54 protein-coding genes are annotated in these 52,060 nt (G+C 70.0%); 35 read left to right on the top strand and 19 right to left on the bottom strand.

Features of this window, described 5'->3' with window-relative positions; genetic code table 11:
- Positions 1–287: 287 nt before the first annotated feature.
- Both otsB and AB0I71_RS29075 read right to left on the bottom strand, forming a co-directional pair.
- Positions 288–2,849, bottom strand: a complete 2,562-nt coding sequence (otsB, locus tag AB0I71_RS29070) for a trehalose-phosphatase (protein WP_357590098.1) — start codon at positions 2,847–2,849, stop codon at positions 288–290.
- Between the two features lie 41 nt (positions 2,850–2,890).
- On the bottom strand, positions 2,891–4,291 hold the full coding sequence (locus tag AB0I71_RS29075; RefSeq protein WP_357589996.1) for a trehalose-6-phosphate synthase: 1,401 nt from the start codon (positions 4,289–4,291) through the stop codon (positions 2,891–2,893).
- A 344-nt stretch (positions 4,292–4,635) separates the two neighbouring features.
- Between AB0I71_RS29075 and ettA the strand changes: the two genes are divergently transcribed.
- The 4 genes from ettA to AB0I71_RS29095 all read left to right on the top strand — a co-directional run bounded on the left by ettA (position 4,636) and on the right by AB0I71_RS29095 (position 8,166).
- Entirely contained in the window at positions 4,636–6,312 is a 1,677-nt protein-coding gene (ettA, locus tag AB0I71_RS29080; protein WP_357589998.1) for an energy-dependent translational throttle protein EttA, read from the top strand.
- Positions 6,313–6,327: 15 nt separating this feature from the next.
- Positions 6,328–6,774: a thioesterase family protein gene (locus tag AB0I71_RS29085; RefSeq protein ID WP_357590000.1), complete on the top strand. Its 447-nt coding sequence runs from the start codon at positions 6,328–6,330 to the stop codon at positions 6,772–6,774.
- Positions 6,771–7,451, top strand: coding sequence for a hypothetical protein (locus AB0I71_RS29090; RefSeq protein WP_357590002.1), 681 nt, complete (start codon positions 6,771–6,773; stop codon positions 7,449–7,451). The genes AB0I71_RS29085 and AB0I71_RS29090 overlap by 4 nt, the downstream gene beginning before the upstream one ends.
- A 130-nt stretch (positions 7,452–7,581) precedes the next feature.
- A complete protein-coding gene (locus AB0I71_RS29095; protein ID WP_357590004.1) occupies positions 7,582–8,166 on the top strand; it encodes a YbjN domain-containing protein in 585 nt (194 codons plus the stop codon).
- A 44-nt stretch (positions 8,167–8,210) separates the two neighbouring features.
- Here AB0I71_RS29095 and AB0I71_RS29100 read toward each other — a convergent pair whose 3' ends face one another.
- The 3 genes from AB0I71_RS29100 to AB0I71_RS29110 all read right to left on the bottom strand — a co-directional run bounded on the left by AB0I71_RS29100 (position 8,211) and on the right by AB0I71_RS29110 (position 11,348).
- Positions 8,211–8,639: a globin gene (locus AB0I71_RS29100; protein ID WP_357590006.1), complete on the bottom strand. Its 429-nt coding sequence runs from the start codon at positions 8,637–8,639 to the stop codon at positions 8,211–8,213.
- Between the two features lie 63 nt (positions 8,640–8,702).
- Complete coding sequence (locus tag AB0I71_RS29105; protein WP_357590007.1) at positions 8,703–10,073, bottom strand: MFS transporter; 1,371 nt, start codon at positions 10,071–10,073, stop codon at positions 8,703–8,705.
- 222 nt (positions 10,074–10,295) lie between these two features.
- Positions 10,296–11,348, bottom strand: coding sequence for a mechanosensitive ion channel family protein (locus AB0I71_RS29110; RefSeq protein ID WP_357590009.1), 1,053 nt, complete (start codon positions 11,346–11,348; stop codon positions 10,296–10,298).
- 252 nt (positions 11,349–11,600) lie between these two features.
- On the opposite strand from AB0I71_RS29110, the gene AB0I71_RS29115 reads away from it, so the two are divergent.
- Positions 11,601–12,134, top strand: a complete 534-nt coding sequence (locus tag AB0I71_RS29115) for an HNH endonuclease (RefSeq protein ID WP_357590011.1) — start codon at positions 11,601–11,603, stop codon at positions 12,132–12,134.
- Positions 12,135–12,386: 252 nt separating this feature from the next.
- On the opposite strand, the gene AB0I71_RS29120 is transcribed toward AB0I71_RS29115, so the two are convergent.
- The 3 genes from AB0I71_RS29120 to AB0I71_RS29130 all read right to left on the bottom strand — a co-directional run bounded on the left by AB0I71_RS29120 (position 12,387) and on the right by AB0I71_RS29130 (position 14,305).
- Complete coding sequence (locus tag AB0I71_RS29120) at positions 12,387–13,223, bottom strand: class F sortase (protein WP_357590013.1); 837 nt, start codon at positions 13,221–13,223, stop codon at positions 12,387–12,389.
- 12 nt (positions 13,224–13,235) lie between these two features.
- Positions 13,236–13,784 carry a hypothetical protein gene (locus tag AB0I71_RS29125; RefSeq protein WP_357590015.1) on the bottom strand — a complete coding sequence of 183 codons (549 nt, stop codon included), beginning with the start codon at positions 13,782–13,784 and terminating at the stop codon, positions 13,236–13,238.
- Positions 13,785–13,855: 71 nt separating this feature from the next.
- Positions 13,856–14,305: an Lrp/AsnC family transcriptional regulator gene (locus AB0I71_RS29130; RefSeq protein WP_357590017.1), complete on the bottom strand. Its 450-nt coding sequence runs from the start codon at positions 14,303–14,305 to the stop codon at positions 13,856–13,858.
- A gap of 148 nt (positions 14,306–14,453) precedes the next feature.
- Between AB0I71_RS29130 and AB0I71_RS29135 the strand changes: the two genes are divergently transcribed.
- From AB0I71_RS29135 to AB0I71_RS29200, 14 genes are all read left to right on the top strand, one after another.
- On the top strand, positions 14,454–15,347 hold the full coding sequence (locus tag AB0I71_RS29135) for a tryptophan 2,3-dioxygenase family protein (RefSeq protein ID WP_357590019.1): 894 nt from the start codon (positions 14,454–14,456) through the stop codon (positions 15,345–15,347).
- Positions 15,348–15,363: 16 nt separating this feature from the next.
- Positions 15,364–16,647, top strand: coding sequence for a kynureninase (kynU, locus tag AB0I71_RS29140; RefSeq protein WP_357590021.1), 1,284 nt, complete (start codon positions 15,364–15,366; stop codon positions 16,645–16,647).
- The gene (locus AB0I71_RS29145; RefSeq protein ID WP_357590023.1) at positions 16,644–17,975 is read left to right on the top strand and encodes an NAD(P)/FAD-dependent oxidoreductase; all 1,332 of its coding nucleotides are present in this window, start codon (positions 16,644–16,646) and stop codon (positions 17,973–17,975) included. Before kynU ends, AB0I71_RS29145 begins: the two co-directional genes overlap by 4 nt.
- Positions 17,976–17,995: 20 nt before the next feature.
- On the top strand, positions 17,996–19,477 hold the full coding sequence (locus AB0I71_RS29150) for a 2-hydroxymuconic semialdehyde dehydrogenase (protein WP_357590100.1): 1,482 nt from the start codon (positions 17,996–17,998) through the stop codon (positions 19,475–19,477).
- A 76-nt stretch (positions 19,478–19,553) separates the two neighbouring features.
- Entirely contained in the window at positions 19,554–20,351 is a 798-nt protein-coding gene (locus tag AB0I71_RS29155; protein ID WP_357590026.1) for a fumarylacetoacetate hydrolase family protein, read from the top strand.
- On the top strand, positions 20,348–21,277 hold the full coding sequence (locus tag AB0I71_RS29160; protein WP_357590028.1) for an acetaldehyde dehydrogenase (acetylating): 930 nt from the start codon (positions 20,348–20,350) through the stop codon (positions 21,275–21,277). The genes AB0I71_RS29155 and AB0I71_RS29160 overlap by 4 nt, the downstream gene beginning before the upstream one ends.
- Positions 21,274–22,329 (top strand): 4-hydroxy-2-oxovalerate aldolase, encoded by a 1,056-nt coding sequence (gene dmpG, locus AB0I71_RS29165; RefSeq protein WP_357590030.1) that lies wholly within the window; start codon positions 21,274–21,276, stop codon positions 22,327–22,329. Before AB0I71_RS29160 ends, dmpG begins: the two co-directional genes overlap by 4 nt.
- Complete coding sequence (locus AB0I71_RS29170) at positions 22,326–23,099, top strand: fumarylacetoacetate hydrolase family protein (protein ID WP_357590032.1); 774 nt, start codon at positions 22,326–22,328, stop codon at positions 23,097–23,099. The genes dmpG and AB0I71_RS29170 overlap by 4 nt, the downstream gene beginning before the upstream one ends.
- Before the next feature lie 174 nt (positions 23,100–23,273).
- A complete protein-coding gene (locus tag AB0I71_RS29175) occupies positions 23,274–23,708 on the top strand; it encodes a RidA family protein (protein WP_357590033.1) in 435 nt (144 codons plus the stop codon).
- Entirely contained in the window at positions 23,705–24,229 is a 525-nt protein-coding gene (locus AB0I71_RS29180) for a 3-hydroxyanthranilate 3,4-dioxygenase (protein WP_357590035.1), read from the top strand. The genes AB0I71_RS29175 and AB0I71_RS29180 overlap by 4 nt, the downstream gene beginning before the upstream one ends.
- The gene (locus AB0I71_RS29185; protein ID WP_357590037.1) at positions 24,229–25,257 is read left to right on the top strand and encodes an amidohydrolase family protein; all 1,029 of its coding nucleotides are present in this window, start codon (positions 24,229–24,231) and stop codon (positions 25,255–25,257) included. Before AB0I71_RS29180 ends, AB0I71_RS29185 begins: the two co-directional genes overlap by 1 nt.
- A 151-nt stretch (positions 25,258–25,408) precedes the next feature.
- Positions 25,409–26,872 carry an amidase gene (locus AB0I71_RS29190; RefSeq protein ID WP_357590039.1) on the top strand — a complete coding sequence of 488 codons (1,464 nt, stop codon included), beginning with the start codon at positions 25,409–25,411 and terminating at the stop codon, positions 26,870–26,872.
- A gap of 70 nt (positions 26,873–26,942) precedes the next feature.
- Positions 26,943–27,227: a hypothetical protein gene (locus tag AB0I71_RS29195; RefSeq protein ID WP_357590102.1), complete on the top strand. Its 285-nt coding sequence runs from the start codon at positions 26,943–26,945 to the stop codon at positions 27,225–27,227.
- Complete coding sequence (locus AB0I71_RS29200; RefSeq protein WP_357590041.1) at positions 27,214–27,627, top strand: DUF5130 family protein; 414 nt, start codon at positions 27,214–27,216, stop codon at positions 27,625–27,627. Before AB0I71_RS29195 ends, AB0I71_RS29200 begins: the two co-directional genes overlap by 14 nt.
- A gap of 82 nt (positions 27,628–27,709) precedes the next feature.
- Here AB0I71_RS29200 and pepN read toward each other — a convergent pair whose 3' ends face one another.
- The gene (gene pepN / locus AB0I71_RS29205; protein ID WP_357590043.1) at positions 27,710–30,259 is read right to left on the bottom strand and encodes an aminopeptidase N; all 2,550 of its coding nucleotides are present in this window, start codon (positions 30,257–30,259) and stop codon (positions 27,710–27,712) included.
- Positions 30,260–30,475: 216 nt separating this feature from the next.
- Here pepN and AB0I71_RS29210 point away from each other — a divergent pair, with 216 nt between their 5' ends.
- The 4 genes from AB0I71_RS29210 (at position 30,476) to AB0I71_RS29225 (ending at position 33,552) form a co-directional block, all read left to right on the top strand.
- The gene (locus AB0I71_RS29210) at positions 30,476–31,099 is read left to right on the top strand and encodes a disulfide bond formation protein DsbA (protein ID WP_357590045.1); all 624 of its coding nucleotides are present in this window, start codon (positions 30,476–30,478) and stop codon (positions 31,097–31,099) included.
- Positions 31,100–31,450: 351 nt separating this feature from the next.
- Positions 31,451–31,693 (top strand): hypothetical protein, encoded by a 243-nt coding sequence (locus AB0I71_RS29215; RefSeq protein WP_357590047.1) that lies wholly within the window; start codon positions 31,451–31,453, stop codon positions 31,691–31,693.
- Positions 31,694–31,804: 111 nt separating this feature from the next.
- On the top strand, positions 31,805–33,010 hold the full coding sequence (locus AB0I71_RS29220) for a DUF1015 family protein (RefSeq protein ID WP_357590049.1): 1,206 nt from the start codon (positions 31,805–31,807) through the stop codon (positions 33,008–33,010).
- 74 nt (positions 33,011–33,084) lie between these two features.
- Positions 33,085–33,552, top strand: coding sequence for a ribose-5-phosphate isomerase (locus AB0I71_RS29225; RefSeq protein WP_093411285.1), 468 nt, complete (start codon positions 33,085–33,087; stop codon positions 33,550–33,552).
- A gap of 82 nt (positions 33,553–33,634) precedes the next feature.
- Here the strand turns inward: AB0I71_RS29225 and AB0I71_RS29230 are convergent, their stop codons facing one another.
- Both AB0I71_RS29230 and AB0I71_RS29235 read right to left on the bottom strand, forming a co-directional pair.
- On the bottom strand, positions 33,635–33,961 hold the full coding sequence (locus AB0I71_RS29230; protein ID WP_357590052.1) for a hypothetical protein: 327 nt from the start codon (positions 33,959–33,961) through the stop codon (positions 33,635–33,637).
- Positions 33,962–34,013: 52 nt separating this feature from the next.
- Complete coding sequence (locus AB0I71_RS29235) at positions 34,014–35,246, bottom strand: GNAT family N-acetyltransferase (RefSeq protein ID WP_357590054.1); 1,233 nt, start codon at positions 35,244–35,246, stop codon at positions 34,014–34,016.
- Positions 35,247–35,358: 112 nt separating this feature from the next.
- Between AB0I71_RS29235 and AB0I71_RS29240 the strand changes: the two genes are divergently transcribed.
- On the top strand, positions 35,359–35,898 hold the full coding sequence (locus AB0I71_RS29240; protein WP_357590056.1) for a hypothetical protein: 540 nt from the start codon (positions 35,359–35,361) through the stop codon (positions 35,896–35,898).
- Positions 35,899–35,983: 85 nt separating this feature from the next.
- Here AB0I71_RS29240 and AB0I71_RS29245 read toward each other — a convergent pair whose 3' ends face one another.
- Positions 35,984–36,118 carry a hypothetical protein gene (locus tag AB0I71_RS29245; RefSeq protein ID WP_357590058.1) on the bottom strand — a complete coding sequence of 45 codons (135 nt, stop codon included), beginning with the start codon at positions 36,116–36,118 and terminating at the stop codon, positions 35,984–35,986.
- Between the two features lie 52 nt (positions 36,119–36,170).
- Between AB0I71_RS29245 and AB0I71_RS29250 the strand changes: the two genes are divergently transcribed.
- On the top strand, positions 36,171–36,515 hold the full coding sequence (locus tag AB0I71_RS29250; protein WP_357590061.1) for a PadR family transcriptional regulator: 345 nt from the start codon (positions 36,171–36,173) through the stop codon (positions 36,513–36,515).
- A complete protein-coding gene (locus tag AB0I71_RS29255) occupies positions 36,512–37,570 on the top strand; it encodes a hypothetical protein (protein ID WP_357590063.1) in 1,059 nt (352 codons plus the stop codon). The genes AB0I71_RS29250 and AB0I71_RS29255 overlap by 4 nt, the downstream gene beginning before the upstream one ends.
- 33 nt (positions 37,571–37,603) lie before the next feature.
- Here AB0I71_RS29255 and AB0I71_RS29260 read toward each other — a convergent pair whose 3' ends face one another.
- The gene (locus AB0I71_RS29260) at positions 37,604–38,239 is read right to left on the bottom strand and encodes a response regulator transcription factor (protein WP_357590065.1); all 636 of its coding nucleotides are present in this window, start codon (positions 38,237–38,239) and stop codon (positions 37,604–37,606) included.
- Complete coding sequence (locus tag AB0I71_RS29265) at positions 38,191–39,471, bottom strand: sensor domain-containing protein (protein ID WP_357590067.1); 1,281 nt, start codon at positions 39,469–39,471, stop codon at positions 38,191–38,193. The genes AB0I71_RS29260 and AB0I71_RS29265 overlap by 49 nt, the downstream gene beginning before the upstream one ends.
- 136 nt (positions 39,472–39,607) lie before the next feature.
- Here AB0I71_RS29265 and AB0I71_RS29270 point away from each other — a divergent pair, with 136 nt between their 5' ends.
- Positions 39,608–40,621 (top strand): acyl-CoA desaturase, encoded by a 1,014-nt coding sequence (locus tag AB0I71_RS29270; RefSeq protein WP_357590069.1) that lies wholly within the window; start codon positions 39,608–39,610, stop codon positions 40,619–40,621.
- A gap of 21 nt (positions 40,622–40,642) precedes the next feature.
- Entirely contained in the window at positions 40,643–41,551 is a 909-nt protein-coding gene (locus AB0I71_RS29275; protein ID WP_357590071.1) for an alpha/beta fold hydrolase, read from the top strand.
- A gap of 35 nt (positions 41,552–41,586) precedes the next feature.
- Here AB0I71_RS29275 and AB0I71_RS29280 read toward each other — a convergent pair whose 3' ends face one another.
- Both AB0I71_RS29280 and AB0I71_RS29285 read right to left on the bottom strand, forming a co-directional pair.
- Complete coding sequence (locus AB0I71_RS29280; protein WP_357590073.1) at positions 41,587–41,868, bottom strand: hypothetical protein; 282 nt, start codon at positions 41,866–41,868, stop codon at positions 41,587–41,589.
- Positions 41,869–41,900: 32 nt separating this feature from the next.
- On the bottom strand, positions 41,901–42,473 hold the full coding sequence (locus AB0I71_RS29285) for a hypothetical protein (RefSeq protein WP_357590075.1): 573 nt from the start codon (positions 42,471–42,473) through the stop codon (positions 41,901–41,903).
- 482 nt (positions 42,474–42,955) lie between these two features.
- On the opposite strand from AB0I71_RS29285, the gene AB0I71_RS29290 reads away from it, so the two are divergent.
- Both AB0I71_RS29290 and AB0I71_RS29295 read left to right on the top strand, forming a co-directional pair.
- Positions 42,956–43,555, top strand: a complete 600-nt coding sequence (locus AB0I71_RS29290; protein WP_357590077.1) for a hypothetical protein — start codon at positions 42,956–42,958, stop codon at positions 43,553–43,555.
- A gap of 163 nt (positions 43,556–43,718) precedes the next feature.
- Positions 43,719–44,102: a hypothetical protein gene (locus AB0I71_RS29295; RefSeq protein WP_357590079.1), complete on the top strand. Its 384-nt coding sequence runs from the start codon at positions 43,719–43,721 to the stop codon at positions 44,100–44,102.
- 223 nt (positions 44,103–44,325) lie between these two features.
- Here the strand turns inward: AB0I71_RS29295 and AB0I71_RS29300 are convergent, their stop codons facing one another.
- Both AB0I71_RS29300 and AB0I71_RS29305 read right to left on the bottom strand, forming a co-directional pair.
- Positions 44,326–44,865 carry a DinB family protein gene (locus tag AB0I71_RS29300; RefSeq protein ID WP_357590081.1) on the bottom strand — a complete coding sequence of 180 codons (540 nt, stop codon included), beginning with the start codon at positions 44,863–44,865 and terminating at the stop codon, positions 44,326–44,328.
- A 308-nt stretch (positions 44,866–45,173) separates the two neighbouring features.
- Complete coding sequence (locus AB0I71_RS29305; protein ID WP_357590083.1) at positions 45,174–45,776, bottom strand: hypothetical protein; 603 nt, start codon at positions 45,774–45,776, stop codon at positions 45,174–45,176.
- Between the two features lie 1,264 nt (positions 45,777–47,040).
- On the opposite strand from AB0I71_RS29305, the gene AB0I71_RS29310 reads away from it, so the two are divergent.
- The 5 genes from AB0I71_RS29310 to AB0I71_RS29330 all read left to right on the top strand — a co-directional run bounded on the left by AB0I71_RS29310 (position 47,041) and on the right by AB0I71_RS29330 (position 51,049).
- Positions 47,041–47,544, top strand: a complete 504-nt coding sequence (locus AB0I71_RS29310) for a hypothetical protein (protein WP_357590085.1) — start codon at positions 47,041–47,043, stop codon at positions 47,542–47,544.
- Positions 47,545–48,371: 827 nt separating this feature from the next.
- Positions 48,372–49,076, top strand: a complete 705-nt coding sequence (locus AB0I71_RS29315; protein ID WP_357590087.1) for a hypothetical protein — start codon at positions 48,372–48,374, stop codon at positions 49,074–49,076.
- Between the two features lie 69 nt (positions 49,077–49,145).
- Entirely contained in the window at positions 49,146–49,685 is a 540-nt protein-coding gene (locus AB0I71_RS29320) for a hypothetical protein (protein ID WP_357590090.1), read from the top strand.
- A 352-nt stretch (positions 49,686–50,037) separates the two neighbouring features.
- Positions 50,038–50,757, top strand: a complete 720-nt coding sequence (locus AB0I71_RS29325; protein WP_357590092.1) for a RelA/SpoT domain-containing protein — start codon at positions 50,038–50,040, stop codon at positions 50,755–50,757.
- Between the two features lie 19 nt (positions 50,758–50,776).
- The gene (locus AB0I71_RS29330) at positions 50,777–51,049 is read left to right on the top strand and encodes a hypothetical protein (protein ID WP_357590094.1); all 273 of its coding nucleotides are present in this window, start codon (positions 50,777–50,779) and stop codon (positions 51,047–51,049) included.
- A 234-nt stretch (positions 51,050–51,283) separates the two neighbouring features.
- Here AB0I71_RS29330 and AB0I71_RS29335 read toward each other — a convergent pair whose 3' ends face one another.
- Entirely contained in the window at positions 51,284–51,721 is a 438-nt protein-coding gene (locus AB0I71_RS29335) for a hypothetical protein (RefSeq protein ID WP_357590096.1), read from the bottom strand.
- Positions 51,722–52,060: the final 339 nt, after the last annotated feature.

Raw genomic sequence — 52,060 nt, forward strand, 5'->3', positions numbered from 1 at the left:
TGGCCCGCCGTGCCCGGCGCAGGGATCAAGCCTGACCGCCCGGAGCCGGGCACGGCGGGCCACACCCCCAACAGCACCCACAACGGAGGACGCGGGGCCCAACACGAAGGACGCCAGCCCACACCCCCACAGCGCCCAAAACGGAGGAGGCGGGCCCAACGCGGAGGACGCCAGCCCACACCCCCACAGCGCCCACAACGGAGGACGCCAGGCCCACACCCCCCACAGCGCCTACAAACGGCAGCGGCCGGAGATACGTGATCTCCGGCCGCCGGGTCTGACGGTCGTTACTGCTTGAGCATGTTGTCCAGCAGCAGGGCGCAGCGGATCACCCCGAGGTGGCTGTAAGCCTGTGGGTGGTTGCCCAGGCCGCGTTCGGCGAGCGGGTCGTACTGCTCGGGCAGCAACCCGGTCGGGCCCGCCGTGTCGATCATCTGGAGGAACAGTTCCTCGGCGTCGGTCCGCCGGCCGGTACGCAGGTACGCCTCGATCAGCCATGCCGTGCAGATGTGGAAGCCGCCCTCGCGACCGGGCAGGCCGTCGTCCCAGTGGTAGCGGTAGACGACCGGGCCGCTGCGCAGATCCGCTTCGATCTTGAGCACGGTGGAGAGGAAGCGGGGATCGTCACCGGCCAGCAACCCGGAGATGCCGATCCACAGCGACGAGGCGTCCATGTCCTCGTCGCCGTACGCGACGCTGTACGCCTCGGCGTGCTCGTGCCAGCCGTACTCCAGCACGTTGGCGCCGATCCGGTCGCGTAGCTCCACCCATTCCGGACGGTCCTCGCCGCCGTGCTGGCGCATCACGTGCAGCGCCCGGTCGACGGTCATCCAGCACATCACCTTGGAGAAGACGTGGTGCCGGGGTGGCAGACGGGCTTCCCAGATGCCGTGATCCGGCTCGTGCCAGCGGCGGCGGACCGCCTCGACCATGTTCTCCAGCACCCGCCACTCCTCGGCGCGTACCGAGCCGCGGACGTCGGCGGTGGCGGCGATCAGGTCGGCGATCGGGCCGAAGACGTCGAGCTGGAGCTGGTGGTTGGCGAGGTTGCCGACGCGTACCGGACGGGATCCGGCGTAGCCGGGCAGGGTGTCGATGACCGCCTCGGCGCCCAGTTCGTAACCGTCGACCGTGTAGAGCGGGTGCAGCCGCTCGGGGTGCCCGCCGGTGCGCTCCACACAGCCGTCCACCCAGCGCAGGAAGGCCTCGGCCTCGGTGATCGAGCCCAGGTCGACAAGGGCTCGGGCGGTCATCGCGGCATCACGCAGCCAGCAGTAGCGGTAGTCCCAGTTGCGGACTCCGCCCAGCTCCTCCGGCAGCGAGGTGGTCGCCGCGGCCAGGATCGAGCCGCTGGCCTCGTGGCAGAGGCCGCGCAGCGTCAGTGCGCTACGGGCGACCAGATCCCGGGCGGTGGTCGGCAGTCGCAGCGACGCCACCCAGTCCTTCCAGGGGCGCTCGGCCGCGGCCTGCCGTTCGTGGATGGGCAGCCGGTGGTGTTCCAGGCTGTGCGTACCGAACCGCAGCTCCAGCACCACCTGGCCGCCGAGCGCGGCGAGGTCCACCACCGCTTTCGCGGTCTCGTACCCGCCGTCGTTGCCGACCTCCCATTGCACACCGGGGGAGTAGAGCGCGATCGGTTCGTTGGAGCCGAGCACCAGCAGGCCGTCGCCGAGCGGCTGGAGCTGCACGGCGACCTGCGCGAACTCCGGTCGGGGCGCGAACTCGAGGCGAACCCGACCGGTGCCGGTGAGTACCCGGATCAGGGTCGAGTCGCCGGTGATGACCGCCGGGCCGTCCGGCGTGGCCCTGGGGTCCGGCTTGTCCAGCCAGTCGGTGACGGTGAGACCGGACCAGCGGGTCTCCACGGTCATCGTGCCCGACCGGTAGCGCTGGCCCAGCGGGATGCCGCCCCGTTCCGGTGCGACGCTGAAGTGCCCGGCCGGGCTGCCGCCGACCAGATCCGCGAAGATCGCCGCCGAGTCGGGCTTGGGGTTGCACAGCCAGCTCACCTTGGCGTCCGGCGTGAGCAGCGCCACCGTCCGGCCGTTGGCCAGCATCGAGTGCCGCTCGATCGGCACCGCTCGTTCGCCGAACAGCCAGTGCCGTCGGGTCTCCAGCAGCAGCCCGAGTGCTCGGGCGGCCTCGATCGGCTCGGCGACCCGGTAACCGGCCTTTGTCTCACCTGGGCCGATCTTGATGCCGACGTCCGGGCCGTGCAGGTTGCCGAACGCGTTCTCGTCGGTCACGTCGTCGCCGATGAAGAGCACCGCGCTGGCCGAGAGCTGGGTGCGTAGCTGGTCGACGGCGGTGCCCTTGTGGGTGGCCACGACGGAGATCTCGATGACCTCCTTGCCCTGGGTGACGGTGACGTCCGGCCAGGTCGCGGGGCCGCTGCGTACCGCGTCGATGGTGGCGGCGGCGATCTGGGGGTCCACGCCCCGGGTGTGCACGGCGACACTTGCCGGCTTGCGTTCCAGGCGGACGCCGGGGTGAGCGGCGGCGATGTCCCGCAGCGCGTCCCGCAGCCGGGTGCGCACGGCGATCAGTTCGGGGGAGAGCCGCTCGACGAAGCCGATGTCGAACTCGGAGCCGTGGCTGCCGACCAGGTGCACCTCGCTCGGCAGCCGGGAGAGCGCGGCCAGGTCGCGCAGCGCGCGGCCGGAGACGACCGCCACTGTGGTCTGCGGCAGCGCCGCCAGGGCACGTACCGCGGCCACCGACTCCGGCAGCGGTACGGCCTTGCTCGGGTCCTCCACGATCGGAGCGAGGGTGCCGTCGTAGTCGCAGGCGACCAGAAGCTGGGGCACCCGGGCGATCCGCCCGATGGCGGCGCGCAGTTCCGGATCCATCGGGCCCGCGACGGGCGTGGCGTTCTCGGTGGACGCTGCGTTCACGCCGCCTCCATGTCGGGCACACCTAGTTCGGTGAGGAAGGACTTCGCCCAGTGCCCCACGTCGTGGGTGCGCAGATGGCGTTGCATTGTCCGCATACGGCGACGAGCCTCCGGCTTCTCCACATGCACGGCCCGTAGCAGAGCGTCCTTGACCGCGTCTGGGTCGTGCGGGTTGCACAGGAACGCCTGACGCAGCTCGGTGGCGGCGCCGGCGAACTCACTGAGTACGAGTGCGCCCCCGTGGTCCGCCCTCGATGCGACGTACTCCTTGGCCACCAGGTTCATTCCGTCTCGCAGCGGAGTAACCATCATCACGTCGGCGGCGGCGTACATCGCAGCCAGTTCGGTCCGACTGTACGACTGATGCAGATAATGCACCGCCGGCACGCCAACCCGGCCGAATTCGCCATTAATCCGACCAACTTCGCGCTCGACCTTGACGCGAAGTGCCTGGTAGTGCTCCACGCGCTCGCGGCTCGGTGTCGCGACCTGCACCATAACCGCGTCGGGCACTGTCAACTTTCCGTCAGCGAGCAACTCGCGGAACGCCTTGAGGCGCAGTTCGATGCCCTTGGTGTAGTCGAGGCGGTCGACGCCGAGGATGATCGTCCGGGGATTGCCCAGCTCCTCGCGGATCTCCTTGGCCCGCGCCTGGATGGCCGGGTCGGCGGCCAGCCGCTCCATCTCCTTGGTGTCGATCGAGATGGGGAACGCGCCGGCCTTGACCTGGCGGCCGTCCACCTGGATCATCTGGCCCTCGTACCGCAGCCCCAGCAGGTGCCGGGCCAGCCGGACGAAGTTCTGCGCCGCGAGCCGCTGCTGGAACCCGACCAGGTCGGCGCCGAGCAGGCCGCGCAGGATCTCGGTGCGGAACGGCATCTGCATGAACAACTCGATGGGCGGGAACGGGATGTGCAGGAAGAAGCCGATCCGCAGGTCGGGGCGCAGCTCCCGGAGCATCGCCGGCACCAGCTGGAGCTGGTAGTCCTGGACCCAGACGGTGGCCCCTTCCGCGGCGACCTCCGCCGCGGCCTCCGCGAACCGGGCGTTGACCAGGCGGTACGCCTCCCGCCAGCGGCGCTTGTAGGCGGGCGTCTCGACGGCGTCGTGGTACAGCGGCCAGATCGTCGCGTTTGACTGCCCCTCGTAGTAGCGCTCCAGCTCCTCCGCGCTCAGTGGCACCGGATGCAGCCGGATGCCCTCCAGATCGAACGGGTCCGGGGCCGCGCCGGTGCCGCCTGCCCAACCGACCCAGGTGCCCTGGTGCTCGGCGAGGACGGGGTGCAGCGCGGTGACCAGCCCGCCAGGGCTGCGTCGCCACTGCCGCCCCTCGGGTGTGCTCACCTCGTCGACCGGCAGTCGATTCGCCACTACGACAAAGGAGCTACGGACGGTCACGATCGGCCACCTCCGGGTGCTGACGGGTCCACCGCGATGAGCGTACTGAGCGTAGCTGCGGCGTCTGTTCCCCTGTGCCGGACTCACCTACCCGCCCCGAACTCGGCGAACCCTGGACGTGATCATGTTGACAGGTGGGGCGGCCCGGCGAGCCGCTGGGGCGGTGACTGCGGGCTCGGCGTACCCCTGCTGGCGGGGCGATGTGGGCGCGGCCCGGCGTACCTGTCAGGATTGACAACGGCGTGCGCGCGGCCGGTTCCCGGCCGACGGCGGCGGACGGCGGCCCTGGCCCGCGCCCGTATCACGCGAATCGGCGATCGAAAAGCGACGGAGGAGCCCGCACCGTGGCCCAGTTCATCTACGTCCTGGACAAGGCGCGCAAGGCGCACGGCGACAAGGTCGTGCTCGACAACGTGACGCTGAACTTCCTGCCGGGTGCCAAGATCGGTGTGGTCGGTCCGAACGGCGCCGGTAAGTCCAGCCTGCTCAAGATCATGGCTGGTTGGGACCAGCCGAGCAACGGCGAGGCCCGCCTGATGCCCGGCTTCACGGTGGGGATGCTCGCCCAGGAACCGCCGCTCAACGACGCCAAGACCGTGCTCGGCAACGTCGAGGAAGCGGTCGCGGAGACCAAGGTCAAGCTGGAGCGGTTCAACAAGATCGCCGAGCAGATGGCCACCGACTACTCCGACGAGCTGATGGAGGAGATGGGCCGGCTCCAGGAGGAGCTGGACCACGCCGACGCGTGGGACATCGACTCCAAGCTCGAACTCGCCATGGACGCGCTGCGCTGCCCGCCGCCGGACGCCGACGTCACCCAGCTCTCCGGTGGTGAGCGTCGCCGGGTGGCGCTGTGCAAGCTGCTGCTGGAGGCCCCCGACCTGCTGCTGCTCGACGAGCCCACCAACCACCTGGACGCGGAGAGCGTGCAGTGGCTGGAGCAGCACCTGGCCAAGTACGCCGGCACCGTCGTCGCCATCACCCACGACCGCTACTTCCTGGACAACGTGGCCAACTGGATCCTGGAGCTGGACCGTGGCCGGGCCTACCCGTACGAGGGCAACTACTCCACCTACCTGGAGAAGAAGGCCGCCCGGCTGGCCGTCGAGGGTCGCCGCGACGCCAAGATGAAGAAGCGCCTGGCCGACGAGCTGGACTGGGTGCGCTCCAACGCCAAGGCTCGGCAGACCAAGTCCAAGGCCCGGCTCGACCGGTACGACGAGATGGCCGCCGAGGCGGAGAAGACCCGCAAGCTGGACTTCGAGGAGATCCAGATCCCGCCGGGTCCGCGCCTGGGCAACACCGTCATCGAGGCGAACGGCCTGACCAAGGGCTTCGGCGACCGGGTACTGATCGACGACCTCTCCTTCTCGCTGCCGCGTAACGGCATCGTCGGCATCATCGGCCCGAACGGCGTCGGCAAGACCACGCTGTTCAAGACCATCGTGGGGCTGGAGGAGCCGACCGGCGGCCGGGTCCGGGTCGGCGAGACGGTGTCGCTGTCCTACGTCGACCAGAACCGGCAGGGCCTGGACGGGGACAAGACCGTCTGGGAGGTCGTCTCCGACGGGCTGGACCACCTCATGGTGGGCAAGGTCGAGATGCCCTCGCGGGCGTACATCGCGGCGTTCGGCTTCAAGGGCCCCGACCAGCAGAAGCCGACGAAGGTGCTCTCCGGCGGCGAGCGCAACCGGCTCAACCTGGCCTTGACGCTGAAGATCGGCGGCAACGTCATCCTGCTCGACGAGCCGACAAACGACCTGGACGTGGAGACCCTCTCCAGCCTGGAGAACGCGCTGCTGGAGTTCCCCGGCTGCGCCGTGGTGATCTCCCACGACCGGATGTTCCTGGACCGGGTCGCCACGCACATCCTGGCCTGGGAGGGCGACGACGAGAACCCGGCGAAGTGGTTCTGGTTCGAGGGCAACTTCGAGGCGTACGAGAAGAACAAGGTCGACCGGCTCGGTGCCGAGGCGGCCCGCCCGCACCGGGTCACGTACCGCAAGCTGACCCGCGACTGACCGGGCGGGTCCGTCGTGGCTGACCGGTTCGTCTACCACTGCACCCTGCGCTGGTCCGACCTGGACGCGTACGGCCACGTCAACAACGCCCGCTTCCTCACCCTCTACGAGGAGGCCCGGGTGGCGTTGATGTTCGTAGGTGCCCGGGCGTACGGGGTGGACTCGTTCGCCGACGGCGTGGTGATCCGCCGGCACGAGGTCGACTACCTACGGCCGGTGGACTACGCCCTCGACCGGGCCACCGTCGAGGCGGCACCCACCGTGCGGATCGAGCTGTGGGTGGAGCAGTTGCGCGCCGCGTCGTTCACCGTCGGTTACGAGATGTACGACGGTGAACTGCTCATCAGCCGGGCACGTTCGGTGCTGGTGCCGTTCGACCTGACGCGGCAGGTGCCTCGGCGGCTCAGTGAGCCGGAGCGGACGTTCCTGCTCGGGTACGCCCCGCAGGGCGGCACGCCGTGAGCGTCGGGCACGGCATCGTCGACGTCGCCGACGCGGGGGCGTTCCTGGCCCGGCTGGTCCGGTTGGAGCGCGCCGCCCTGGTCCGACTCCGGCCGGTCGCCGCTGGCGCGCGTACCGCCCTCTGGGCGCGGCTGCCGTGGGGCGTGCTGGCCGTGCGGACGGTGGCCGGCCCGGGTGCCGGCGACGTCACGGTCGCCGCCGGGCAGTTGCTCGCCGAGTTCGCGGCCGGTCGTGCGGATCTGCCGGCCCGCCGCGACGCGCAGTGGCGGTGGGCCCTGCCGCCGGACACCAGCCGTCGGGTCGAGACGCTGCCGGGCGGGGAACTGCGCCGGCTGGCCGAGGCGGCGGCGGGGACGCTGCGCGAGGCCGCCGAGCACGGGGTCGGTGGCCGGGCGGTGGGGCAGCGGGTGCTGCGCGACGCCCTGCTCGACCACGTGGCGGTGGTGGTCACTCCCGACGACGAGCCTGACCGTCCGGTGGAGGTGACCCAGCGAATGGTGCAGGGTCTGGTTCGCATGGGTTTCCTCGGTCGGTCCGGGGATTCGCCGGATGGTGGCGGCGTGCAGGTACGTGCGGCTGGCCGATGGGTCGGACTGGTGGGACCGTACGGAGCCATCTGGTCGCAGAAGGCCACCGATCTTGTCGTACGGCCATCCGTGGCTCATGCGAACGGATGACCTCTGGTCATCCTTCCGGCTTGGTGCTGGCGTTGGGGGGGTGCTTCGTTCCGGCTGTCCGGGTACCGTCCATCCTCGGATCCACCCACTGTAGGCGACCGGATCCGCTGGGGAGTGAGGTGCGCGAGCGATGCCGTGGTGGTCATGGCGTCCAGGTCCCGCCAGTGGCGGTGACCCGGAAACTCGAAGCAGGATCATGGTGGAAGGTACCGTCCGGGTCGGCCCGCCGGCGCCCCGCCAACCGGGAGACGACTGCCCGGCTGCGGAGCGTCCGTTGATCGCCGACATGCCAGCCACCGTCGAACAGGTCACCCTGCGCCGGATCTGCGACGCGCTCGACCTGCTCGACGTGCGTTACCTGGCTGACGGAGACGGCAACCTGCTGGCCATGTGGGAACGGCACGCGGTGCTGGTCACCCTGGAGGGGCCGGAGGACGAGATCCTCGTGCTGCGGGCCCGACCACACGCGACGGTGCCGCCGGACTGGGCCGACCGTGCCTATCGGGTGGTCAACGAGTGGAACCACACCCGACGCTTCTGCAAGGCGTACGTGGGTGACGCCACCGAGCGCGGTCAGCTGCCGATCTACGCCGAGTTGCAGGTGCCGCTCGCGGCCGGCGCCCACGACGCGCTCCTGGTCGAGCTGCTCGACTGCGGCGCCGCCGTGGCCACCAGCTTCGTCGACTGGCTGCACGACGAGGGTGCCCTGCTCTGACCGGCGGCGAAGCCCGCCCCGCCGGACCGGCGGGGCGGTCGACGTCAGCCGTGTGCCGTCGGGTCCGCCATGTCGTTCACCATGAAGTACGCCGCCCGTTCGAGGTAGTTCCACAGCTCGGTGGCGAGCGCCGGGGGCAGGTCGAGGCTGTCGACCGCGCGACGCATGTGACGCAGCCAGGCATCGCGTTCCGCGGCACCGATCCGGAACGGGGCATGGCGCATCCGCAGCCGGGGATGGCCGCGTTGCGCTGAGTAGGTGTTCGGGCCACCCCAGTACTGCATGAGGAAGAGCCGCATCCGGTCGGCGGCCGGGCCCAGATCCTCCTCCGGATACATCGGGCGCAGCAGTGGATCGGCGGCGATGCCGGCGTAGAACTCCTCGACCAGCTTGCGGAACGTGGGCTCGCCGCCGACGGCGTCGAAGAACGTGACCGCCTCGCCGGGGCCTTCGGACTCACCTGCGGGATTCACCGTTCCATCCTGCCAGGCCGGCACCGGGGATCGCCCGCCCGGCACCGGGTGGACGAGGGTGGCTCAGGTCACCGCGTGCCGGGGCCGCCCCGGGCCCACATGCCCGGGACCGGGCTCGTCGGGGGAGGCGCCCTCGGGCGGTCCGCTGCGGGCGTCGGCCCTGCCGGAGGCGGTACGGGCGGCGTCGATGGAGGCGGTCACGGTCTGCTGATCGGGCCATCGCAGCGCGACGAGCGACATCAGCACCACGCCGGCGGTGCTCCACACCCCCACCACGATCGGGATCGGGAAACGCTCGGCGAGCAGCCCGGTCACCAGTACCGCCGCACCCTGAATGACCTGCACGCCGGTGGCCATGACACCGAAAGCCCGGGCCCGGAAGCCGTCCGGGAGGGCCTGGACGAAGAGCCCGTTCGCCATCGGCAGCAGCCCGGCGACCGCGAAGCCGCAGACGGCGGCGAGCAGCGCCACCACCACCGGCGGCGGGTCCAGCAACGCGGGCACCAGTGCCAGTGGGGCGGCCACGGCCAACGGCCGGAGCAGGAGCAGTCGGCGGGCCGGTGCGATGGTACGGCCGATGATCAGCCCGCCGAGGATGAAGCCGACCGGGGTGGCTGCCATGATCACCGCCTGCGCCAGCCCCGGGTCCATGCTCTCGCCGGCATGTTCGTTGGCCCAGGCGGCGGCCAGCCCCTCGGGCACGATGGAGAAGAGCATGGCGCTGAAGACCAGGACCGCGATCGCCCGCAGCACCGGTGTCCGGAAGACCATCTGGAAACCCGCGGCGGTCTCCCGGAGCAGGTGACTGCGGTGTGCACTGGTCATCGCCGGTGGCCGGTCGCGTACCCCGAGCCGGACGATCAAGGCCGACAGCGCGAAGGCACCGGCGTTCATCAGCAGCGCGGCGGTCGGGTTGACCGTGGCGACGGCGGCACCGAGCAGGTAGCCGACCACCTGGGCGGCCTGCCCCACGCTGGCGTTCACCGACAAACCGACGACGAGTCGGTCCCCGGGCAGGATCAGCGGCAGCAGCGCCGACCGGGCGGCCTGACTCGGCGGGTTCGCCAGCGTGGTGGCGAACAGTAGCGCCAGGATCACCGGCACCGGCATCCCGGGAATGGCGACGAGCAGCATCAACGCCATCCGGATGAGGTCGCAGACGACCATGACCTGCCGGAACCGGTGCCGCTCGGCGATGGTGGCCAGCAGTGGGCCACCGACCAGCCAGGGCAGGTAACTGACCGCGAACGCGGCGGCCGACAGCGCAACCGACTCGGTCTCCCGGTAGACCAGGAGGGTGACCGCCGCCTTGGCGACATAGTCACCGACCCAGGTCAGCGTGCTGGCCGCGAAGACGGCGCGGTACTCACGCTGGGCGAAAACCTCCCGGAAGGTGGCCGGCCCTTCCGGAGAAGGTCGCTCGTCGGACACCATCGCCTCCATCGTCCCGGCGTCTGGCCACTCGTGATGGCGGCCCGGGACCATCGTCAGGTCTGCGGATCAGCGAGGACGTGACACCGCTCGGTAAGCGCGTGCACCGGATTCTGCCCGATCGTCTGACAACTGGCTAGGGCGAACGGTTGGTTGGTCGCATCTCCGACTGAACGAACGGACGATACCCGAGGGGCCGCTCAGCCGCGACCCCCGCCGGTCAGCTCAGGTGGCACCGCCCTGACCGGTCTCGGAGTCCGATCGAGTAGGTACGCCGGGGTAGAGGCGACCCGCCGCGATCCGTGCCGTGATGCCCGAGTTCTCCAGCGCCTCGGCCAGCCGGCGGCGCAGTTCCCGGCTCACGCTGAACTGACCGTCGGCGGTCGTCTTCACCACTGTCCGGATCACCGTGCCCTCCACCGTCACCTGCTCGACGCCGAGCACCTCCGGCGGCTCGACGATCGACGGGGCCAGCTCCGGGTCCACCGCGATCGAGGCGGCGGCGGTACGTAGCACGGCCGTCGCCTCCTCGGTGCCGGCGAAACCGATCGGCAGGTCGACCACCACCAACGCCCAGCCCTGGCTCTTGTTACCTACCCGGACGATCTCGCCGTTGCGGATGTACCAGAGCACCCCGCGTCCGTCCCGGACGGTGGTGACCCGTAGTCCGACCGCCTCGACCACGCCTGTCGCCTCGCCGAGATCGACGTTGTCGCCCACCCCGTACTGATCCTCGATAAGCATGAACAGACCCGCGATCAGGTCCTTGACCAGGCTCTGCGCGCCGAAGCCGAGGGCCACGCCGGCAATGCCCGCGCTGGCCAGCAGCGGTGCCAGGTCGAAGCTGAACTCCTTGAGCACCATCAGCACGGCGATGCCGAAGATGAACGCGGTGCTCAGGCTCCGTAGCACCGAACCGATCGCCTCGGCACGCTGCCGGCGGCGCTCCGGGACGAACTCGCCGGGCTCGCTGGCGGCGCTCGGGATGCGCTCCCGCAGCGGGCGGAGCATGGTCGGCACACCGGCGTCGCTGGTGGTGCGTACGAGCCGGCGGATCGTGCGGTGCAACAGCCACCGGGCGGCCAACGCCAGCAGCAGGATCAGGATGATCCGCAGTGGCTTGACGAGGATCCAGAAGCTGCCCTCGGCGAACCACACCGAGTCGGTCCAGTTCCAGACGATGTTGCAGACGACCTCGTCCAGGCACTCCGGGCTGGGCGTATCGGCCGGTTCCGGGCTGGACGGGGCGGGGGTGGGGCTGAGGCTGCTGACGGTCACCCTGTTTTCGTACCGCAACCGGCCGGCGGGCCCGCCGGCGACCCACCGACCGGTGACGCCCGGCCCGGGCGAGCGTGGTGGGGGGAAAGCGCCGGGGGTACCTAGGATTAGTACGTGCATTCGCGGGTCCGATCAGGGACGATTGGCGCAGCGGACGTCGGTGATCCGGCCGGCGTCGACGTGGTGCCCGGTTGTGCCCGGCACCGGTCGGCGGTGGCGAGTGGTAAGCCGCTTGACCGGGAGGGTGACGCGATGCCTGACATACGACCCACGGTGGGCTCCGGCGCGCTGGTCCTCAACGCCACCTACGAGCCGCTGTGTGTCGTGTCGGTACGTCGTGCCGCGATTCTCGTGCTCTCCGCCAAGGCGGTGTGTGTCGCCGACGGCGACGGCATCCTGCACAGCGCCCGCAACGCGCTGCCGGTGCCCTCGGTCGTCCGGCTCACCCGTTTCGTCCGGGTGCCGTACCGCACCCACGTTGGCCTGTCCCGCCGGGCCATCTTCGCCCGGGACGGCTGGCGTTGCGCCTACTGCCGGGGCCCGGCGGAGACCATCGACCACGTCTTCCCCCGCAGCCGGGGCGGCCGGCACGCCTGGGAGAACGTGGTCGCGGCCTGTGCCAGATGCAACCACACCAAAGGCGACAAGACCCCGGCCGAACTGGGCTGGCGACTGCACTCGTTACCCACCGCGCCCAAGGGGATCGCCTGGCGGGTGCTCGGCCACCGCGCGCCCGATCCGCGCTGGGCCGACTGGCTGGACCTCCGCGAACCCGAAGCCGCCTGACCGTCGAGCACCCACCCTGCCACCGGGGCACCACTCAGACTTCCCACCGCTTGTGCGGACGACACCCGCCGCCCTTCCGCGCGGGGAGTGCGCCGTCCAGATCTCCCACCACCCGCCTGTGCGGACGACACCCGCGCCTCTTACGCGGCGAATGCGCCGAACAGGTTTCCGGGGAGCCCGGCCCGCGCAGGGATCAAGCCTGACCGCCCGGAGCGGGTCGGGCTCCCCGGAAACCCCCACAGCAAGACAACATCACCGAGCCTCGACAAGCGAAGCGAACACCACGACGTTGTCCGCGTAGCCCGTCTCCCCACCGACCCAGCGTCCGCCGCACGTGATCAGCCGCAGCTGGGGCCGGCTGAAGTCCCCGAAGACGTCATCCGTCGGCAGTTGTTCCTTGTCGTACCGGCCGACCCGGTCGACCTCGAAGACCGCCACCGAGCCGTCCGAGCGGGCGACCTCGACCCGGTCGCCGGCCCCCAACTGGGACAGCTCATGGAAGACGGCCGGTCCGGTGGTGGTGTCGACGTGTCCCACGATGACTGCCGGTCCGTACTGCCCGGGGGTCGGTCCCTGGTCGTACCAGCCGGCCTCCTGGGCGCGCTCGGCCGGCGGTGCGGCGATGCTGCCGTCTGGCGCGATGCCCACGTTGTGCACCGGCGCCGCCAGGTCGATCTCGCTGATCTCGATGCCGACCGGCTCGCTCGCCGTCAGCAGCGGGAACTTCTTGGGCGGCTGCGCGAGTCCGGCGATGAAGCGGTCCGGTAGCAGGCTCAGCCCGGTCAGTCGCTCGACGCCGAGCATCGCGATGATCAGCAGCATCAGCGAGCCGATCACCAGGACCGGTAGCCCCGGACCGGATTGGCCGGGGCGTCTGGTCCCCACCGCCCAGGCCTGACGCCGCCGGGGCGGTAGCGGCGCCGCCGCGGGATCGGGCGTGGCGACGCTTGCTGAACCCATCTGCGCGGCGACCCGGACCAGCCGGCCGGCTGTCGTGGCCACTCGCCGCCAGGCACGCTGGCTCCTACGGGTGGTGGCCCGGCGCCGGCCGGGGCCCGGTTCCGGCGTGGGTACGCGGAAGCCGGCCATGGCGACTGTGGGTCAGGAACCGGCCCGGCGTCGGCTGCTCAGCAGCCCGAAGACCACCGCCGCGGTCACCGTGGCGACGCCGCCCAGCAGCAGCATCGAGCCGGTGCCCCGGTCGGCGGTACCGCCGCCACCGGTCGCCGGTCCCTTGGTGGGCTGGTCCATGTTCAGCACCGTCAGCGTGGTGCTGGCCGTCCGGCCGTTGTCACAGCGCAGGTGTACCGGATAGTCACCGGCCGCCTTGTCGCCGGGCACGGTGACCGATCCGGTGAGGAAGCCGTTGTCCGGCCGCAGGAAGACCCGGTTGAACGCGTCCGAGGTCACCTCGGCCTGGCGGTCGTTGGCGTTGTCACAGCTGGCCCGGATGCTCACCCGGGAGCCGGCCTGGACGCTGTTCGGTGTCACCTCGACGAAGGTGTTCTCACCCGCTCGGGCGGGTGCGGCGCCGGGCAGGAGCAACAGCCCTGCCAGAGCGAACGCCGCGATCAGGACGAACGCCCCGAACAGTCGGGCGATTGTCGACGGGGCGCGGTGGACGCCTCCGTACTGTCGCAGACCTCGCATGATCCTCCCTCCCGGCACCGGCGTACCGGGCCTGCTGGGGCGACCCGCGTGCTTTCCCCCTGCTCCGGTGGCTAACCGCCGGTGCCGGGCAGCGGGGCGACGGCCTGCCAGCCGAGTGGGGTGGAGAGCACCATCGTGCTCGACGGCTGGCCATAGGGGGCGAGTCGGTCGATGACCGCCTCGAAGTCTCCGATCGAACCGGCCGCGACCTTCAGCACGCTGCACGCGTCGCCGGTGATCCGGTGGATCTCCAGGATCTCCGGCCACCGTGCGACCTCGGGGTCGTGGAGGATGCAGCGGGCGCCGTAACAGGACATCCGGATCAGCGCGACCACCGTGCGGCCGGCCCGGGCCAGGTCGACGTGGGCGTGGTACCCGCTGATCACACCGGTCTCCTCCAGTCGGCGCACCCGCTCGGCGACCGCGGGTGGGGACAGGTGGACCCGCCGGGACAGCTCGCTGAACGACAACCGTGCGTCGGCCTGCAACTCGCGGAGCAGGGCCCAGTCCATCTCGTCCATGCCCGCGACCTTACGTCCGACAGGTGGATCCCGGCGAGCGGCTTCCGTTCCGCAGGTCGACCACGAAAAGTGCCGTTGAAGAGGCATTCCATCCGGCCAACCTGGCGGGAGATCATGACTGGACGGGCGACCCGGAAGGAGCGGACGCATGGAGCAGACGGATCTGCGCCCCCGAACGGAGGTGCGTCCGGTCACCGCACGGCAGCGGGCGGCCCGCGCCGCACGCAACGGCGGCGAGCCCACCCTGGAGTTCGCCGAACGGGTGCCGTACGACGCGTACGTGCAGGCCAGCACGCTGCATCGGCTGCAACAGCCGTTGAGTGGCGACCCGGGCGAGATGTCCTTCCTGATGGTCAGCCAGATCATGGAGTTGTACTTCGGCCTGACCTGCCACGAACTGCGCGAGACGTCCCGGCTGCTGCGCGCCGACCGGGTGTGGGAGGCGTTGGCTCCGCTGCGTCGCGCCGCGCTGCACCTGGAAGGGCTCAACGCGGCCTGGCGGGGCCTGCGCTGGATGACCCCGGCCGACTTCAACCGCTTCCGCAACCTGCTCGGCGAGGGTTCGGGCTTCCAGTCGGCGATGTACCGCCACCTGGAGTTCCTGCTCGGGCTGCGCGACCCGGCCCTGATCCGACCGTTCCGGCGGCAGACCGAGGTGTACGCCGAGCTCACCGACGCGTTGGCCACGCCGAGCGTCTGGGACGAGGTGGTCGCGCTGCTCGCCCGGCACGGTCACGACCTGCCCGCTGACCTGCTGGAGCGGGACGTGGCCAGCGAACACGAGTCGCACCCCGCCGTCGAGGCGGCCTGGGTGCAGATCTACGCCGACGCCGGCCCGGACAACCACCTGCGGCTGCTCGGCGAGGCGCTGACCGAGGTGGCCGAGCAGTTCGGCGACTGGCGGCACCACCACATCAAGGCGGTGCAGCGGACCATGGGTGCCAAGGTCGGCAGCGGCGGCTCCGCCGGACTGGCGTGGTTGCAGCGCAGCATGGCCCGGGTGGTCTTCCCGGAGCTGTGGTCGGCCCGGACGGCGATGTGAGGCGGACGTGACGACGATGAGCAGCGACACCGAGGCCGAAGCTCTCCGCCTCGACGCGGCCGAGCCGGGGCACCGGCACCTGTTCCACGTGCCGCCGGCCGACGGCGGACGCTATCCGGAGGCCGCGTACCTGGCGGGCAACTCGCTCGGCCTGCAACCGAGGGCCACCCGTGACGAGCTCCTGGCCGATCTGGACGCCTGGAGCCGGCTCGGCGTGGAGGGGCATCTGGAAGCGGACCGGCCCTGGCTGCCGTACCACGAGCTGCTGACGGCACCGGCCGCCCGACTGGTCGGCGCCCTGCCCACGGAGACCGTGGTGATGAACTCGCTCACGGTGAACCTGCACCTGTTGATGGTCAGCTTCTACCGGCCGGCGGGTGAGCGGACCCGGATCGTCATCGAGGACACCGCCTTCCCGTCGGACAGCTACGCGGTGCGCAGCCAGGCACGGTTCCACGGCCTGGACCCGGACACCACTGTCGTCCGACTCGCGCCGCGTCCCGGTGAGGACACCCTGCGGACCGAGGACGTCACCGGTTACCTGGCGGCCGAGGGGCACACCGTGGCGCTGGTCCTGCTCGGCGGCGTCAACTACCTCACCGGCGAGCTGATGGACATCCCGGCGATCACCGCGGCCGGCCGGGCCGCCGGCGCGGTCGTCGGGTGGGACCTGGCGCACGCGGCCGGGAACGTGCCGCTGTCGTTGCACGACTGGGACGTCGACTTCGCCGCCTGGTGCTCGTACAAGTACCTGAACTCGGGGCCCGGGGCGTTGGCCGGGGTGTTCGTGCACGAACGGCACCACGGCGACGGGACGCTGCCTCGCTTCGAGGGGTGGTGGAGCACGGCGGCGGCCACCCGGTTCGAGATGGCCCCGGTCAGCCGGCCACCGACCACCGTCGAGGCGTGGCAGATCTCCAACCCGCCGATCTTCGCGATGGGACCGGTCCGCACGTCGCTGGAACTGTTCGACTCGGTGGGCATGCCGGCGCTGCGGGAGCGCAGCCTCCGGCTCACCGGTTACCTGGAGCGGCTGCTGGACGAGGTCACCGCCGGTCGGCCGCTCACCGTGATCACCCCGCGTGAGCCGCGTCGGCGCGGGTGCCAGCTCTCGGTACGCATCGGCGAGGGCAGCGCCAACGAGCTGACCAAGCGACTGCGCCACGAGCACGGGGTGATCGCCGACGCCCGGGAACCGGACGTGGTCAGGTTCGCCCCGGTGCCGTTGTACTCGACGTACCACGACTGCTGGCGGGTCGCCGACGCGCTGGCCGCCACGGTTTCGGAGGTGGCCCGGTGACCCGGGAACGCGACGAGATCGCGGTGGTGGGTGCCGGGCTGGCCGGCTGCCTGCTGGCCTGCTTCCTGGCCCGCCGGGGCCATCCGGTGGCGCTCTACGAGCGGCGTCCGGACCCGCGCAGCGGTACGCCCGAGCGGGGTCGCTCGATCAACCTGGCGCTCTCCGAGCGGGGGCTCGACGCGCTGCGTCGCATCGGACTGGCCGAGCAGGTGATGGCGGACGCGTTGCCGATGCGGGGCCGGATGGTCCATCCGGTGCACGGGGCGCCGGGATTCCAGCCGTACAGCGTCTCCGGCGACCGGGCGATCAACTCGATCAGCCGGGGCGCGTTGAACAACGCGCTGCTGGAGGCCGCCGCCAAGCTGCCGGGGGTGCGGATCGCCTTCGACCACCGGCTGGTCGGGCTCGACCCGGCGACCGGGACGATGACCTTCGAGACGCCGCGGGGCGCGGTGACCGAGGACGCGCGGGTGGTGCTCGGCACCGACGGTGCCGGTTCGGCAGTACGCGGGCAGTTGCTCGCCCACGACCTGGTCACCGAGAGCGTCGACTTCCTCGACTACGGCTACAAGGAACTGACCATCCCACCGCTGGGCGGCGACTTCGCCCTGGACCCGGGTGCGCTGCACATCTGGCCGCGCGGCACCTCGATGATGATCGCGCTGCCCAATCCGGACCGCTCGTTCACCTGCACCCTGTTCTGGCCCACCCACGGCACCGCCAGCTTCGCCTCGCTGGGCAGCGCGGCCGCGATCGAGCGGCACTTCGCGCAGCACTATCCGGACCTGCCGCCGATCGCCCCTAACCTCGTCGACGACTACCAGCACAACCCGGTCGGTGTGCTCGGCACGGTGCGGTGTGACCCGTGGCAGGTGGACGGGCGGGTCGCCCTGCTCGGCGACGCGGCGCACGCCATCGTGCCGTTCTACGGCCAGGGCGCGAACTGCGCCTTCGAGGACGTGGTGGAGCTGGACCGCTGCCTCGACGAGTGTGCCGGGGACTGGTCGGCGGCGCTGCCGCTGTTCCAACACCGCCGGCAGGACAATGCCGAGGCGATCGCCCGGATGGCGCTTGCCAACTTCGTGGAGATGCGCGACAAGGTCGCCTCGCCGGTCTTCCGCGCCCGCAAGCAGGTCGAGCACGCGTTGGAGCGTGCGCTGCCCGGCCGGTACGTCTCCCAGTACGAGTTGGTCTCCTTCTCCACCGTCCCGTACGCCGAGGTGCGGCGCCGGGTCCGCCGGCAGTACCAGGTCGTCGGACTGGCGGCGGCCGGCCTGGTGGCGGCGGCCGGTGCGGCGGCGGCGCTCGGCTTCAGGAGGCGCGGATGACGCTCTGGGATCCCCGGCTGATGGGCGGACGGGCCCCTGACGGTCCCGGTCTGCTGCGCAACTTCGTCGGTGGTGAGTTCGTCGACGCCGGCACCCGGTTCACCAAGCACAGCCCGGTGACCGGTGCGCCGGTGTTCGAGGTCGTCGAGGCTGATCGATCCACTGTGGACGACGCGGTGGCGGCGGCGCGGACGGCGTTGCGGGGCCCCTGGGGCCGGGCAGGGGAGCGGGAGCGCGCCGAGGTGCTGCGCCGGATCGCCGACGAGTTGGAGCGCCGCTTCGATGACCTGGTGGCCGCCGAGGTCGCCGACACCGGCAAGTCCATCTCGCAGGCCCGCAGCCTGGACATCCCGCGCGGTGCGGCGAACTTCCGGGCCTTCGCGGAGCTCGTGGCGACCGCGCCGACCGAATCGTTCACCACTGTCACGCCCACCGGGGGTCGGGCGCTCAACTACGCGGTGCGCAAGCCGGTCGGTGTGGTCGCGGTGATCGTCCCGTGGAACCTGCCGCTGCTGCTGCTCACCTGGAAGGTCGCCCCCGCCCTGGCCTGCGGTAACGCGGTGGTGGTCAAGCCGAGCGAGGAGACGCCGGCGTCGGCCACCCTGCTCGCCGAGGTGATGGCGGCGGCCGGGGTGCCGGACGGGGTGTTCAACCTGGTGCACGGCTTCGGGCCCGGCTCGGCCGGCGAGTTCCTCACCCGCCATCCGGACGTCGACGCGATCACCTTCACCGGTGAGTCGGCCACCGGCGGCGCCATCATGCGGGCCGCCGCCGACGGGGTGAAGGCGGTCAGCTTCGAACTGGGGGGCAAGAACGCCGGGCTGGTCTTCGCCGATGCGGATCTGGACGCGGCGGTGGCCGGTTCGGTGCGGTCGAGTTTCACAAACGGCGGGCAGGTCTGTCTCTGCACCGAACGGATCTACGTGCAGCGGCAGGTGTTCGACGAGTTCACCGCGCGGCTCGCCGAGCGCGCTGGCGAGCTGGCGTACGGCTGGCCGGCCGACGAGGCGACGGTGAACATGCCACTGATCTCGCACGGCCACCGCGACAAGGTGCTCGGGCACTACGACCTGGCGCGAGCCGAGGGCGCGCGGGTGCTCGCGGGCGGTGGGGTGCCCCGGTTCGACGATGCCCGTGACGGTGGCGCGTACGTGCAGCCGACGGTGCTGACCGGGCTCGGCCCGGACGCGCGGACCAACCGCGAGGAGATCTTCGGTCCGGTGGTGCACGTGGCGCCGTTCGACGACGAGGACGAGGCGTACGCCCTGGCCAACGGCACCGAGTACGGCCTCGCGGCGACGGTCTGGACCCGTGACGTGGGTCGGGCGCACCGGGCGGGTGCCCGGTTGGACGCCGGCATCGTCTGGGTCAACACGTGGTTCCTGCGTGACCTGCGGACCCCGTTCGGCGGGGTGAAGGCCTCCGGGATCGGTCGGGAGGGTGGCGTGCACTCACTGAATTTCTACTCCGAACTGACGAACGTCTGCGTGGACCTGTCATGAGCGAGCGTGGCGAGCGAATCATCAGGCGCAGTGCGGCCGTGCCTCATGACGGCACGCAGCGGAGCGGAGTGGCGTCATGAGCGATGTCGAATTGGCGGCCCGGGAACTCTCCGAGGCCCGGGCGGGTGGGAAGCCGTGTCCGCCGGTGCGGGGGCGGTTGCTGCCGGAGGGGGACGTCGAGGCCGCGTACCGGGTGCAGCAGCGCCAGGTGGGCGAGTGGCTGGCGTCGGGGCAGCGCCGGGTGGGCGCGAAGATCGGGCTGACCTCCCGGGTGGTCCAGGAGAGCTTCGGGGTGTACGAACCGGACTTCGGAGTGCTCACCGACGCGATGGCGGTGCCCGACGGTGCGGAGGTGGCGATCGGCCGCCTGCTGCAACCCCGGGTGGAGGCGGAGGTCGCCTTCGTGCTCGGCACCGACCTGCCCGACGAGCGGGTCACCACCGCCGACCTGCTGCGCGCCGTCGACCATCTGCTGCCGGCCATCGAAATCGTCGACTCGCGGGTCGCCGGCTGGGACATCTCCATCGTGGACACCGTGGCGGACAACGCCTCCAGCGGCCTGTTCGTGCTCGGCACCACGCCCCGCCGGCCGGCCGAGGTCGACCTGCGGCTGTGCGGGATGGTCCTCGAACACGCAGGTGAGCCGGTGTCGGTGGGCGCCGGGGCGGCCTGCCTGGGCAATCCGTTGCACGCGCTGGCCTGGCTGGCCGGCACGATGGCCCGCTCCGGTGACCCGCTGTGCGCCGGGGACGTGGTGCTCTCCGGAGCGCTCGGCCCGATGGTGGCGGTGACCCCCGGCGCGGCGTACGAGGCCCGGATCTCCGGCCTCGGCTCGGTGCGGACCTGCTTCTCCTCCAGGGAGGTTGACGGATGACGGGCGTGGCGGTGATCGGGTCGGGCAACATCGGCACCGATCTGATGATCAAAGTACTGCGGTTGTCGGATTCGCTGCGGATGGTGGCGATGGCCGGCATCGACCCCGCCTCCGACGGTCTGGCGCGGGCCCGACGACTCGGCGTGGCCACCACCGCCGAGGGCGTGGCGGGCCTGGTCGCGATGCCCGAGTTCGCCGACGTGGAACTGGTCTTCGACGCCACCTCGGCCGGCGCGCACCGGCACAACGACGCGGTGCTGCGCGCGCACGGGCGTACCGTGATCGACCTGACCCCGGCGGCGATCGGCCCGTACGTCGTACCGCCGGTCAACCTGGAGGAGCACCTGGGCGAGACCAATCTCAACATGGTCACCTGCGGTGGGCAGGCGACGGTGCCGATCGTCGCCGCGGTGCGGCGGGTGACCGCTGTCGCGTACGGGGAGATCGTCGCGTCGATCGCCTCGCGGTCGGCCGGCCCGGGCACCCGGGCCAACATCGACGAGTTCACCGAGACCACGGCGCGGGCCATCGAGGTGGTCGGTGGGGCCGATCGAGGCAAGGCGATCATCGTGCTCAATCCGGCCGAACCGCCGCTGCTGATGCGTGACACCGTCTACTGCCTCTGCCCGGACCCCGACGCCGACCGTGACGCCATCGCCGACTCCGTCCGCGACATGGTGGCCGCCGTGCAGGAGTACGTGCCCGGTTACCGACTCAAGCAGGACGTGCAGTTCGACCGCGTCGACACCTACGTGCCGTCGCTGGGACGGCAGCTCACCGGGTTGCAGGTCTCGGTCTACCTGGAGGTCTCCGGTGCCGGGCACTATCTGCCCGCGTACGCCGGGAACCTGGACATCATGACCTCGGCCGCGCTGCGCACCGCGCAGCGGCTGGTCGCCCTGCGGGCGGAGGTGCTGGCCCGATGACGGAGCTGTACATCCAGGACGTGACGTTGCGTGACGGCATGCACGCCATCGCGCACCGCTACACCGTCGACCAGGTCCGCACCATCGCCGCCGCGCTCGACGCCGCCGGGGTCGCCGCGATCGAGGTCGCCCACGGTGACGGTCTGGCCGGGTCCAGCGTCAACTACGGCCACGGCGCGGCCAGCGACGCCGACTGGATCGCGGCGGCGGCCGAGGTGATGACGAGGGCGAAGCTGACCACCCTGCTGCTGCCCGGCATCGGCACCATCGCCGACCTGAAGGCCGCCCGGGCGCTCGGGGTGACGAGCGTCCGGATCGCCACCCACTGCACCGAGGCCGACATCTCCGCCCAGCACATCTCCTGGGCCCGGGAGAACGGCATGGACGTGGCCGGCTTCCTGATGATGTCCCACATGAACGACCCGGCCGGGCTGGCCGCGCAGGCCAAGCTGATGGAGTCCTACGGGGCGCACTGCGTGTACGTCACCGACTCCGGCGGCCGGCTGCTGATGTCCGACGTCGCGCAGCGCGTCGACGCGTACCGGCAGGTCCTCGAACCGACCACCCAGATCGGCATCCACGCCCACCACAACCTCTCCCTCGGGGTGGCCAACAGCGTGACCGCCGTCGAACACGGTCGGGTCGCCGGCGACGGCCCGGTCGGGTCGCCGACCGGCCGGACGGTCCGCGTGGACGCCTCCCTCGCCGGCATGGGCGCCGGTGCCGGCAACGCCCCCTTGGAGGTCTTCGTCGCGGTCGCCGAACTGCACGGCTGGCAGCACGGCTGCGACGTCTTCGCGCTGATGGACGCCGCCGACGACATCGTCCGCCCGTTGCAGGACCGGCCCGTCCAGGTCGACCGGGAGACCCTTTCCCTGGGGTACGCGGGGGTCTACTCCAGCTTCCTGCGCCACGCCGAACGTGCCTCGGCGCGCTACGGCGTGGACGTCCGTTCGATCCTCGTGGAACTGGGCCGACGCCGGATGGTCGGCGGGCAGGAAGACATGATCGTCGATGTGGCGCTGGACCTGGCTGGCAAGGAGACCTCATGATCGGGCCGGACATCGCCGGGATCGCCGAGACGCTCGGCACGGCCGCCGACACGGCCACCCCGATCGCTCAGCTCGCCGCCGAGACCGGGCTGGACGTCGACGCCGCGTACGCGGTGCAGACCGCCCTGGTGCAGCGTCGACTGGACCGTGGGGAGCGGCTCGTCGGATTGAAGATGGGGCTGACCAGCAAGGCGAAGATGGCCCAGGTCGGGGTGGACGAGGTGATCTGGGGCCGGCTCACCGACACGATGCGGATCCCCGACGGCGGCACGATCGACATGGCCGATTTCATCCATCCCCGGGTCGAGCCGGAGGTGGCGTTCCTGCTGGACCGGCTGCCCGAACCCGGTGAGCCGGTCGGTGACTTCACCGACGCGGTCCGGGCTGTCGCGCCGGCGATCGAGCTGATCGACTCCCGGTACGCGAACTTCACCTTCTCCCTGCCGGACGTCATCGCCGACAACACGTCGGCAGGTGCGTTCGTGATCGGGCCGTGGTCGCCGGTACCGGACGGGCTGGACAACCTGGGTGTGTTGCTGGAGATCGACGGGCGTCTGACGCAGGTGGGCTCGACGGCGGCCATCCTCGGCGACCCCCGACGGGCACTCGACGAGGGCATCCGACTGGCGGGGCGGCACGGGGTGCGGCTGCGTGAAGGCTGGGTCTTCCTGGCCGGCGCGGCGACGGCTGCTGTTCCGTTGCGTGCTGGCGCTCATGTCCGGGCTGTTGTCGAGAAGCTCGGTACGGCTTCGCTGCGGAGTTCGTCGTGATCGGGTCGGTCCTGGTGGGGGTTCCGGGCAGCCCGACCGGCTCCGGGCGGTCAGGCTCGATCCCTGCGCCGGTCGGGCTGCCCGGAACCCCCGACGTGGTCGGGGTCCGTGCGCCGGTGTCAGGTGGGTTGGGCCTGGGGTGGGTGCTGTCCGTCCGGTTCTCGGGGAGGTGTCGTGAGCGGGGGTGACGGGGCTCGGGTTGTCGCCGGGAAGGCGGTTCCTCGGGGGGCTTTTCCGCATGTGAAGGTGGCGGGCGGGTTCGTGTTCGTGTCGGGGACGTCGTCGCGGCGGGCGGACAACACGTTCGCGGGCGTGTCGGTGGACGAGTTCGGCACCACCGATCTGGACATCCGGGCGCAGACGCGGGCCGTGATCGAGAACATCGCGGACCTGCTGCGGTCGGTCGGCGCCGAGCTGACCGACCTGGTCCAGGTGACCACCTATCTGGTCAACATGAATGACTTCGGTGGATACAACGAGGTGTGGGCGGAGTTCTTCGACGCGACCGGGCCGACCCGGACGACTGTCGCCGTGCACCAGTTGCCGCATCCGCACCTGCTGATCGAGATGCAGGCTGTCGCCCTGCTCCCAGAAGGAGGCCAGTCATGAGTGAGATTGCCGAGCCGTTCAGCTTCCCCGGGTGGATCGCGCAGAACCAGCACCTGCTGAAGCCGCCGGTGGGCAACAAGGAGATGCTGCCCGGGTCCGAGGACTTCATCGTGATGGTGGTCGGTGGGCCGAACCAGCGAACCGACTTTCACGTCGACCCGTACGAGGAGTTCTTCTACCAGGTCAAGGGCAACATGCACATCAACCTGATGCTCCCCGAGGGCCCGCGTACGGTGCACGTGCGCGAGGGTCAGATGTGGATGTTGCCGCGGAACACGCCGCACTCCCCGCAGCGGCCGGAGGCCGGCTCGATCGGGATGGTGATCGAACGGGTACGCGAGGAGGGGACACTGGAGAAGTTCCAGTGGTACTGCCCCGAGTGCTCCCACCGGGTGCACGAGGTCGAGTTGCAGGTGCGGGACATCGCCGCCGACCTGCCACCGGTCTTCGCGGCGTTCTACGCCGACGAGTCGGCGCGTACCTGCGACAACTGCGGCACCCTGCACCCGGGCAAGGGCTGATGGCGGTTCCGGTGCCGTCGGTGTCTCCAGTGGTGGACGTGCACACGCACGTCGTACCGAAGGGATGGCCGGACCTGGCCGCGGCGTGCGGCGGGTCCGGCTGGCCCTGGCTCCGGATCGACTCGGAGCGCGCCGCCATGATCATGGTGGGGGAGACGCCGTTCCGCCCGGTCGGCGCGGAATGCTGGGACGCCGACACCCGGCTGGCCGACATGACGGCCGACGGGGTCGACGTGCAGGTGGTCTCGCCCACACCCGTCTTCTTCTGCTACGACCGCCCGGCCGACCAGGCGGTGAAGGTGGCGCGGATCTTCAACGACCTGACCCTGGAGGTCACCGCCGCCGGCGGGGACCGGCTGCTGCCGTTCTGCCAGGTGCCGTTGCAGGACCCGGACGCGGCGTGCGCCGAGGTGGACCGCTGCCTCGCGGCCGGCCACGTCGGCGTGGAGATCGGCAACCATGTCGGTGATCGGGACCTGGACGACGCCGGCATCGTGACGTTCCTGACCCACTGCGCCGAGGTCGGTGCGCCGGTCTTCGTGCACCCCTGGGACATGGCCGGCAGCCCCCGACTGAACCGCTGGATGGCCCGCTGGCTCACCGGCATGCCCGCCGAGACCCACCTGTCCGTGCTGGCGATGATCCTCGGCGGAGTGTTCGACCAGGTGCCGGAGACGTTGCGGATCTGCTTCGCCCACGGCGGTGGCAGCTTCCCGTTCTGGCTGGGGCGCGCCGACAACGCCTGGCACCGCCGTGGCGACCTGGTACGCGGTGCCTCCGCCGCCCCGCCCAGCTCCTACGTGGACAGGTTCTACGTCGACTCGGTGGTCTTCTCGACTCCGTCGCTGCGACTCCTGGTGGACACCATGGGTGCCGAGCGGGTGCTGGTGGGCAGCGACTACCCGTACCCCCTGGGTGAACGCCCGGCCGGTGCGGTGGTCCACCAGGCCGACTTCCTCACCGACGCCCAGCGCGCCGACCTGCTCTCCACCAACGCCCTTCGCTTTCTCGGCCGAGGCGACACATAGCGACTTCCTCCACCACGACCGGGACCTCGACCTCGTGGCGGAGGTCGGTGGTCCACGGTGGGAGTGGGGGTCGCCACCGGGCACCCTTTCCTGAGGCCGTGAGGCTCGTGTCGGGGCGGCAACGAGTGCCCTGAGCGGGCAGGATGGCGGCATGGCCGAGCCGCACGACCTGACCGCGCTGGAACAGGCCGCCGCGATCGCCGGTGGTGAGCTGTCCAGCCTGGACCTCGTCGAGCATCACCTGCGGCGGGTCGACGCGCTCGGTGACACGGTCGGCGCCTTCGTCACAGTCACCCCGGAGCTGGCGCGCGAAGCCGCCCGCGCCGCCGACGCGAGCCCGGCCGACCGGCGTGGGCCACTGCACGGGGTACCGACAGCCGTAAAGGACCTGACCCTGACGGCCGGTGTCCGCACCACCTTCGGTTCGGCCGCCTTCGCTGACTTCGTACCGCCCGTCGACGCCGACGTGGTGCGCTTCATCCGGGCAGCGGGGCTGGTCAGTCTCGGCAAGACCACCACCTCCGAGCTGGGCTGTTCGCTGTACTCGGAGACCCTGGTGGCGCCGCCGGCGCGTAACCCCTGGGCGTTGGCCAACACCGCCGGCGGATCCAGCGGTGGCGCGGCGGCGGCCGTGGCGGCGGGCCTGGTGCCCGTGGCGCAGGGCTCCGACGGCGGTGGTTCCCTGCGGATCCCGGCGTCGCTGTGCGGGTTGATCGGCTACAAGCCCAGCCGCGGCCTGGTCTCCGGCGGGCCGCTCGGGTTCGGCGCCTTCGGCCTGCCGACCAGCGGCCCGCTAGGCCGGACCGTCACCGACGTGGCCGCGCTGCTGGACGTGCTGGCCGAGCCGGTACCGGGCGAGCCGTACCTGCCGCCGCCAACGCCGCCGGGCGGTTATCTCGCCGCCGCCCGCGCCGCCGAGCCCGGACGGTTGCGGGTCGGCCGGTTCACCGCCCCGATGCTCGCCGACGAACCGGTCCACCCGGACTGCGTCGCCGCGGTGGACCGGGCCGCCGCCTTGCTCGCCGCCGCCGGGCACGAGGTCGTCGAGGTGCCGGCACCGCTCGGTCCGCAGGTCTGGCCGCTGTTCGAGATCCTCTGGTACGTCCTCGCGCTCGCCCCGGTGCCGCCGCAGCGCGAGTCCGAGTTGCTGCCGTTGACCCGTTTCCTGCGGACTCAGGCCGCCGGGATCTCGGCTGGCACCCTCACCGCGACCCTCGGTGAGATCCAGGCGCAGGTACGCCTCGGCGCCCGCCGTACCGCCAGCTGTGACCTGCTGCTCTGTCCCACCCTGGCGGCCCCGCAGGCACCGATCGGCTGGTTCACCCAGGGACGTACCCCAGCGGAGGACTTCGACAGGCAACGCCGCTTCTCTCCGTACTGTGCGGTTTTCAACGTCACCGGCCAACCGTCCGTTTCGCTGCCGGTGGGCGTGACCGCCGAAGGGTTGCCGGTAGGCGTCCTGCTCACCGGTCAGTACGGCGACGACGCGAGGCTGATCGCGACCGCTGCGCAACTGGAGGCCTCCAGTGGCGGATGGGATCGGCACCCCGCAGTCTGGCGGAGCGTCGGCTCCGCTAACGTGAATGACAGCGGAGTCGGGAGGTCACCGCGGTGATCCGCCACCCGACCCGATCGAAGATCTCTCTTTCCGCCTGGGGGCGTTGGGATTGTCTGTAACCGACACGTTGCTGGTCTTCGTCGGCATCCCGGCAGCCATCGTGCTGGTGATCGCCGGCCTCGTCTACGCGGGTAGCCAGGGTGGTGGTGGCGGTGCCAAGCGTTACCGGCCGGGCCGGCCGTTCAACTTCACGCCGGTGTGGTTCCTCGGCCGCCCCGAGGAACTGGCCGACTCCGGGGGCACCGCGCTGTCGGTGGGGGCACAGGCGCCCGCGCTGACCAGCCGCACGCAGGAACAGGCCGGCGTCGAGGCGCCGACCGGTGGAACCGGAGGCGCAAGTGACCGTTGGTGAGAAGCAGCACGCGGCCGGGACGGAAACCCCGCCCGACGTGCTCGACGGGCCGTTCTCGACCCGCCAACTGCTGCGCATCGACGAGGCGCTGCGGCTGGCCGACCGGACGACCGGCCTGGTCTTCTCCGTCTTCGTCGGCGGTCTCGACGAGCCGATCCGGGAGCACGCCGAACGGCTGCACCGGCAGCTCGCCGAGCCTGACCGGTCGGTGCTGATCGCGATCTCACCCAATCAGCGGCAGCTGGAGATCGTCACCGGCCGGTACGCCCGCAAGCGCGTCCCGGACACGTACGCCAAGATCGCCGCTCTGTCGATGGTGGCCTCGTTCGGTGGCGGCGACCTGGCCGGCGGCATCATCCAGGGTCTCGACCAGCTCTCCCGCTACGCCGGCAAGGGCTGACCACTGCCGTACGCACGAGCCCGGTCCCCCGCAGGGGACCGGGCTCGTGTCGTGAACGTCTCAGCGGGGCCAGGCGGCGGGGTCAGGCCGTTCGGGCGTCCCGGGCCTGCGCGGCGAGGGCCCGAACCACCCCGTCGCGACCCTCGGCGACCAGCCGCCGCAGCGGCCCCGGGTGGCCCTCCTGCGCCAGCCAGGCGTCGGTGGCCTCGACGGTGTCGTCCTCCACCAGGTACGCCGGGTACAACAGCATGGCGAACTCCTGTGCCGGCTCGCTGTCCCGGGTCGCCCAGACCTGCCCGACCGTGGCGAAGTACCGGTCCCGGTACGGCCTGATCAGCTCCACCTGGGTGGGGTGGCTGAAGCCCTGCAACAGCGCCCGGTGCCGCCAGTTCGGCAGCGCCTCCGCGCCGGTCAACTGAGCCCACACGGTGGCCTTGTTGGCCTCGGTCGGCACCAGCGCGTGCGCGTAGGCGGCCTCCCGCTCACCGCTGGAGGTCTTGTCCCGGGCCAGCTCCGCGTCGATCTCCGGCGCGCCGGCCACGCCGTTGGCCACCAGCGCCTGCAACACGCTCCACCGCAGCTCGGTGTCGATCGTCAACCCGGGGGTCACCTGGCTGCCCTCCAGCCAGCCGCGCAGCACGGCCAGGTCCTCGCCGGACCGGGCCGCCGAGACGTACGCCCGGGCCCAGGCCAGCTGGAAGCCACTGCCCGGCTCGGCCGCGGCGAGCGCGGTCTTCGCGGTGCGGGCCAGGTCGGCCCAGCCGGTGGGCGCCCACTCCGGGTCGGCGTAGAAGGTGAGTGCGCTGCTGACCTGCCGCAGCGTCGCGGTGACCAGGTTGATGTCCGTCTCCGCCGGCAGCCCGGCCAGCACCAGCGCGACGTAGTCGCGGGTGGCCAGTTCGGCGTCGCGGGTCATGTCCCAGGCGGCGGTCCAGCACAGCGCCCGCGCCAGCGACGACTCGAGGCCGGCGATGTGCTGCACCACAGTGGCCATCGACCGCTCGTCCAACCGCAGCTTGGTGTAGCTGAGGTCGTCGTCGTTGAGCAGCAGCACATCGGCCGCACGCACGCCGGTGAGTTCGGTGAGTTCGGTGAGTTCGCCGTCGACGTCGACCTCGTACCGTTCGCGGCGCACCAACCGGCCGTCGGTGAGGTCGTAGAGGCCCACCCCGATCCGGTGGGTACGCAGGGTCGGGTGACCCTCCGGCGCCTCCTGACGGACCAGCACCTGCTGGTACGTGCCGTCCGCGCCGATGGTCAGCTCCGGGCGCAGCGTGTTGACCTGGGCGGTCTCCAGCCACTGCGAGGCGAAGGTGGTCAACTTGCGACCGGACGCGGTCTCCAACTCGGACAGCAGGTCGTCGAAGGTGGCGTTGCCCCAGGCATGCCGGGCGAAGTAGGCGCGCAGACCGGCCAGGAACGGCTCCTCGCCCACGTAGGCGACCAACTGCTTGAGCACGCTGGCACCCTTGGCGTACGTGATGCCGTCGAAGTTGACCTCGACCGCCTCCAGGTCTGGCATCTCGCAGTAGACCGGGTGGGTGGAGGAGAGCTGGTCCTGCCGGTAGCCCCAGTTCTTCCGGATGGACAGGAATGTCGTCCACGCCTCGGTGAACCGGGTGGCGTGCGTGTTGCACCAGTGGCTGGCCCACTCGGCGAACGACTCGTTCAGCCAGAGGTCGTTCCACCAGCGCATGGTGACCAGGTTGCCGAACCACATGTGCGCCAGCTCGTGCAGGACGGTGTTGGCCCGCTGCTCGTACTCGAAGTCGGTGACCTGCGAGCGGAACAGGTAGTGCGACTCGGCGTGGGTCACGCAGCCGAAGTTCTCCATCGCCCCGGCGTTGAAGTCCGGCACCCAGAGCTGGTCGTACTTGGGCAGCGGGTACCGCACCCCGAACTGCTCGTGGAAGAAGTCGAAGCCCTGCGTGGTGACCAGGTTCAGGTCGTCGGAGTCGAGGTACTGCGCCATGCTCGCCCGGCAGAAGTAACCCAGGTCGATGCCGTCGTGGGTGTACCTGACCTCGTGGTACGGCCCGGCACACAGCGCGGTGATGTAGGTGCTCATCCGGGCGGAGGTGGCGAAGTGCAGGGTCTTGTGGCCCTCGCCGGCCGCCTCCTCGCGCTCCACCGGCATGTTGGAGATCACTTTCCAGTGCTCCGGAACTGTGGCGTGCCAGGTGTAGACGCTCTTCAGGTCCGGCTGGTCGAAGCAGGCGAAGACCCGCTGCGCGTCGGCCGTCTCGAACTGGCTGTAGAGGTAGGTTTCACCGTCGACCGGGTCGACGGTGCGGTGCAGCCCCTGGCCGGAGTTGGAGAACGCGAAGTCCGCGTCGACGACGAGAGTGTTCTCGCTGGCCAGCCCGGTCAGCGTGAGCCCCTTCTCAGCTGAGAAGTCGGCCAGGTCCACCGGGGCGCCGTTGAGCGTCGCCGAGCGCACCGAGTCGGCCGCCACCTCGATGAAGGTGCTGGCCCCCGGTTCGGCACAGCGGAATTGCACCTCGGTGGTCGACCGGAAGGTACGACCGTCGGCGGCGTGAACGGCACTGGACAGATCCAGCTTGATGTCGTACCCGGTCACGTCGAGCAGGCGGGCCCGCTCGGTCGCCTCGACCTGTGTCAGGTTGCGCACTCCCGGCACTGTTCGTCTCCATCCCACTCTCGCCGTCCGTCACGGCCGCATGGTCCGTCGACCGCTCGTGACGGCCGGTCCGGGCCTGAGTCTTCCATGTACGGGTAGGTGGTGGTGGGCGAGGTCACGGCTCGATCCTCGCGCCTGTGGAACAGGGCGGAGCAAGATCGGAGGTACGCCGGTGAGCCGGCGTGACAATTGCGAAGGGATCTTGTCGTGAACGAGCGCGTCAGCGTTGACATGTGGTTCGATCCGATCTGCCCGTGGGCCTGGCTCACGTCCCGGTGGCTGCTGGAGGTGGAGCAGGTCCGACCCGTCGACGTCCGCTTCCACGTGATGAGCCTGTCGGTGCTCAACGAGGGGCGGGATCTGTCCGACGACTACCGGGAGCTGATGCGCAACGGGTGGGGGCCGGTACGGGTCTGCGTCGCCGTGCAGCAGCGACACGGCTCCGCCGCCGTTCGGGCGCTCTACACGGCCCTGGGCACCCGGATCCACCTCGGCAAGGAGCCGCTCGGACCCGAGCTGTACGTCGCCGCCCTGGCCGACGCCGGACTGGATCCGGCGCTGGCCGAGGCGGCCGGGGACAGCGACCTCGACACGCCGCTGCGGGCCAGCCACGAGGCCGGGATGGGGCCGGTCGGTACCGACGTCGGCACCCCGGTCATCCACGCTCCCGGGCCCGACGGCCGGTCTGTCGCCTTCTTCGGGCCGGTGATCACCCCGGCACCCAGGGGCGAGGCCGCCGGGCGGCTCTGGGACGGCGTCCTGCTGGTCGCCGGCACCCCCGGCTTCTTCGAACTCAAGCGCAGCCGCGACCTCGACCCCATCTTCGACTGACGTCGCCGTGGCGACGGTGACCCTTCGGGCCGGCCGGGCGTCACCGGTGCCTTCGTGGGTTCGTTTGACCGGGTGTCCGCGGTGAAACCGGCGGGCCGCACCCGTGCCCGTTGGCCGCAGTCCGCCAGCTCGTGGAGGCGCCAGATGGCCAGACACCGTGCCCCGGTCGACGACCCCCGGACTCGGGAGGAGGGCGCCGGCGGTGCGACGCCCAGGCCCGCGGTGCAGCTGAGCTGGCCGGCACCGCGACGGGACCGGTCCGACCGCTGGCCCGGGCCGCCCCGGCAGGAGCCCGCACCACCCCGGCCGGAACCGGGGCTGTCGCGGCCGGAGTCGATAGGGCATGCGCCCATGCCGGGACCACGACCGTCGGGTGACCTGCCGCCGGCCCGCCGCGACCGGTCCCCGAACTCGTCCGGGGTGCTGGCCCGGCCGACCGTGGTGGGTGTCGCCCGGGTTCCGGTCACCTCCCGCCTCACGCCGCCGGGCCGGGAACTGCGCAACCAGGGCCCACGGCCGGTCCCAGCGACCCGGCCGGTAGTGGTGCCGGCGGCCGGTGGCCGGCACCGGCGGGCGGCGGAGCCCGACCGATGACCCGGGGCTCCTGCTCCCTGGTGGCTGTCGAGCAGGAGCCCCGCTTTCATCTGGTGGGCTCAGGCGGGTCCGGCGGCGGCACCCGACGCGCCGCCGGTAGCGTCAACGGTCATGACGGTCGTGCATCCGATCACCCGAGCCTGGATCACCACAGGTGGTACCGGCGCCCAGAACTACGACGAGTTCGCCGACGACGCGGAGATCACCGCGATCATCGAGGCGAATCCGCACAGCGCCCTCGGCATCGAGATGCCGCACAAGGCCCCGGAGAGCCTCGGCAGGTCGTTCGCCGAAGCCCTGCCGGACGCGGTGAGCCGACTCGCGGAGGCGAAGGCCGACGGCAGCTACACCCCGGCGGAGCAGGTGGTGGTGCTGTACCGGATCAGTGCGCCGGGCGAGGAGACGGCCTACGGGCTGTTCGCCATGGTCGACACCGATCAGATCTCCACCCGCGCCGACGAGCCCGGCCTGGTCATCCGCAACGAGGACGTCTTCATCGCGAAGGTGCGCGAGCGGGTCGCGTTGGCCGAGGCGTTGGGGCACCTGCTCTCACCCGTACTGCTGCTGCAGACCGGGCGCGGTGACGAGCTGCACGCGGCGCTCGCGGCGGCCACCGACGCGGCCGGTGCGCCCGCCGCCACCGACACCGACCAGGCCGGACGTACCCACGCCATCTGGTTGGTCGGTCCCGGCCGGCAGCAGGACGACCTGACCGCGCTGGCCGGTGGTGGCGAGCTGGTCGTCGCCGACGGCAACCACCGCAGCCTGGCCGCGCAGACCGGTGGGATGTCCCGGTTCCTGGCGGTCGTCACCACGCCGGCCTCGGTGGCCATCCGGCCGTACAACCGCCTGGTCAGCGAGCTGACCACCACGCCCGAGGAGCTGCTGGAGCGGTTGACCGCGGCCGGTGCGCGGATCACCGCGCTCGACGGCCCCGCCGAGGTGCCGGCGGCCGGCGGCACCGTCGTGCTCCAGCTTCCCGACCAGGCGTACGCGGTGACGCTGCCGCACACCGGCGCCGGCCGCCTGGAGAACCTCGACCACGCCCTGGTCGAGCGGATGTTGCTGCGGGACGCCCTCGGTCTGGATCCGGGTGACAAGCGGATCACCTACGTCGGCGGTGACTACCCGGCGAGCTGGCTCACCGGTGAGGTCGAGGCCGGGCGGGCCGAGCTGGCCGTCCTGATCGCGCCGGTGACCGTCGACGACTTCGTCGCGGTGAACCTGGCCCGGGAGAAGATGCCCCGCAAGAGCACCTGGTTCACCCCGAAGGCGCGCGGTGGCCTGGTGGTCGCCGAACTGCCCGACCGGTCCTGACCCGTCCGGCCCGTCCCGTTCCGGCACCCCGCCCCGGCGGTGCCCGGTGGGACGGGCCTGACAGACTGCGCGGTATGCGCGTCTACCTGGGATCCGATCACGCCGGTTTCGAGTTGAAGGTGCACCTGGCCAACCACCTCGCCAAGCAGGGGTACGAGGTGGTCGACATCGGCCCGCACGCCTACGACCCGGAGGACGACTACCCGGCCTTCTGCCTGCACGCCGGCACCCGGGTGGTGGCCGACCCGGGCAGCCTGGGTGTGGTCATCGGTGGCTCGGGCAACGGCGAGCAGATCGCCTCGAACAAGGTGGCGGGGGTGCGTGCCGCGCTGGCGTGGAACGTCGAGACCGCCCAGCTGGGTCGGCAGCACAACGACGCGAACGTGGTCGCCGTCGGTGCCCGCCAGCACACCCTCGACGAGGCCACCGCCATCGTCGAGGCGTTCCTGACCACCTCGTTCTCGGGCAGCGACCGGCACGCTCGCCGCATCGCCCAGGTCGCCGAGTACGAGCGCACCCGGCAGCTGCCCGACCTGCCCTGACCCACGACCCCTGACGATCACACCGGATCCGGGGTCGGGCGGCCTCCGCTTCGGCGGCCACCCGCCCCTGGTCCGGGCCGGGTCAGCGGCGGGGCAGTTCGTCGCGCGGGGTCCAGTTACGGCGCACGATGACGACCCGCTCCGCCGCCTCGGCGAGATCCTCGTCGGTGGGCCGGGCGGCGTCCCGGGCCCGCATCGCGGCGGTCACACTCACCTGCGACGAGCCGGACCCGACCAACCCGCGCAGCCCCCGCTCGCCCTCCTCGGGAGCGCCGTTGCGTCGCCCACGCGGGGCGTCACCGCCGTCGTGCACCCCGGCAGTGGTGGCCGCCGCACCAGTGTCGGCTCCGCCGCCCGGAGCGCCGTGGTGCCGGTGTCGCCGCCGCCGCCGTTCCCCGCCATCCGCCACCCCCCGACCGTACCCCCACGGCCGTCACCCGACCGCCTCGCTGATCAGGCCGTCAGAAGATCTCCATGGCGGAGGGGGCCCGATGCCAGGTGAAGGCGGGGCTGGCGGCGGCGAGCGCGCCGGGGCGTAGCTCGCGCAGCCGACCGGTGTCGGCCAGCGCGGCCGGTGTCACGCCGCCGAGGAAGAGCTCGCCGAGGCAGCGTACGTCGCAGGCCAGGTCCGCCGGCCCGCTCGCCGGTGTGCAGGTGGCCTCGGCCGGTCCGCCGCGCAGCCGCCACCGGCCGGTGTTCTCCGGCAGCAGGTGGTCGGTCACCTCGATGACCACGTCGACGTCTGTGGCGTAGCGCCGGGCGGCCAGTGCGGCCGGCACGTCCACCACCCGTACCCAGAGCGCGTCGACCAGCCGGAAGTTGAGCCGGCGCGGTTCGTTCACCAACCGCAGCAGCGGCTCGTCCACCGCGGCCCGCATCCAGGTCAGCCGCCGGGTCAGGTCGAGCGAGAGCAGCATCCGCCAGATCGCCCGGTACGCCGTCGGGGTGCTCGCCACCACCTCGTCGACAGTGGTGAGGCTGTTCGGGCCGGCATCGTCCCACTCGGCCTTGGTGCGGAACAGCCCGTAACCGTCGACACCGTCGGGTCCCTCGTGCAGCACCACCCGCCGCTCGGTGGCACCGCCCCGGTGTGCCTCCGGGTCAACGAGCACGTACCGCCACCACCGGTCGTCCCGCGCCGACCAGCCGGGACGATCGGCGCGGGCCCGGTCGTACACCCGGGCCAGGTCGGCCTGTCGGTCGGCCGGCCGGTCCAGACGCAGCCGGCCCTCGTCCGGCGTCGATGCCGGCAGCCGCAGTTCGGTCGTCTCGCCGGAGACGTGGAAGCGCTGCGAGGCCAGGCCGTAGCCGAAGCGCGGATAGATCCGGCCCTCACTGGCCCAGAGCACCGCGACCGGCTCCCGGCGATTGTCGTGAATCTGACGCAGCTGGCGGTGCATCATCGCGGTGAGCAGGCCCCGCCGACGGTGGGTGGGCGCGACCCCCACCAGGGTGACGTGCGCCGCGGGCACCGCCCCGCCGGGTACGCCCAGGTCCCGGGTGTACGCCGCGGCGCTGGCCACCAGCTCCGATCCGTCGCGTACCAGCAGGGCCCGTTCCGGTTCGAAGATCGCGCGCTCGGCCTCGTGGGCCTCGGGTTCGACACTGTGATGGAACAGAGTGCCGAGGAAACGACCGATCTCGTCGTAGTCCTCGGCGCGGGCTGCCTCGATGGGCAGGGTGGAGGTGGTCACCGCTCGTGTCTAGTCGATAGGTGTGGGTAGGGCGACCGATTTGCGGGCTGGCTACCCTCGAAGTCTCCAGCGGCGTCCGGGGGCGTCGCCGGTGAAAGGGGGAGGCAACGACATGGCCGAGCAGACGCAGCCGTGGGCGGAGCGGACCGTCGAGGTGCCGCCGCAGCCCGGTGACGGGGTGCCGCCGCAGCGCGACCCGTACCGCCGTGGGGTGGCCCAGGTCGGTGCCCGCGCGCCGCGTACCGAGCCGTTTCCGACGGTGGAGCACGAGCCGACCGGCACCGGCTGGCCCGGCGAACCGGTGCCGCGCCAGCCGTTGAGCTGGCACGTGGCACGGCTGAAGCGGGGCGGTGAGTGGAGCTTCGCCGGCGCGCTGTTCGCGTTCGTGTGCTGGGGGATCTGGGCGATCTCCGGTGGCGGCGACCTCGTCGGACCGATCGTGATCTTCGTGCTGAGCCTGCTGGTCGCGGCCGGGTTGTTCACCCTGGCCAGGCTGCTCGGCCGGGTGGTGCTGGAACGCCAGTTGGGCCGGGTGCGACGGACCGCCCGTGGCGCGCACCTGGTCACGGCGGTGTTCCTGACCGGCCTCGGTGTCGCGTACCTGCAACAGACGCAGTGGATCATGGACGCCTGGAACTGGCTGACCAACTAGGTTGCCGGGTGCCCGGCCGCCGGGCGAGCCGGCCCGTCGGCCGGCCCGCCCGGGAGGTGGCCGCGGGGCACCGCGACCGAGGTCGTCACTCCACCAGGACGGCGGCCTGCTTACCCAGCCCGGCGCGATTCATCCCCGCTGGTGCGGTTTCCCGGACGCCGTCCGGCCCCGCCGCGACCGCCGGATCAGCCGTCTCCGCCGGCCGGATGACGCCGGACATCACCGACAGGTGACCCTGGTCAAGATATCTTGTCAGCCACTATATTGGGCGGATGAGTTCCGGGGCGATGACCGAACCGACCTTCTTCGTCCTCACCGCGCTGCTCGACGGCCCGCGTCACGGCTACGGCATCGTCGCCGAGGTGGCGGACCTGTCGCAGGGTCGGGTGCGGCTGAAAATCGGGTCACTGTACGGAGCCCTGGACCGGCTCGTCGGTGGCGGCCTGATCGAGCTGGACCGCGAGGAGGCCTGGCAGGGCCGGCTGCGCCGGTACTACCGGCTGACCGAGCGGGGACGCCACGCCCTCGACGCGGAGGCCCGACGGCTGGCCGCCAACGCCCGGCTCGCCTCGACCCGGCTGCGCCGACAGAGCCCGATCGAAGGGACGTCCGCATGAGCCGACTGGAGGAGCGCTACCGCCGGGTACTGCGGCTGCTGCCCGCCGGATACCGGCGGCAGTGGGAGGACGACATGGTCGCCGCCTTCCTGGAGACCATGCAGACCGGCGACGCCGAGACCGACGAGTACCTCGCGGACCACGGCCGCCCGAGCCTGGCGGAGGTGACGAGCGTCCTGTCCCTCGCCGCCCGGTTGCGGATCGGCGGGCCTGACGCACCACCACGCCCGTACGCCTGGGGGCAGGCGGTCCGCCTGGCGGTGCTGGCCGGCGTGCTGACTCAGGCGGTCATGGCCACCGCCGGTCTCGGCATCACACTGTGGCTCTCCGGTGCGCTGAGCTGGCTGCCCGCGCCCACCTCCGAATGGACTCTCGTCCCGCCCAGCAGCAGCTGGCAGGCCACCTTGACCGTCGCCGGGTACGCCTGGTTGCCGGCCTTTCTCGCCCTGGTCCTCGGGCACCGGCGGGTGGCCCAGGCCGTCGCCGCGATCGCCGTCGTGCCGCAGGGCATCGCGGTCGCCGTCGAGCAGGTCACCGGCCCGGTGCCGCTGACCGTGGCGCCCTGGGCGATGCTGCTGGTCGAGCTGCTGCTGGTTGTCGCGATGTCGGCCTTCCACCGCGACGCCGCCGCGGTGGCGCGCCGTCCCTGGCTGCTGGCCCTACCGGTCGGCATCCTCGCGGTTCCCGTGCCGCTGTTCGTCGCCCAGGCGACCACGTCCGCGTTGCGACTGCTGGACTGGCCGGGCCTGTGCTGTGCGCTGGTCGTCGCCGCGATGACGGTCCACCTGGTGGTACGGGCATTCCGCCCGCCGGCGCGCACCCTGCCCTGGTCGCTGGCGCTGGTGCTGCTCGCCACGACCGCGCTCGCCCTGCGGACCGCGACCCTGCCCGACATCGGCGGACAGGTGGAGCGCACGGCGCTGCTGACGGTCGCCTCCGTACAGATCGTCGCCGTCCTGGCGGTCGGCGTACCGCTTGCCGTCGTGGCGTTCCGGGCGCTGCGCCACCTGCCGCCGGTGTCGGCCGCCGTGGAGCCGCAGCACACCGATCCGTGACGTCGACCCACAGGTGCCGGTGCGCTCTCCGGGTCAGGCGTTGAGATAGGCCAGCACGGCCAGCACCCGGCGGTTGTCGTCCTCGGAGGGCGGCAGGTCCAGCTTGGTGAGGATGTTGTTGATGTGCTTGCTCACCGCCTTCTCGGTGATCCGAAGCTTGGTGGCGATGGCGGCGTTGGAGCGACCCTCGGCCATCTCACCGAGCACCTCCCGTTCCCGGACGGTGAGCACGGCCAGCGGCTCCCGGCGGGCGAGGAGCTGGGAGATCACCTCGGGGTCCATGGCGCTGCCGCCCGCGGCGACCCGGCGGACGGCGTCGATGAACTCGCCGACGTTGGAGACACGATCCTTGAGCAGGTAACCCACCCCACCCTGCGGGGTGCTGAGCAGTTCCCGGGCGTACAGGGGCTCGACGTGCTGGGAGAGCACGAGGATCGGCAGCCCGGGTATCCGGTTCCGGGCCGCGATCGCGGCCTGCAGGCCCTCGTCGGTGAAGGTCGGTGGGAGGCGGACGTCGACCACCGCCACCTCAGGCCTGTGCGTGACAAGCGCGGGTAGCAGGGCCGGGCCGTTGTCGACGGACGCGACGACGTCGAAGTCGAAGGCCGCCAGGAGCCGGGTCAGTCCGTCACGAAGGAGTGCGTGGTCCTCGGCGATGACAACGCGCACGGCAACTCCATGGTGACGACGGTGGGCCCACCAGGCGGGCTCGACAGCGCCATCGTGCCATCGAAGGCCGCGAGCCGCCGTTCGATACCGCGCAGGCCGGTGCCGGCGGCGGAGTCGGCGCCGCCGGCACCGTCGTCGGTCACCCCAATCGTCAGCCGTCCCTCGCCGTGCCGCAGCGACACCCACGCGTGGCGCGCGCGACTGTGCCGGACCACGTTCGTCAGGGCCTCGGCCACCGCGAAGTACGCCGCCGACTCCACAGGCGTGTCGAGCCGGCCGGGCAACTCGGCGTCGACCGCGATCGGCACGGGCAGGCTGAGCGCGAGTGCCCGCACCGCGCCCTCCAGACCACGTTCGGCGAGTACGGGCGGGTGGATGCCGCGCACCAGGTGCCGCAGCTCGACAAGCGCCGTACCGCTCGACTCCCGCGCCTCGGCGAGCATCTCGCGAGCTGCGGCCGGATTCCGGTCGACCAGTTCGTCGGCGAGACCGATCATCATGCCCAGCGAGACGAGCCGCGCCTGGATACCGTCGTGCAGGTCGCGCTCGATGCGGCGCAGCTCGGCGGCCTGAGCGTCCACCGTGCCGGCCCGCGTCACCGTCAGCTGGGTGACGCGCAACCGGAGTTCGGCGGCCCTGGTCGGCGCGAGGAGAAGCCTGTCGAACAGGGCGTCGACGCGACGCAGCCACGGAGCCGACCACAGGCCGACGGCGAGGATGGCGGCACCCTGCGGGACGCAGAGCAGGGCCTCACCCACCGATTCGACGGACCACACGGTGCCGTAGCCGTACCAGTCGGTGCCGAGCCAGATCCACAGCGGCGTCAGCGTCAGCCCCGCCACCCCGTACAGCGGAATGGCCAGCGCGACCACGCCGAGGACGATTCCGACGATGGCGCCCGGCACCAGCCAGGCGAGATCCCGCCAGGTGGCCGGGTCGGTGACAATCCACCGGAAACGGCGCCAACCGCCGGGCACGGCCCGCTCCGGAGAGTGACGGTACGGACGTGCCACCGGGACACCTGCCCGGGCGGCGAGCCGTCGCTCAAGATCAGCGCGCTTCCTGACCAGCGTCGTCGTCAACGGCACCAGCGCCATGCCGAGGAAGGGGACCGGGACCAGCAGCAACGCGACGACCGAGAGGACGAGCAGCGGAAAGTTCGTCAGCGCCAGACCGATCGCGGCCACGCCGGCAAGCACCGAACGCACCCCCTGGCGCACCCATGGGGCCATCCGTTCACCAGCTCCGGCCACGTCCACAGGCCATATTGTGCCCGCCGTGGCGGCCGTTCGTCGGTGGTGCCAGCACCCCCTTCGCGGAGGGGGTGGAACTCCTGACACGCAGGTCGTGAGGCGGTTTGCTGAGGCCATGACTACCACGACGAGCGGCAGCGACTTCGCCGCGCTCGCCCGCCGGATCACCGGAGCGGGACTGATGCGGCGCCGACCCGCCTACTACGTGCTCCGCCTGAGCGTCGTCGCGCTCATGTACCTCGGCGGTTGGACGGCGTTCTTCGTCATCGGCTCCTCCTGGTGGCAGCTGCTCACGGCCGTGTTCCTCGCCGTCACGTTCGCCCAGGTCGCACTCGTGGCGCACGACCTGGCGCACCGCCAGGTGTTCCGCACCAGACGACCCAGCGAAGTCGCCGGACTGCTCGTCGGGAATCTTGGCGTCGGGATGAGCTACGGCTGGTGGATGGATAAGCACACCCGCCACCACAACAACCCCAACCACGACGACCTCGACCCGGACGTCGCCCCCGAGGTGCTCATCTGGGCTGCCGAGGCGGCCACCGGCCGGCGCGGGTTGAAGGGCTTCATCACCCGGCACCAGGCGGCACTGTTCTTCCCCCTCCTCACGCTGCTCGCCGTCAGCCTCAAGGTGTCGAGCGTCAAGGCCCTGCGCGACGGCACGGTACGGCGTCGCGGTACCGAGAGCGCCCTGCTGATGCTGCACGCCGTCGGCTACCTCACCGCGCTGCTGGTGGTCCTCACGCCGCTTCAGGCCGTCGCCTTCCTGCTGCTGCACCAGGCACTCTTCGGCGTTTACCTGGGCCTGACGTTCGCCCCCAACCACAAGGGCATGCCGCACCCGACAGGCGACGAGGACTTCCTGCGCAAGCAGGTACTGACCTCCCGCAACGTGCACGGCAACTGGCTGACCGACGTGGCGCTCGGCGGGCTGAACTACCAGATCGAACACCACCTGTTCCCCGGCATGCCCACACCCAACCTGCGCAAGGCCCAACCCATCGTGCAGGCGTACTGCGCCGAGATCGGGGTGGCCTACGAACAGACGGGCCTCATCGACTCCTACCGACAGGCGCTGCGACACCTGCACGAGGTGGGCGCGCCCGCCCGCGCCGAACACGCGGCACGCTGAGCCCCGGATATCGTGCCGGTTGTGTTGTTCGAGCCGGTGTCGACGGAACTGTCCTTCGAGCATGACGGCGACGAACTGGTCGGTGACCTGGTTCGACCACCCACGCCGGGCCCGTACCCGGCGGTGGTCTTCGTCGAGGGCTCGGGACCCGGCGGGCGCGACCTGGGGGAGTGGCCGACCCGGCTGGCCGCCGCCGGCTTCGCCAGCCTCGCCTACGACAAGCCGGGTTCGGGTGCCTCGACCGGAGACTGGACCCGCCAGAGGCTCACCGACCGGGCCGAGGAGACCCTCGCGGCGGTCCGCGCCCTGCGCCAGCATCCGGACGTACGAGCCGACGCGGTCGCGCTGATCGGCCACAGTCAGGGTGGCTGGGTGGCCCCCCTCGCGGCGTCCCGGAGCGACACGGTCGCGGCGGTGGTCTGCGTGTCCGGTCCGGGCGTGGGCGTGCTGGCGCAGGAGGAGTACCGGCTCCGTCACCAACTTCCCGCCGAGGGCTTCACCGAGGCGGACGTCGAGCAGGCGTTGACGCTGCTCCACGAGCAGATCCGCCGGGTACGCTCCGGCGACGACCCGGTACGCGTCCACGCGGCCCAGGCACCCTGGCACACCGCACCGTGGTACACGACGCTGGCCGGCACGACACCCCCGTCGATCGCCTTCCTCGCCGGCATCGCCGACCACGATCCGACCACCGCGCTCAGGTCACTCACCTGCCCCCTACTTGCCATCTACGGCGCCGAGGACCTGCTCGTACCGGTGCGGGAGAGCGCCCGGGTCGTCGCCACCATCCTTCGCGAGGCCGGCCACGACGACCACGAGATCGTGGTGTTCCCCGGTGCCGACCACAACCTCCGGGTCGGCACCGCCCGCGCCCCCGGCTTCGACGAACTTGTCGTCACCTGGTTGCACCGCCGGCTCTACCACCGGTGATGGCGTCCCCGGTGTCGTTGCCCTTTGCTCTGCCGTCACTCCGCCAGATAGCCGGTGGCGGGGTCGATCTCGGCGAGGAACTCGCGGATGGCCGCCTCCATCTCGGCGCGGCTCATCACCGAGCCGTCAGACCGGGACAGCCCGAAGCCGTAGTCGTGCGGCCCGCTGAGCCAGTCGAAGTCGTACGTGCCGGCTGCGCCCGCCCGGGCCTGAACCCGGAAGTCCTGCCCGTCGACCGTCACCATCACGGGGTCACCCTGCTCGTGGCCGGGCCGCAGGTGCTCGGGCTGCACACCCGGCTCCGGTTCACCGGACACGGCTACTCCAAGAGATCGTGACGAGTGGGGCATCAGCGACCACGCGCCAGCTCCTCGACCTGGGCGAAGCTCTCGACGCGGTCACACTCATCATCGGTCAGCTTGTTGATCAGTGCCTTGCCGGCCTGGGCCTGCCGGGTGGTGGGCAGCGCACCGGCGACGAGTTCCGGCAGCACCAGTTCGTAGCCCACCCGGGCCCGGGCCGAATACCGATGACGGGTACGCGCCACCGCACTCGCCACCCGCAGGGCATGCTCGTTGCCCGGCGGCACGTGCTGACGGTCCACCTCCCGGGCACCGAACCGCATCCGATGGTGGAACTCGCACGTCTCGCACCCGGCCGGCCCCCGGGTCAGCCGTGCCCCACAAGCCGGACAGCTCAGCCGGTCGAGCGCGCCGTCGACGGTCCGCCAGTCGTACGCCGCCGGGTCATCGACCACCAGCCAGGCCAACTCGACCGCCTCGGACGAATCGGGGTCGACATCGAGGTCGACGGCAAGCCGCTCCCACGCCCGCCGAATCTCCGTCTCGATTTCAGCGACCACACGACCCAGCAGCGCACTACGCCAGGTGCGAGAGACGCTGGTCGAGGAATCGCCGGTCACGGCGGCAATCGTGACAGCACCACACCCACCGGGGCGACCACATTCCACTGTCTCGTCGTGCAGTGGAGCGGCTGCACGCGCCTCTTGCCCTGTTGCGCAAAGATCAAGGTGGTCACGCAACGGCTTACCCGGGAGGTGGGGTGACTCGGCGCTCGCAGCACCCGCGGGGCCGGTGTGCGGTCTGTAAACGCCTCGTGGCCCTCACCCCTGATGGAAAGGCCGCGCGGCACAACGGCACCATTCGGGCCTACGCCCCGCCGGAGGAGTGCCCCGGGGGTGGGCAACGAGCGGAAGCCACGGAGCCGTGAGCAACAGCGCGACCCGCAGATCCAACCGGGAGAGCGGCCGACCGGTCAGGATCAGGGGATTTCCCGCTGGCCCCGGCCGGAGTGCGGTGGAGCGGGCGACAGGAATCCGTACCGTCAATCTGGTGGCTGTACGGCCGGCGATGTGCTGTCAGCGGACGCCCTAGGCTGGCAACCATGTCGGCGGAGCGTGAAGCGATCGACCTGGATGAGCACAACCGCCAGCCGACGACGGCAGGCAGCGGGGCTCCGGACCGGCTCCTGGCCAGACGGAAGATGGCTGTCCGGCTCGTCGCTGCCTTCGTTGCCGGCGGGGTGCTTGGTGGCTTCGGTGTGAACGAGCTGCGGGACTCGCGGGAGGAGCGGGAGCGAATTGCTTCGGTCGCCCTCGTGGCCGTTCCCGTATCCATCGCTGGCGGGGGTTCGGACGTCCCGGGCGTTCTCCAGATGGACGGGCAACTGGCAGTGACCAACGCTGGCCAGGCGCCGATCACGATTCGTTCGGCGACTGGGCAGGGACCGGGTGCCCTGGTCCGTGACACCGGCAGCTCTCGCTCACTGCGCCCCGGCGATACCGGTCTGATCGATGTCGAGCTGCGCCTCGAATGCGCGACCGCGTTCGAGAGTGACCTGTTGTCGATGCGATTCTCGGTCGAGACCGGCGATCGCCAGGTCAGAGAGATCGACTACCCCGTCGCCCTGGCGGGGAGCGCCTGGCAGGCCAGGACTGAGCAGCCGTGCGCGCACATTCGTGAGATGGAGAAGAACGGCGGATAGCTCGGCCAGCCTCCCTGCTGAGCAGCAACGCCACTAAAGGTGGCGCGGCCGGATTGCGCAACTCTGCTACGACCTGCCGCCCTCGGTTGCCCGCTCCTGACCGCTGTATCCGGCCCGCTTCGCGGGGTAGCGCTTGTGCATCCACTCAGGGATGATCATCGTCATGTCCGAGCAAGACTTGGCCGGAACCTGGCGTCGCATCATCCAAGGGGACGGCAAGTCCTGGGTCGTATTCGCCCACGGCACGTGCGTCGTACTACCAGACCCCGGCCCCAGCGTTGACCTCGCCGCCCAGGCCGTCGACATCCTGCGCGAGTACGGCCCCGTCTACGCCGGCTCACCGGCCGGAGACTTCGGTACCATCACCCTCGATCCTGGTCCCGGATGGGTGGTCTACAGCCACCACAACGACGTGCTGACCTACGTAGGGCCCGACGAGGTCTCGAACGACAGCGATCTGGCCGTTGGTCTGTACGGACGCGGTAAGCGAGACCGGGACGGCCATGAGCTTGACGTCGTACACGTCGAGGACAAACGGCAGCGGTGATTCGGGGCCGAGTTTCCGTCGTCAGACGTTGAAGCGGAACCAGGGCCGCTGAACTGCTGAGACGATTCGACTTCATTTCGACGCGTCCAGCGGCGTCCGTCGTGATCGTTGCCCAGTTCGCTACTCACTGGCTCCGGGCCGCCCCGGTTCTACTCACCGCCGTTCCCCACGGGGAGGTTGCATCCTGACTGCGTTCCTTGTGCTGACCCACCGCCTCGGTGGGTCACAGGCCGGTACGCCCGTCGATGCACTCGCGCAGGAGGTCGGCGTGGCCAGCGTGCCGCGCATACTCCTCGATCACATGGAGAAGCACGTCGCGGGTGGCGTGGCTGCCATCGTCAACCAGCACCTCGCGGCCCAGGTCGGCCTCCTCGACGGCGTCGAGCCATTCGTCCGCCTTGGTGATCTCGGCCTTCCAGGTCGCGAAGGCGTCCTTCACCACCGCCTGATCGGGGACCGCGCCCCCGAAGTCCCAGTCTGGCTCGTCCTCGTGCTGGTAAAGGCACGGTGCGTCGGTCCGCCCCTGCAGCACACGCTGGAACCATTGGTTCTCCATCTGGGCCAAATGGCGGACCAGGCCGAGCAAGCTGAGGGTGCTGGGCGGCACCGAGCGTCGGCCGAGCTGCTCGGCGTCCAGTCCGTCGCACTTCATCTCTATGGTCAGACGGTAGTTGTCGAGGTACTCCCGGTAGGTCGCCTTTTCGCCGACAGGCTGACCGAAGACCCTGGGATCGTCCTCGGGTGCGGCCCACAGTTTGCTCACGGCGCCACCCAATCGCCGGCGGACCGCACCAGTCAAGTGAGTTGCCGTGCCCCAACTTCGACGGCCGCCAGGAGGACTTCGATCGCCGCTCGCTCATCGGCTAGAAAGCGAATGCTGCCCCATCCACCTCCTTGGCCAGAGGTTTCCGCCCGGAGAGCCGGAACTGGCGCGAGGAGCGAGAACGGCCCAGGTTCGGCGATCATGTCGCTAACCTGGGCCGGAGTTCGTGGAGCGGGCGACGGGAATCGAGCACGACCGGCTCTCCGCCACCACCGACACCCTGTTCGTGATCGCCGCGGTTGTCCGGCCTACTGGTTCGTCAGCGGCAGATACCGCTCCCGGCCGCTCTGCTCAGTCGTCTGCGTGAACCCGGCCGCCTCCAGGATCGCAGCGAACTTAGCCCGTCTGCGTCGACGAATGGAGACCAAAAACAGGGTGACCGACATCAGCGCCGCCCAGGCGACGGCGGCGACAGCCGCGGCGGCGGTGGGGGACGTCCCTCCTAGCCCGAGCCACACACCGAGGATCGCGCACAGCACGGTGAGGACGACATAGAGGAACCACGTTCGCTGCTTGTCGTCGTTCCAGCCCTCAAGGTCGTAGCTGATACGGGCCTTGAACAGCTCCAGCACGTCGGCAGGCACGGGGGGCAGTGCACCCCCGGTGGAAGCATCCGGGTACTGCACTCGGTTCCGCTCGGCCCTTTCGCGGGCCTGCGGACGGGGATCGGGTACGAAGAACATCTGCGGTCCGTTGCGGTGTCGCTGCCGGGTGTCCGTGTACGCGTAACCGAATTGCTCGGCAACAGCGGCCATAAGGGCAAGTGAGCGCAACGTGGCCACCTGCTCGACCTCCACCGGCTGCCCGCCGGCCATCTTCCGCAACATTTTCCGCACGTGCCGCTGCCCCACCAGCGATCCCCCATCACATCGTTGATCAGACTTGCACAGCCTCTCGCCAGGAAAGGCCGGAGGTCCATCCACCAGTGCCACGGTCCCGGGTTGAGCTAAGCCACCGTAGCGGGTTCGAGATATGCCGCAGCGGGCCGCCGCCCGGCCCCCCATGTCAAGCGGGCCTTGACGGCTCGTACGGGCGCTGCCGAGCACCTGCTCGGGACTGCTCGAAACCAGCGCTCACCTCCTTTACGCGAGTCCACATCGTTAGACGATCAGCACGGTCGCTCGAAGCCGGCGACACGGCAAGCGCCAGCAGGATCCGGACCTGCGTGGGCCGTGTCGGCTGTTCGACTGGCCGCATACTGATGGCCAGCCATAGGTCTGACGGAGAGAAAGTCGTAGGCATGGCACAGGGGAACGCTCTGCCGCTGCGTCGTGCCCGGGCCTACTGGTTCCTCGTGTGGGCCCTCCGCTGTCATCCGGTCGCCCTGCTGTTGGGTGGGCTGGCGGCGGCATCAACTGCTCTTGAAGCCCCTGCCTTGACTGCTGTACTGGCTGCCTGCACGGCGGCTGTCATGTTTCCCGCTGTGCTCCTTGGGCTTGCTGGGATGACGATGTTGTACGCGGGTGGGTTGATGCCGCGTGACGTGGCTCGTCGGCAGGCAATGACGGGCATGCTGTGGCGAGACGCGGTGAGACCTCTCAAGCGACGCTCGGTCCCGTCCGGGGAGTCTGGCGGCCCAGACCGCGACCTGATGAGGTGAATCGCACTCGGCTGCTGATCTTTCGGAGAGCCGGGACTGGCGCGGAGAGCGAGAACGGCCCAGGTTCGGCGATCATGCCGCTTGCCTGGGCCGGAGTTCGTGGAGCGGGCGACGGGAATCGAACCCGCACCGTCAGTTTGGAAGATCGTTTCCGGCTGTCATGTTCCGTCCGGATCGCCTGGTCAACGGCGGCGTAATCCTGCCCGATCATGACCGCTGAGGACCGTCTGAGACACCGGCTACTGGCACGTGGCTGGCACGGCTGCGGGGGCGAGTGGTTGTCCGGCGGCGTGTGGCTTACCGTCCCGGCCTCTCGGGCCGGGGGCGGCTTGCCGTGCCGCCGGCCTTCCACGCGCCTGAAGCCCGGTACCCGGTGGCAAGCCGCGAAGCGGCGCGGCAGCCGATCGCCCCGTTCGTACGGCTGCCGTCGCTACGCGATCGTTACGGCCTCGCTGTGGCACCTTGTCAGCAGTTGGCACCATCGACGATGTTCGGTTGGGGAAGGTGGAGCGGCGATGGGCTGGGAAGTGGCAGTATCGGCGGCCACGGCTGTTGTTGTCACGCTGCTCGGTGTCGCGGCCGGCGCTTGGGTCACCGAGCGCAGCCAGAAGCGCACGTGGTCGCGGAATGCGCTAGCGGAGGCATGCGCCACCCTGGTCCAAGAGCAGACCGCCACGTACATGGCTCTCATGCGGTGGCGCTCTGAAGAGATTGAGCGCGTCGACTGGACGGGCTGGAACGCTGCGCTTGCGCGGGTGCAACTGGTCGCACCTACAAACGTCGTGAACGCAGCCCTGAGCCTAGACACAGCCTTCTGGCACTTCAGCGATGGCATCAGGGATCATGTGGACGAGACTGGATGGTGCCAGCTACGCGACGAAGCCCAACAGCAGCGACTCGATTTCGTCAACCTCGTACGACAGCATCTCGCTCCTTCGGCGGGCGAGCTGAAAAGCCTTGTTGGGCGGCCGAGCAGATCGAGCGAGCAGGTCGAGGCTCCGGCGGCGATTCGCTCCTAGCGCCTCCGGTCGCCACGCCCGCCGTGCCGGCCGATGCCGGCCGCAGGCCGCCAGCAGGCCGAGTGCGGCGGGCGGGCCGCGCTTGCGCGGCCCTTGATCCAAGAGAGAGTGTTTCGGCAAGTTGAGCTCGCACCCAGCTTGCTCCCAGAGCTTGAACCCTGAACCCTTCCGGCGGTCGGTGGATCATCTCAGATCGGGCGGATCGGTGTCCTGACCTGCGCGAGGTTTCTCGTTGCCTTACAGCGGTTGACAGCCCTTTTCGGCGTCAATTGTGCCCGGCTTGTGCCCGACGATCTTGGTCGTTCATCGCACGCCGTCCATGTTCTGGCTTCGGCCTTGACCCCGTCGGGGGATGCGGTCGTAGGCTGTCGGCTGCTGCTAGCCGTGCCGGCCCGCGTCAATGCGCAGGTGTCAGGCGTCGTCGGTTGATGTCCGGCTCCGGCCCGCAGCAAGGCTTGCGCTGCCTTCTTGCTGCCTCGCTGCCTGACGCTTCAACTACAAGTTCTCGCATAGCTCCATTTGTTGCCCTCGCTACCGCGCTCATACACGCCTGTCACATCTTGGACACTCTTCGGCGTCGCAGCCTTGAAGCTCAGTCCGTAGATTGCTCAGATTGGAACTTCTTCCTACCAGGACGGTGAGCTTCTGTGACACGGCAGCGCCGGGTAGTCTTCGCGAGGATCAATCGCCGCAACAGCACTCTTGACATGCGTCCCTTCGCTGTGGACATGCGGGCGCTCGCTGAAAGCCGGCAGACTTCTTACCTTGTATCCGCAACGCCTGAGCGCCCGGCCCGTACCTGGTACGCCGCCGACATGCGCTTGGCCATGGGCGAGGACTTCATGACCGGGATCTTGGGATACTCGGTTGCTGATCAGAAGCGCTTCTTCGATTCCGATGGTTGGTCGTGGATCAAGGGACCTACAGAGGACTCCGACGCTGCGTCTCAAGACACCGTGGTTCCGTTCGCGATTGACCTGCGGGAGCACAACAGGTGGGTAGCCTTCGCTACCACGGGAAGGATCCAGCCGGCGAGCTTCCGGCCCGCGCTCGGCCAAGTGCTCTCTACCGCAGCCCAGAACCTTCACCTGCTACCCGCTGACTGGGAATGCGACCCCGTGGTCTCCCAGCATACGGTGCAGGAGTGGATTGAGCAGCACCCGCTTGTCAAGCTCCTTCGTCGCACGGTCAAGTTTTCCAACCCTGGACGGGATCTCGATGATGTCCGCGCCAAGATGCGGGCGATGAAAGCCCGGCGCGCAACCGAGGAGTATGCCGCCTACAACTCACAGGTCCTGGATGTTGAGTCCGACGCGTTCCAGGACAAGCTTCAAGGTCTAGAGACAGGCGACACAAGGGTGCAGATGAAGTCACGGGAGGCTCAGGGGGTAGACGCTACGTTCGACAGCGACACCAGGACCGACGACACCCGCATCGACGACTACGGTAAGGATCTTGAGCGGGGCATGGACCTTGTACTCCGGGCACTTGTCGTCTACGCGGACACCCGGCCGCCAAGGCCCGCTGCCTAGCCGATCACGCTCAAGCGATGTCACACCCTGGGCGTACGTTTGTTCTAACGCAGAGGAGGTGTGACGGGCGTGGCGAGTCAAATCAATCGACACCTGTGGGAAGCCCTCGACTTCAGACTCAGCGAACTGCTCCGCGTGGATCTCGGTGTGGGCGTTGTCTTCGGCGTGGCCGCACTCGCCTTGTCGTTCACTCATCCGGACGCCGTCGTACGGGCGGCCCCTGGGGCGATCGGAGTAGTCGGCGTCATAGTAGGCGCGGTCATTGCAGGCATTTCCTTCCAGGCGGCATTCATGGATCAAGCCTTCCTGAGGAAGCTAAGGGCGATCGAGTCCGAGCCCGTTTACTACCTGGCTCCCTTCCTCTTCACGGCGGTGCTCGGCGTGATTTCCATGCTTGCCTTGATCGTGATGTCGGCAGTGAGCCCCACGGCTCCTAAGGCGCTGATCGCACTCGTCAGCACTCCAACCGCCCTGCTGACGACATGGACCATCGCAAGCCTGATTCCAGGGCTAGCGACCTTGGTGCAGTTTGTTGGCCTGAAGATGGACGCCCTCGACGTTCCCGATGACGTCGCCTTGCCAGAAGGGCAGCAGCAATTCCCGCGATAACATCTGGCCATCCCGATGCTCGCACGATGTGAAGCTCCCTCGGTGGCCGTCCCGCCGATGACCTGGATAGGCAGCAGGGCCAGCCTGCCGCAACAGTCCACGATCGTCCGTGGGCATCCGACGTCGGCCGCCCCGGTCGTCATCCAGCCCGAGCGCCAGGCGGTGACGCGGGACTTGAACCCCCTAAGCCGCGATGTGGCGGCATGGCGGGACAAGGTGGACAGACCGGATCTCAAGCCTGGCTCGCAGCCCCGGCAGCTCTCAACAGGTGACGCACTGCTCAGGCACACTCGCGGGAATGTCGGCACTTTCGGGCACTGGGATTCACCGACATCGTGTCTATGATGTCGCTATGGCCCTGGACCCCTCCACTCTGCCGACCAAGAGCCAGATCAACAAGTGCGGCAAGCTGCTTAAGAAGGCGGAGTTCGAGGGTGTCAGTGCTTCCCAGGAGGAAATTGAGAATGCACTTCGCGTTGTCAGGCATTTCCGTGCAGTCCATGCCTATCCGATGGTAAAGGTAAGGCTTGGACTCCGAAGCATGATTCGAACTGAGATGGCCGATGAGGCAATTACGCAGCGCCTCAAACGAGTGCCGCGCATTATCCGAAAGCTTCACCGTATGCCAAACATGCCGTTAGCGAGTCTAGAGGACATCGGGGGCGTACGGGCAGTCCTTGCAGACGGTCCGGAATTGGATAGGGTGCGTGATCGGGTAATGCGTCGATGGAAACCGACGCTCCTAAGAGAGCCTAGGGATTACATCAGCCAACCGAAGGATATTGGCTATAGAGCCATCCATTTTGTGGTTGAGCGCGACGGTCGCGCAATAGAGGTTCAGCTCCGAACTCGGGGGCAACAGCAATGGGCAGATGCAGCGGAGGCCGCTGACGCTCGACTGGGTCTAACGCTGAAGGACGGCGTTGGCCCAGCCGACATGGTCGAGTATTTTTCGGCAGCAGGAGAGTTGATCTTTTTGCGGGAGTATGGTAGAGGTGTTCCACCCGAGCTGCTCCAGAGGTTCGAGGAGGCACGACAGGCTGTCCTTCGTGCTGGCTACTACTCAAAGTGACGAGGGAGGAAGGATTCGGGTGAAAAGGCCACAGACGGTTCACTTCCTGCTCGTGTACAGCTTCGATCAAGCAAAGTTGGTCGAGCAAGATGAGTTCACCGACGTTGCTATCGCCACCAAGGCTTACGGCGAGGCGGAAGCCCGCTACCGTCATCTTCTTGACAAGTTCGAGATCGTGCTGGTCGGTGCGGACAGCATCGAAACCGTGATGAAGACGCACGGACACTACTTCCACGCATCCGACCAAAGTCTCTTCTCAGACTTCCTAACTGACGGCCTCGTCAACGGGTAGTCCCCTCCGCGAGGAACGACAGCCGCCCGGCACATATGTCAACAGGTGTCGACAGTCGGGCGGCGCATCATGTCGGTAAGGGCGGGTGCGGCGCGTGCACCTTGGGCAGGGCCGCCACCTGTCGGCACGCCTGGATCGCAGCAGACGGTGGCCTTGGGCGGAGACTTGCTCGACAGACTTCAAGCAGAGGTTCGGTGCGATCATCGGTCTCATCGCCATGGGGAACGTGGGTAGTCACCCCACGCCCATTCCTCGATTAATCGCCGCCGCAAGAACGTTGACAAGGAGATCTCTTCCACCCTCGCCGAGAAATGCGGCAGCCTGCTTCAGTTTAGAGCGCTTCTCCGTATCTGACTCAACGTCGGCGGCAGCCTGCAATGCCGCGAGGAGGCGCTCGGCGACGGCTTCAGGCGTAGGCCACTGTCCGACAGCGCTGCGTGCTGCGGGGTAGATCCTCCTGACTCCAGTGCGACACAGGCCTCCTCCAGTCCTAAACGCCTCGATGTACGTGCCGTCAAGTCTCAACATGGCCTTCCCGACCTCGTTCTCGTCAATATCTAGCAAGGGCGCGAGGTCGTATGCCTGGGGAAACTCTCCGTAGTCGCGGTCCTCGATGTACTTCACAGCGGCCTTCAGGACCGGAAGATCAATGCTCGTCCAAGTGTCTGTCACGACGGGGATGGTAGCGACGGCGCAACAAGCGGCGCTGCCATCCCGTCTGCTGCCGACCCGCCCTCCTGGGGAGCGGGCCGCCGCCCGGCCCGCCACGTCAAGCGGACCTTGACGCAAGTTCGGACGCTGGCGGGCCGGGCGGTGGTCTGCTCGGCTCGCCCGGTCGCCGGCTGGCGGGATGGCTCTGCGCAACCACCCACGGAACGCAACGCGCGGACGGAGCCCTAGCCATCCTGGAGTCGTTGCCCCCGTTACCTTTTTGATCGTCCCCAGCCGGGGACCCTCGGTCGCCCGGCCCGGTATGACTTTCTGCCCCTGTCGTGTGGATGATCCGGGGGG

Origin of the sequence: Micromonospora sp. NPDC049891 (assembly GCF_040660295.1) — a bacterium.
Lineage (GTDB): Bacteria > Actinomycetota > Actinomycetes > Mycobacteriales > Micromonosporaceae > Micromonospora.

Coding starts and splice junctions, on each gene's coding strand:
- AB0I71_RS29135 (WP_357590019.1), top strand. CDS start 14,454: ATGGAGCAGACGGATCTGCGCCCCCGAACGGAGGTGCGTCCGGTCACC.
- AB0I71_RS29095 (WP_357590004.1), top strand. CDS start 7,582: ATGCCGTGGTGGTCATGGCGTCCAGGTCCCGCCAGTGGCGGTGACCCG.
- AB0I71_RS29115 (WP_357590011.1), top strand. CDS start 11,601: ATGCCTGACATACGACCCACGGTGGGCTCCGGCGCGCTGGTCCTCAAC.
- AB0I71_RS29240 (WP_357590056.1), top strand. CDS start 35,359: ATGGCCGAGCAGACGCAGCCGTGGGCGGAGCGGACCGTCGAGGTGCCG.
- dmpG (WP_357590030.1), top strand. CDS start 21,274: ATGACGGAGCTGTACATCCAGGACGTGACGTTGCGTGACGGCATGCAC.
- AB0I71_RS29155 (WP_357590026.1), top strand. CDS start 19,554: ATGAGCGATGTCGAATTGGCGGCCCGGGAACTCTCCGAGGCCCGGGCG.
- AB0I71_RS29150 (WP_357590100.1), top strand. CDS start 17,996: ATGGGCGGACGGGCCCCTGACGGTCCCGGTCTGCTGCGCAACTTCGTC.
- AB0I71_RS29125 (WP_357590015.1), bottom strand. CDS start 13,784: ATGCGAGGTCTGCGACAGTACGGAGGCGTCCACCGCGCCCCGTCGACA.
- AB0I71_RS29315 (WP_357590087.1), top strand. CDS start 48,372: ATGGGCGAGGACTTCATGACCGGGATCTTGGGATACTCGGTTGCTGAT.
- AB0I71_RS29185 (WP_357590037.1), top strand. CDS start 24,229: ATGGCGGTTCCGGTGCCGTCGGTGTCTCCAGTGGTGGACGTGCACACG.
- AB0I71_RS29325 (WP_357590092.1), top strand. CDS start 50,038: ATGGCCCTGGACCCCTCCACTCTGCCGACCAAGAGCCAGATCAACAAG.
- AB0I71_RS29270 (WP_357590069.1), top strand. CDS start 39,608: ATGACTACCACGACGAGCGGCAGCGACTTCGCCGCGCTCGCCCGCCGG.
- AB0I71_RS29120 (WP_357590013.1), bottom strand. CDS start 13,223: ATGGCCGGCTTCCGCGTACCCACGCCGGAACCGGGCCCCGGCCGGCGC.
- AB0I71_RS29245 (WP_357590058.1), bottom strand. CDS start 36,118: ATGTCCGGCGTCATCCGGCCGGCGGAGACGGCTGATCCGGCGGTCGCG.
- AB0I71_RS29225 (WP_093411285.1), top strand. CDS start 33,085: ATGCGCGTCTACCTGGGATCCGATCACGCCGGTTTCGAGTTGAAGGTG.
- AB0I71_RS29130 (WP_357590017.1), bottom strand. CDS start 14,305: ATGGACGAGATGGACTGGGCCCTGCTCCGCGAGTTGCAGGCCGACGCA.
- AB0I71_RS29250 (WP_357590061.1), top strand. CDS start 36,171: ATGAGTTCCGGGGCGATGACCGAACCGACCTTCTTCGTCCTCACCGCG.
- AB0I71_RS29215 (WP_357590047.1), top strand. CDS start 31,451: ATGCCGGGACCACGACCGTCGGGTGACCTGCCGCCGGCCCGCCGCGAC.
- AB0I71_RS29255 (WP_357590063.1), top strand. CDS start 36,512: ATGAGCCGACTGGAGGAGCGCTACCGCCGGGTACTGCGGCTGCTGCCC.
- AB0I71_RS29310 (WP_357590085.1), top strand. CDS start 47,041: ATGGGCTGGGAAGTGGCAGTATCGGCGGCCACGGCTGTTGTTGTCACG.
- AB0I71_RS29160 (WP_357590028.1), top strand. CDS start 20,348: ATGACGGGCGTGGCGGTGATCGGGTCGGGCAACATCGGCACCGATCTG.
- AB0I71_RS29295 (WP_357590079.1), top strand. CDS start 43,719: ATGTCCGAGCAAGACTTGGCCGGAACCTGGCGTCGCATCATCCAAGGG.
- AB0I71_RS29220 (WP_357590049.1), top strand. CDS start 31,805: ATGACGGTCGTGCATCCGATCACCCGAGCCTGGATCACCACAGGTGGT.
- AB0I71_RS29265 (WP_357590067.1), bottom strand. CDS start 39,471: ATGGCCCCATGGGTGCGCCAGGGGGTGCGTTCGGTGCTTGCCGGCGTG.
- otsB (WP_357590098.1), bottom strand. CDS start 2,849: ATGGATCCGGAACTGCGCGCCGCCATCGGGCGGATCGCCCGGGTGCCC.
- kynU (WP_357590021.1), top strand. CDS start 15,364: ATGAGCAGCGACACCGAGGCCGAAGCTCTCCGCCTCGACGCGGCCGAG.
- AB0I71_RS29170 (WP_357590032.1), top strand. CDS start 22,326: ATGATCGGGCCGGACATCGCCGGGATCGCCGAGACGCTCGGCACGGCC.
- AB0I71_RS29180 (WP_357590035.1), top strand. CDS start 23,705: ATGAGTGAGATTGCCGAGCCGTTCAGCTTCCCCGGGTGGATCGCGCAG.
- AB0I71_RS29190 (WP_357590039.1), top strand. CDS start 25,409: ATGGCCGAGCCGCACGACCTGACCGCGCTGGAACAGGCCGCCGCGATC.
- AB0I71_RS29290 (WP_357590077.1), top strand. CDS start 42,956: ATGTCGGCGGAGCGTGAAGCGATCGACCTGGATGAGCACAACCGCCAG.
- AB0I71_RS29105 (WP_357590007.1), bottom strand. CDS start 10,073: ATGGTGTCCGACGAGCGACCTTCTCCGGAAGGGCCGGCCACCTTCCGG.